The sequence below is a fragment of the Isoptericola sp. NPDC019571 genome (genome assembly GCF_044389385.1).
Classification (GTDB): domain Bacteria; phylum Actinomycetota; class Actinomycetes; order Actinomycetales; family Cellulomonadaceae; genus Isoptericola; species Isoptericola nanjingensis.
In genome coordinates, this window is record NZ_JBIRXZ010000001.1 from 434,571 (window position 1) to 492,241 (window position 57,671).

At 72.2% G+C, this 57,671-nt stretch carries 42 protein-coding genes and 1 pseudogene (1 of these 43 only partly in view); 30 read left to right on the forward strand and 13 right to left on the reverse strand.

The window, feature by feature from the left end; genetic code table 11:
* Positions 1-87 precede the first annotated feature (87 nt).
* Positions 88-1,137: a LacI family DNA-binding transcriptional regulator gene (locus ACH443_RS02025; protein ID WP_430589326.1), complete on the reverse strand. Its 1,050-nt coding sequence runs from the start codon at positions 1,135-1,137 to the stop codon at positions 88-90.
* 259 nt (positions 1,138-1,396) lie between these two features.
* Between ACH443_RS02025 and ACH443_RS02030 the strand changes: the two genes are divergently transcribed.
* The 9 genes and pseudogenes from ACH443_RS02030 to gap all read left to right on the forward strand — a co-directional run bounded on the left by ACH443_RS02030 (position 1,397) and on the right by gap (position 11,901).
* Entirely contained in the window at positions 1,397-2,392 is a 996-nt protein-coding gene (locus tag ACH443_RS02030; RefSeq protein ID WP_429765806.1) for an ABC transporter permease, read from the forward strand.
* Positions 2,393-2,397: 5 nt separating this feature from the next.
* Positions 2,398-3,306: a carbohydrate ABC transporter permease gene (locus tag ACH443_RS02035; protein WP_429765805.1), complete on the forward strand. Its 909-nt coding sequence runs from the start codon at positions 2,398-2,400 to the stop codon at positions 3,304-3,306.
* 76 nt (positions 3,307-3,382) lie between these two features.
* Entirely contained in the window at positions 3,383-5,053 is a 1,671-nt protein-coding gene (locus ACH443_RS02040) for an extracellular solute-binding protein (RefSeq protein ID WP_430589327.1), read from the forward strand.
* Between the two features lie 3 nt (positions 5,054-5,056).
* Positions 5,057-6,607 carry a xylan 1,4-beta-xylosidase gene (locus tag ACH443_RS02045; RefSeq protein ID WP_430589451.1) on the forward strand — a complete coding sequence of 517 codons (1,551 nt, stop codon included), beginning with the start codon at positions 5,057-5,059 and terminating at the stop codon, positions 6,605-6,607.
* Entirely contained in the window at positions 6,607-7,293 is a 687-nt protein-coding gene (locus ACH443_RS02050) for a glycosyltransferase (protein ID WP_430589328.1), read from the forward strand. Before ACH443_RS02045 ends, ACH443_RS02050 begins: the two co-directional genes overlap by 1 nt.
* Positions 7,294-7,326: 33 nt before the next feature.
* A complete protein-coding gene (locus ACH443_RS02055; protein ID WP_430589329.1) occupies positions 7,327-9,405 on the forward strand; it encodes a beta-galactosidase in 2,079 nt (692 codons plus the stop codon).
* A gap of 247 nt (positions 9,406-9,652) precedes the next feature.
* Positions 9,653-9,796 (forward strand): annotated as a pseudogene (locus ACH443_RS02060) (response regulator transcription factor); the annotation flags it as partial.
* 29 nt (positions 9,797-9,825) lie between these two features.
* Complete coding sequence (locus tag ACH443_RS02065) at positions 9,826-10,797, forward strand: GlxA family transcriptional regulator (RefSeq protein ID WP_429765798.1); 972 nt, start codon at positions 9,826-9,828, stop codon at positions 10,795-10,797.
* Between the two features lie 105 nt (positions 10,798-10,902).
* Positions 10,903-11,901 carry a type I glyceraldehyde-3-phosphate dehydrogenase gene (gene gap / locus ACH443_RS02070; protein WP_430589330.1) on the forward strand — a complete coding sequence of 333 codons (999 nt, stop codon included), beginning with the start codon at positions 10,903-10,905 and terminating at the stop codon, positions 11,899-11,901.
* A 23-nt stretch (positions 11,902-11,924) separates the two neighbouring features.
* Here gap and ACH443_RS02075 read toward each other — a convergent pair whose 3' ends face one another.
* The 3 genes from ACH443_RS02075 to uxaC all read right to left on the reverse strand — a co-directional run bounded on the left by ACH443_RS02075 (position 11,925) and on the right by uxaC (position 16,812).
* Positions 11,925-14,069, reverse strand: coding sequence for an alpha-glucuronidase (locus tag ACH443_RS02075; RefSeq protein ID WP_430589331.1), 2,145 nt, complete (start codon positions 14,067-14,069; stop codon positions 11,925-11,927).
* Positions 14,070-14,149: 80 nt separating this feature from the next.
* Positions 14,150-15,283, reverse strand: a complete 1,134-nt coding sequence (locus tag ACH443_RS02080) for a mannonate dehydratase (protein WP_430589452.1) — start codon at positions 15,281-15,283, stop codon at positions 14,150-14,152.
* A gap of 110 nt (positions 15,284-15,393) precedes the next feature.
* The gene (gene uxaC, locus ACH443_RS02085) at positions 15,394-16,812 is read right to left on the reverse strand and encodes a glucuronate isomerase (RefSeq protein WP_430589332.1); all 1,419 of its coding nucleotides are present in this window, start codon (positions 16,810-16,812) and stop codon (positions 15,394-15,396) included.
* Between the two features lie 180 nt (positions 16,813-16,992).
* On the opposite strand from uxaC, the gene ACH443_RS02090 reads away from it, so the two are divergent.
* The 12 genes from ACH443_RS02090 to ACH443_RS02145 all read left to right on the forward strand — a co-directional run bounded on the left by ACH443_RS02090 (position 16,993) and on the right by ACH443_RS02145 (position 33,797).
* A complete protein-coding gene (locus ACH443_RS02090; RefSeq protein ID WP_429765791.1) occupies positions 16,993-18,006 on the forward strand; it encodes a LacI family DNA-binding transcriptional regulator in 1,014 nt (337 codons plus the stop codon).
* 58 nt (positions 18,007-18,064) lie between these two features.
* On the forward strand, positions 18,065-19,546 hold the full coding sequence (locus ACH443_RS02095; protein ID WP_430589333.1) for a mannitol dehydrogenase family protein: 1,482 nt from the start codon (positions 18,065-18,067) through the stop codon (positions 19,544-19,546).
* Positions 19,547-19,870: 324 nt separating this feature from the next.
* Positions 19,871-21,187, forward strand: a complete 1,317-nt coding sequence (locus ACH443_RS02100; protein WP_430557996.1) for an ABC transporter substrate-binding protein — start codon at positions 19,871-19,873, stop codon at positions 21,185-21,187.
* A gap of 5 nt (positions 21,188-21,192) precedes the next feature.
* On the forward strand, positions 21,193-22,146 hold the full coding sequence (locus tag ACH443_RS02105; RefSeq protein ID WP_430589453.1) for a carbohydrate ABC transporter permease: 954 nt from the start codon (positions 21,193-21,195) through the stop codon (positions 22,144-22,146).
* Positions 22,143-23,102 carry a carbohydrate ABC transporter permease gene (locus ACH443_RS02110; protein ID WP_430589334.1) on the forward strand — a complete coding sequence of 320 codons (960 nt, stop codon included), beginning with the start codon at positions 22,143-22,145 and terminating at the stop codon, positions 23,100-23,102. Before ACH443_RS02105 ends, ACH443_RS02110 begins: the two co-directional genes overlap by 4 nt.
* Positions 23,103-23,137: 35 nt before the next feature.
* The gene (locus ACH443_RS02115) at positions 23,138-23,797 is read left to right on the forward strand and encodes a hypothetical protein (RefSeq protein ID WP_430589335.1); all 660 of its coding nucleotides are present in this window, start codon (positions 23,138-23,140) and stop codon (positions 23,795-23,797) included.
* Positions 23,798-23,888: 91 nt separating this feature from the next.
* Positions 23,889-26,210: a rhamnogalacturonan lyase gene (locus tag ACH443_RS02120; protein ID WP_430589336.1), complete on the forward strand. Its 2,322-nt coding sequence runs from the start codon at positions 23,889-23,891 to the stop codon at positions 26,208-26,210.
* 118 nt (positions 26,211-26,328) lie between these two features.
* Positions 26,329-27,477, forward strand: a complete 1,149-nt coding sequence (locus ACH443_RS02125; RefSeq protein ID WP_430589337.1) for a Gfo/Idh/MocA family protein — start codon at positions 26,329-26,331, stop codon at positions 27,475-27,477.
* A gap of 111 nt (positions 27,478-27,588) precedes the next feature.
* Complete coding sequence (locus tag ACH443_RS02130; protein WP_430589338.1) at positions 27,589-28,923, forward strand: extracellular solute-binding protein; 1,335 nt, start codon at positions 27,589-27,591, stop codon at positions 28,921-28,923.
* Positions 28,920-29,822: a carbohydrate ABC transporter permease gene (locus ACH443_RS02135; protein ID WP_429765179.1), complete on the forward strand. Its 903-nt coding sequence runs from the start codon at positions 28,920-28,922 to the stop codon at positions 29,820-29,822. The genes ACH443_RS02130 and ACH443_RS02135 overlap by 4 nt, the downstream gene beginning before the upstream one ends.
* Positions 29,819-30,736, forward strand: a complete 918-nt coding sequence (locus tag ACH443_RS02140; RefSeq protein ID WP_430589339.1) for a carbohydrate ABC transporter permease — start codon at positions 29,819-29,821, stop codon at positions 30,734-30,736. Before ACH443_RS02135 ends, ACH443_RS02140 begins: the two co-directional genes overlap by 4 nt.
* Positions 30,737-30,743: 7 nt before the next feature.
* Positions 30,744-33,797, forward strand: coding sequence for a glycoside hydrolase family 2 TIM barrel-domain containing protein (locus tag ACH443_RS02145; RefSeq protein ID WP_430589340.1), 3,054 nt, complete (start codon positions 30,744-30,746; stop codon positions 33,795-33,797).
* A 176-nt stretch (positions 33,798-33,973) separates the two neighbouring features.
* On the opposite strand, the gene abc-f is transcribed toward ACH443_RS02145, so the two are convergent.
* From abc-f to ACH443_RS02160, 3 genes are all read right to left on the reverse strand, one after another.
* Positions 33,974-35,629 carry a ribosomal protection-like ABC-F family protein gene (abc-f, locus tag ACH443_RS02150; protein ID WP_430589341.1) on the reverse strand — a complete coding sequence of 552 codons (1,656 nt, stop codon included), beginning with the start codon at positions 35,627-35,629 and terminating at the stop codon, positions 33,974-33,976.
* Between the two features lie 186 nt (positions 35,630-35,815).
* A complete protein-coding gene (locus ACH443_RS02155) occupies positions 35,816-38,209 on the reverse strand; it encodes a hypothetical protein (protein ID WP_430589342.1) in 2,394 nt (797 codons plus the stop codon).
* Positions 38,206-40,290 carry a beta-galactosidase gene (locus ACH443_RS02160; protein ID WP_430589343.1) on the reverse strand — a complete coding sequence of 695 codons (2,085 nt, stop codon included), beginning with the start codon at positions 40,288-40,290 and terminating at the stop codon, positions 38,206-38,208. The genes ACH443_RS02155 and ACH443_RS02160 overlap by 4 nt, the downstream gene beginning before the upstream one ends.
* 379 nt (positions 40,291-40,669) lie before the next feature.
* On the opposite strand from ACH443_RS02160, the gene ACH443_RS02165 reads away from it, so the two are divergent.
* Together ACH443_RS02165 and ACH443_RS02170 are read left to right on the forward strand one after the other, a co-directional pair.
* On the forward strand, positions 40,670-40,954 hold the full coding sequence (locus tag ACH443_RS02165; protein WP_430589344.1) for a glutaredoxin family protein: 285 nt from the start codon (positions 40,670-40,672) through the stop codon (positions 40,952-40,954).
* Entirely contained in the window at positions 40,951-41,967 is a 1,017-nt protein-coding gene (locus ACH443_RS02170) for a toprim domain-containing protein (protein ID WP_430589345.1), read from the forward strand. The genes ACH443_RS02165 and ACH443_RS02170 overlap by 4 nt, the downstream gene beginning before the upstream one ends.
* A gap of 70 nt (positions 41,968-42,037) precedes the next feature.
* Here ACH443_RS02170 and ACH443_RS02175 read toward each other — a convergent pair whose 3' ends face one another.
* Positions 42,038-43,270, reverse strand: coding sequence for an ATP-binding protein (locus tag ACH443_RS02175; protein ID WP_429765163.1), 1,233 nt, complete (start codon positions 43,268-43,270; stop codon positions 42,038-42,040).
* A 250-nt stretch (positions 43,271-43,520) separates the two neighbouring features.
* Here ACH443_RS02175 and ACH443_RS02180 point away from each other — a divergent pair, with 250 nt between their 5' ends.
* Positions 43,521-44,051: a hypothetical protein gene (locus tag ACH443_RS02180; RefSeq protein WP_429765161.1), complete on the forward strand. Its 531-nt coding sequence runs from the start codon at positions 43,521-43,523 to the stop codon at positions 44,049-44,051.
* A gap of 38 nt (positions 44,052-44,089) precedes the next feature.
* Here ACH443_RS02180 and ACH443_RS02185 read toward each other — a convergent pair whose 3' ends face one another.
* Complete coding sequence (locus ACH443_RS02185; RefSeq protein WP_430589346.1) at positions 44,090-44,674, reverse strand: recombinase family protein; 585 nt, start codon at positions 44,672-44,674, stop codon at positions 44,090-44,092.
* Positions 44,675-44,928: 254 nt separating this feature from the next.
* Between ACH443_RS02185 and ACH443_RS02190 the strand changes: the two genes are divergently transcribed.
* A complete protein-coding gene (locus ACH443_RS02190) occupies positions 44,929-45,414 on the forward strand; it encodes an NUDIX domain-containing protein (protein WP_429765144.1) in 486 nt (161 codons plus the stop codon).
* 874 nt (positions 45,415-46,288) lie between these two features.
* On the opposite strand, the gene ACH443_RS02195 is transcribed toward ACH443_RS02190, so the two are convergent.
* Positions 46,289-47,431 (reverse strand): hypothetical protein, encoded by a 1,143-nt coding sequence (locus ACH443_RS02195; RefSeq protein ID WP_430589347.1) that lies wholly within the window; start codon positions 47,429-47,431, stop codon positions 46,289-46,291.
* 537 nt (positions 47,432-47,968) lie between these two features.
* A complete protein-coding gene (locus ACH443_RS02200; protein ID WP_429765139.1) occupies positions 47,969-48,988 on the reverse strand; it encodes a LacI family DNA-binding transcriptional regulator in 1,020 nt (339 codons plus the stop codon).
* A gap of 112 nt (positions 48,989-49,100) precedes the next feature.
* Between ACH443_RS02200 and ACH443_RS02205 the strand changes: the two genes are divergently transcribed.
* The 5 genes from ACH443_RS02205 to ACH443_RS02225 all read left to right on the forward strand — a co-directional run bounded on the left by ACH443_RS02205 (position 49,101) and on the right by ACH443_RS02225 (position 55,452).
* The gene (locus ACH443_RS02205) at positions 49,101-49,475 is read left to right on the forward strand and encodes an L-rhamnose mutarotase (RefSeq protein WP_430589348.1); all 375 of its coding nucleotides are present in this window, start codon (positions 49,101-49,103) and stop codon (positions 49,473-49,475) included.
* Between the two features lie 254 nt (positions 49,476-49,729).
* Complete coding sequence (gene rhaI, locus ACH443_RS02210; protein ID WP_430589349.1) at positions 49,730-50,911, forward strand: L-rhamnose isomerase; 1,182 nt, start codon at positions 49,730-49,732, stop codon at positions 50,909-50,911.
* Positions 50,912-50,913: 2 nt separating this feature from the next.
* Positions 50,914-51,879, forward strand: coding sequence for an alpha/beta hydrolase (locus tag ACH443_RS02215; RefSeq protein ID WP_430589350.1), 966 nt, complete (start codon positions 50,914-50,916; stop codon positions 51,877-51,879).
* Between the two features lie 64 nt (positions 51,880-51,943).
* Entirely contained in the window at positions 51,944-54,010 is a 2,067-nt protein-coding gene (locus ACH443_RS02220; RefSeq protein WP_430589351.1) for a bifunctional aldolase/short-chain dehydrogenase, read from the forward strand.
* Positions 54,007-55,452, forward strand: coding sequence for a rhamnulokinase family protein (locus ACH443_RS02225; protein WP_430589352.1), 1,446 nt, complete (start codon positions 54,007-54,009; stop codon positions 55,450-55,452). The genes ACH443_RS02220 and ACH443_RS02225 overlap by 4 nt, the downstream gene beginning before the upstream one ends.
* On the opposite strand, the gene ACH443_RS02230 is transcribed toward ACH443_RS02225, so the two are convergent.
* Together ACH443_RS02230 and ACH443_RS02235 are read right to left on the reverse strand one after the other, a co-directional pair.
* Positions 55,437-55,985 (reverse strand): ATP-binding protein, encoded by a 549-nt coding sequence (locus tag ACH443_RS02230; protein ID WP_430589353.1) that lies wholly within the window; start codon positions 55,983-55,985, stop codon positions 55,437-55,439. The two genes, ACH443_RS02225 and ACH443_RS02230, sit on opposite strands and share 16 nt — an antisense overlap.
* 185 nt (positions 55,986-56,170) lie before the next feature.
* A protein-coding gene (locus tag ACH443_RS02235) for a pectinesterase family protein (RefSeq protein ID WP_430589354.1) crosses the window boundary here: on the reverse strand, positions 56,171-57,671 show its 3' portion. It continues 542 nt past the right edge of the window; the window shows 1,501 of its 2,043 coding nt (coding positions 543-2,043); the start codon falls outside the window, past its right edge; its stop codon occupies positions 56,171-56,173.

The window sequence follows — 57,671 nt, forward strand, 5'->3', positions numbered from 1 at the left end:
CTTATACCTCCTCAGCCCCCGCCCCGGGGGGGGCCCCCCCCGCCCCCCCCCCCCCCCCCCCCTCTCTATCTCGTGGAATTCGCTTCTCTATCTCGGCGACCGGGGTTCTCTATCTCGCGGGGGAGCGGTGGACTCCCGGACGACGAGGCCGGTGGCGAGGTTGACCCGCCGGGCCATCGGCGTCTCGCCGCGGGCGAGGTCGAGCAGCAGCCGGGTGGCCGTGGTCGCCATCTCGACCAGCGGCTGGCGCACGGTGGTGAGCGCGGGCGTGGTCCAGTTCGCGAGGGGCAGGTCGTCGTACCCGACGACGGACAGGTCGCGCGGCACGGAGATGCCGCGCTCCTGCGCCGCCCGGAGCAGCCCGATCCCCTGCATGTCGGACCCGGCGAAGACGGCGGTCGGGCGCTCGGGCAGGTCGAGCAGCTCGCTGCCGGAGCGGTAGCCGGACTCCACCTCGAAGTTCCCCGACCGCACCAGCGCGGGGTCGAAGCCGATCCCGGACTCCTCGAGCGCCGTGCGGTAGCCGTCGAGGCGTGCGCGGGCGCACAGCATGGTGCCCGGGCCGGAGATCGCGGCGATGCGCCGGTGCCCCAGCTCGAGCAGGTGCCGCGTCGCCGCGAGCCCCCCGCTCCAGTTGTCCGACCCCACCGTGGGCACGTCGGGCGGGGGCTCGCCGTCGGTGTCGATGACGACGTAGGGGATGCCGCGCGTGGTGAGGCGCGGCCGCTGCGAGGAGCTGAGGCTGGCCGCGACGAGCAGCACGCCCAGCGGCGGGCGCGAGAGCGTCGTCTCGAGCCAGGTGGACGGCGGGCGGTGCTTCCCGCCCAGCTCGGACAGGATGACGCTCACCCCGGCGGCCGCGGCGGCGTCCTCCACGCCGCGGATGATCTCCGTGGACCACGCCGAGCCCACCCGGTGGAAGACGAGGTCCACGAGCCCCGCGCCGACCGGTGGGGTCGCCGCCCGGCGACGCCGGTAGCGGTGGCGCTCCAGCGCGGCCTCCACGCGGTCGCGGGTGGCCGGCGCGACGTCGGTCCTGCCGTTCAGCACCTTGGACACCGTGGGCGCGGACACGCCGAGCTCCCGGGCGATCTCGGCGATCGTCGGCGTCGTGCCCTGCGGTGTGGGGGTGCTCATCGTCCGTCCTGTCATGGCGCGGCGTCGCGCTCGATCGATCGACCGCAAGTTTCGGCTCGACCGTACACGACGTCGGGCGTGCTCTCGACGTTTCCAGGCGCCGTGATCAGACCGTGATCGGCCGGGCGCTTGACCATCACCGAAGGCTCCCCCTACTCTCGGCGGCAGTTGGAGAACGTTTTCAATGACGAAACTTTCGGATCGTCGGCGCGAGGTTGCGACCGGCGGACCGCACGACGACGTGACGGCTGGGGGACTCATGGCGCAGGCCGCAGGGATGGTGACGACCGTCCCACCGATCGACGACGCACCGTTGTCACCACCACCGCGGGACGAACCGCGGCGGCGGACGCGCACCACGTGGCGCCAGGCGCTGCGCAAGGACTGGCGGCTGTACTCGTTCGTCGTCCTGCCGGTGCTGTTCTTCCTGATCTTCAAGTACGTGCCGATGATCGGGAACGTCATCGCGTTCCGCCGGTTCCGCCCGGGCGGCAGCCCGCTGGGCGACGAGTGGGTCGGCTTCTACTACTTCGACATGTTCATCCACAACCAGCAGTTCTGGCAGGTGTTCGGGAACACCGTGATCCTGGGCCTGCTGACGCTGGTGATCTGCTTCCCGCTGCCGATCGTCCTCGCGCTCATGCTCAACGAGCTGCGCTCGCGGCGCTTCAAGAAGATCGTGCAGACGATCTCGTACCTGCCGCACTTCATGTCGATCGTCATCGTCGCGGGCCTCGTGCTGCAGCTCACCGCCGTGAGCGGCACGGTGAACCAGGTCGTGGAGGCGTTCGGCGGCGACGCGATCGCGTTCATGCAGCAGCCCGACTGGTTCCGCTCCATCTACGTGAGCTCGGAGGTCTGGCAGACCGTCGGATGGGGCACGATCCTCTACCTCGCCGCGCTGACGACGGTGGACGACCAGCTCTACGAGGCGGCCCGGATCGACGGCGCCAACCGCTGGCAGCAGACCTGGCACATCACGCTGCCGGGCATCCGCCCCACGATGATGGTGCTGCTCATCCTCAACATCGGCTCCTTCATGGCGGTCGGGTTCGAGAAGGTCCTGCTGCTGCAGAACCCGCTGATCTACTCCACGGCGGACGTCATCTCGACGTACCTGTACCGCGTGGGCATCCAGTCGGCCCAGTTCTCCTACGGCACGGCGATCGGCCTCTTCGAGGCGCTCATCGGTCTGGTCCTCGTCCTCACCGCGAACTTCGTCTCGCGCCGCACGGTAGGAGCCTCGCTGTGGTGACCGGCATGCCCACCCCCGACCTCGCCGCCGTCCGGACCGAGGCCACGACCGTCAAGGACACGGCCGGGTACCGCACCTTCAAGGTGGTCAACGTCGTCGTGCTGCTCCTGGTGTGCGCCGTGACGCTGTACCCGTTCGTGAACCTCGTGGCGAAGGCGTTCTCCTCGGAGGGCTTCATCGCCGCCGGCGAGGTCAACCTCCTGCCGCGGGGCTTCAACGTCGAGACGTTCCAGTACGTCATGGGCGACGCGATGTTCTGGACCAACTACAAGAACACGGTCGTCTACACGGTGGTCGGCACGTTCGTGTCGATGGCGCTCACCACCCCGTACGCCTACGCCCTGAGCCGCCGCCACCTCAAGGGCCGCACGTTCTTCATCGGCATCGCGGTCTTCACGATGTTCTTCAGCGGCGGCCTGATCCCGAACTACATCCTCGTCGCCGACGTGTTGGGGATGCGGAACACCCTCTGGGCGATCGTGCTGCCCGGCGCCATCTCGGTGTTCAACCTCCTGGTCATGAAGTCGTTCTTCGAGAACTTCCCGAGCGACCTCGAGGAGGCGGCCGCGATCGACGGCCTCACGACGTACGGGATCTTCTTCCGGATCGTGCTGCCGCTGTCCAAGGCGGTGCTGGCCACGATGACCCTGTTCTACGCCGTCGGCCTGTGGAACTCGTGGTTCAACGCCTTCCTCTACCTGGACCAGAAGGAGCTTTTCCCGGTCACCGTCTACCTGCGGAACATGATCGCCGCGGCGTCGCCGGCGGCCGACCCGACGCAGGACGCCGTGCAGATCGGCGCGAACATCCAGTCCGTGACGATGCTGCTCACCGTGCTGCCGATCATCTGCTTCTACCCCTTCATCCAGAGGTACTTCGTCTCCGGCGTGATGCTCGGCTCCGTCAAGGGCTGACGGGCCGGCCATCACCCGCACCGCACGCACCACATCCCGCTCGAGAGCGACGACGCTCGTCACACGAGGAGAAGACATGAGGAACACCCGGATGCGGGCGGCCGTCGCGGCCGTGTCGCTGACCACCCTGGCCCTGGGCCTCTCTGCCTGCGGCAGCGGGGGAGACGACGACGGCGGCGACGGCGCGAGCCCGGACGCGGCCGCCACCATCGACGCGGAGCACTCCGTCGGCGCGATGGAGGACTTCGCGGCGGGCACGTCGTTCAAGGCCACCGAGCCGGTGGAGCTCTCGCTGATGTACCGCGACCACCCGGACTACGAGGTGCAGGACGACTGGTCGGTCTTCCAGCACCTCGAGGACGACCGCAACGTGACGTTCTCCCGCACCGACGTCCCCCTGGCGGACTGGGACCAGAAGAAGGCGCTGCTCATCGGGTCGGGCGAGGCGTCGGACCTCATGCCCGTGACGTACCCGGGCCAGGAGACGCAGTTCGTCTCGGGCGGCGCGATCCTCCCGGTGTCCGACTACCTCGAGTACATGCCGAACTTCGCGCAGAAGGTGGAGGACTGGGGCCTGCAGGACGAGATCGACAACCTGCGCCAGGACGACGGCAAGTACTACATCCTGCCGGGCCTGCGGGAGATCCCCGACGTCCAGTACACGGTGATGATCAACGACGACATGTGGAAGAAGGCGGGGATCACCGAGGACCCTGCCACGTGGGACGAGTTCACCGAGGACCTGGCGAAGGTCAAGGAGGCGAACCCCGGCCTCGACTACGCCTACTCCGACCGCTGGACCGACACCACCACGCTCGGCGCGCTGCTCAACGTCATGGGCCCGAACTTCGGCGCCGCCGGCGGCTGGGGCTACAACAACACCTGGTTCGACCAGGACTCCGGCGAGTACGTCTTCAACGGCACGAGCGACGAGTACAAGCAGCTCCTCGAGACGGTGCACGGCTGGGTCGAGGCGGGCGTCATGGACCCGGAGATCACGCAGTCCGACGACCAGGCCCGGCAGAAGTTCGTGTCCGGCAAGTCCGCCGCCGTCACGAGCAACACGCAGGAGATCACGGCGTACCGCACGGCGATCAAGGACGGCGGGAAGGACATCACCACCCGGCTGCTCACCATCCCGGGCGGCCCGGCGGGCAGCAACCTCGCCGCGAGCCAGCTCTCCAGCGGCCTGATGATCTCCAGCAACGCGGCGGAGCAGCCGTACTTCAAGGCCCTGCTCCAGTACGTCGACTGGCAGTACTACTCGGACGAGGGCATCGAGTTCGCCCAGTGGGGCGTGGACGGCGAGACGTACTCGAAGGACTCGGACGGCACCCGCACGCTGAACGACGACATCAGCTGGAACGCGATCAACGCCGGCGCGCCGAAGAAGCTCAACACCGACTTCGGCTACAGCAACGGCGTGTTCCTGCTGGCGAACGGGTCCACGCAGGACCTGCTCGAGTCCGTGATGTCGGACGAGGTCAAGGAGTGGACCCGGTCCGTGCTCGACGCCAAGGAGGTGCTGCCGGTGGCCCCGGCGCCGCGCCTCAACGAGATGGAGCTCGAGCAGAACTCGCTGCTCGACACGCAGCTCAAGGACGCCGTCCAGTCCGCGACGGCCGCCTTCATCACCGGCCAGCGCTCGCTCGACGACTGGGACGCGTACGTCGCCGAGATCGAGGGCCTCGGCGCCACGCAGCTGGTCGAGACCGTCAACACCGCCCTGGCGCGCCAGGAGGGCTGAGCCCTGACCACCGTCGTCCCCGACGCGCCCGCCGCCACGCTCTCCGACGCGTGGCGGCGGTGCGTCGGCACCGGCCGCCTCAACCTCGCGCTGCGTCAGGACTACCAGGACTCGCTCGCCGTGGTGCAGCGGGAGATCGGGTTCCGCCACGTGCGGGGCCACGGCCTGCTGTCCGACGACGTCGGGATCCACCGTCCCTACGACGCGGCGGGCCACCGCGGCACGCGGTACGCGTTCACCTACGCCGACCAGGTCCTCGACGCGTGGCTCGCGCAGGGCATCCGGCCGTTCCTCGAGCTCGGGTTCATGCCGTCGGCGCTCGCGTCGGGGGAGCAGACCGTGTTCTGGTGGAAGGGCAACGTCACGCCGCCGCGCGACCACCGCGAGTGGGCGGCGCTCGTCCAGGCGGTGCTGCGGCACGCGATCGACCGCTACGGCCTCGAGGAGGTGCGGCGGTGGCCGGTCGAGGTGTGGAACGAGCCGAACCTCGTGCAGTTCTGGGAGGGCGCGTCGCAGGAGGCGTACCTCCGGCTCTACGAGGTCACCGCGGCCGCGGTGAAGGAGGTCGACGCCGACCTGCAGGTGGGCGGGCCGGCGATCTCCCCCGGCGCGGACGATTGGTGGGCACCGTTCGCGGAGTTCGTCGAGCGCCGGGACGTCCCGGTGGACTTCGTGTCCTTCCACGCCTACACGAGCGGGCCCGCGCAGCACGTGCCGTTCGGCACCTACCAGACGCTGCGGCATCCCCGGAACCTGCTGGACCAGTTCGCCGCCCCGGCGAAGCTGCTGGCGGGCACCCGCCTGGAGGGGCTGCCCGCCCACGTCACCGAGTTCAGCACCAGCTACCGCCCGGACAACCCCGTGCACGACACGGCCTACCAGGCGGCGTCGCTGGCGCCCGTGCTCTCCGAGGGCGGCGACCTCGTCGACTCCTTCTCCTACTGGACGTTCTGCGACGTCTTCGAGGAGGAGAACGTGCCGACGTCGGTCTTCCACGGCGGCTTCGGGATGCTGGGGCACCGGCAGCTGCGCAAGCCGGTGTTCCACCTCTACGCCTTCATGGCGCGGATGGGCGGGGACGTGCTGCACCGGGGCCTGGACCACCTGGTGACGCGCGACGGCGGCGGCCGGGTGACGGTGCTGGCCTGGCAGCCCGTGGGCGGCACCGACGACGCCCCGGAGGCGGACCGGCACGAGCTGCGGCTGAGCGTCCCGGTCGGCGGCGCCGCGACGCGCCGGGCGTCGGTGCACCGCTCGCGCGTGAACGACGACGAGGGCAACGCGTTCAGCGCGTGGCGCCACCTGGGCCGTCCGGCGTCGCCGACCGCGCGGCAGCTCGACCTGCTGCACGAGGCGTCCGTGCCGGGGCGCTCGCACACCTCGCTCGAGGTGTCGGGCGGCCGGGTCGACCTGGCGCTCACGCTCGCCCGGCACGAGGTGACGCTGGTGGAGATCGACCCGGTGCACGACGAGACGCCGTCCTGGCTCGACGACGCACGGATCCTCGGTCGAGAGCACAGCCGAGAGCAGGACCGCGCCGGGGAGGTGCCCTGATGGCGGCGGCGGCCGGGACGCCCCGTGAGTTCGGGGACGGCGTCCTGGGCCGGATCACGGCTCGCGTCTACTGGTACGCCGTCGTGGGGGCGCTCGTCGCCCTGGGCTGCGTGCCCACGCTGGTGCTGCTCGCGCTCCTGGACCGGTCCACCGGCAACGCGCTGCTGGTGCCGCTGTGCCTGGTGCCGGCGGCCCCGTTCCTGGCCGCGGGGCTCTTCGCCCTGCACGCGCGGGCGGGTGCCGACGAGCCCGTGCCGGGCCGCACGTTCGTGCGCGGACTGCGGCTGGGCTGGCTCGACGCGCTGCGGCTGTGGGTGCCGGTGACGGCGGTGCTCGGCGTCGTCCTCACGTCGGTGCTGCACCGCGAGGCCGCCGGCATCTCCGCGGCCTACGCCGTCGTGCTCGGCCTGGTCGGGCTCGGCGTGCTGCTCTGGGCGGTGCAGGCGCTGGTGCTCGCGTCCCTGTTCTCCTTCCGGGCCCGCGACGTGGCCCGGCTGTCCGCCTACTACCTGGGCCGGCGGCCGCTCGTCGCCGTCGGCCTGCTCGCGCTCGTCGTCGTGGCGGGCGGCGTGGTGTGGGTGGCGGGCGAGCTGGTGCTCGCCGTCGTCGCCGCCGCGTGGCTCGCCTTCCTGCTGCGCGTCGCGCAGCCCGTGCTCGACGACGTCCGCGCACGCTTCGTCGCCTGACCCCCATCACCGACCTCCGGAGGAAACGTCGTCATGTCCGCCCACCTGCCCGCCGGACGCAAGATCCGCTACGGCGGCGACTACAACCCCGAGCAGTGGCCGCGGGAGGTGTGGGAGGCCGACCACGCCGCGTTCGACCTGGCGTCGATCGACACGGTGACGCTCAACGTCTTCTCCTGGGCGACGCTGCAGCCCGACGAGGACGCGTACGACTTCGCGCTGCTCGACGCGATCGTCGAGCGCGCCGTGGCCGCGGGCCGCGACGTCGTGCTCGCGACGTCGACCGGGGCGCTGCCGCCGTGGCTCGCCCACCGCCACCCCGAGGTGGAGCGCACCGACTTCCAGGGCCGGCGGCACGTGTACGGGCAGCGGCACAACGCGTGCCCCAGCTCGCCGGTGTACCGGCGGCTGTCGGCAGAGCTCGCGGGGCGCCTCGCCGAGCGCTACGCGGGCACGCCCGGGCTGGTCGCGTGGCACGTGGGCAACGAGTACGGCGGGTTCGACGGCGGCTGCTGGTGCGACCTGTGCGCCGCGGGCTTCCGTGAGTGGCTGCGCGCGCGGTACGGCACGCTGGAGCGCCTGAACGACGCCTGGAACGCGGCGTTCTGGTCGCACACGTTCAGCGACTGGGAGCAGGTCGTGCCCCCGAACATGCTCAGCGAGCACTGGCGCGGGCCGGACCACACGGCCTTCCAGGGCATCACGCTCGACTACCGGCGGTTCATGTCCGACGCGATGCTGGCGAACTATCGCGACGAGAAGGCGCGCATCCGCGAGCACGACGCGACCACGCCCGTCACGACCAACTTCATGGGCATGTTCCGGCCGATCGACTACCACCGCTGGGCCGAGGACCTCGACTTCGCGTCGTGGGACAACTACCCGCCCGGCCAGCGGGAGCACGCCCGCATGGCCCTGGCCCACGACGTCATGCGCGGGCTCAAGGACGGCGCGCCGTTCTGGGTCATGGAGCAGACGCCGACCATGACCGCCTCCCGCGACGTCAACCCGGTGAAACGACCCGGCGTGCTGCGGCTGTGGTCGTGGCAGGCGGTGGCGCACGGCGCGGACGCCGTCCTGTACTTCCAGATGCGGCAGTCGAAGGGGGCGTGCGAGAAGTACCACGGCGCCGTCCTCGACCACGCCGGCCGCACGGACACCCGCGCGTTCCGGGAGGTCGCGGCCCTCGGCGCCGAGCTCGACGCGCTGGGCGACGCCGTCCTCGGGGCGCGCACCCCGGCCCGCGTGGCGCTGCTCTTCGACTGGGACTCGTGGTGGGCCGCGGAGATGACGGACGGCTTCAACCGGCACGCGCGCTACGTCGACACGGTGCTCGCCTACTACCGCGCGCTGTGGCAGGCGGGGGCGCAGGTGGACGTCGTGCCGGTCACCGCGGACCTGGCCCGCTACGACGTCGTGCTCGCGCCCATGCTGCACGTGCTCAAGGGCGACGTCGCCGAACGGCTGGAGGGCGTGGTCGCGCGCGGCGGCTCGGTGCTCGCGTCGTACTGGTCCGGCCGTGCGGACGAGGACGCGAACGCGTTCCTCATGGACGCCCCCGGCCCGCTCGGTCGGCCGTTCGGCGTGCGCGTCGAGGAGACGGACTCCGCCGAGCCGGGCGTCACCAACCCCGTCACCCTCAAGGACGGCACGGGCGACGACGTCGTCTCCGACGCCGCGCTCGTCTTCGAGGTGCTCGTGCCGCAGGGCGCGGAGGTGGTCGGCACGTACGGCTCGGAGTTCTATGCGGGCACGCCCGCGGTCACGCGCCACCGCCCCGGAGGCCCGGACGACGGGGAGGACGGCGGCGAGGCCTGGTACGTCGCGACGGCTCTCGACGACGCCGGCACGGGCTGGGTGGTGCGCCGCGTCCTCGCCCGGCACGGCCTCGTCGGGCCCTATGCCGACGCCGAGGACGTCGAGCTGGCGGTCCGCGAGGGCGCCGACGGCGCGCGGACGGCGTTCGTGCTGAACCACGCCGGCGTCGCCGTCGACGTCGCCGCCCATGCCTCGGGCACGGACCTGCTCACCGGTCGCCGGATCGAGGCGGGGGAGCCCCTTCACCTGGAGCCGACCGACGTCGTCGTCCTCCGCGAGGACCCGCCGAGATAGAGAAGCCGGACCCGCGAGGTAGAGAAGGGACGGACCGAAGCCGCTTTCGGTCCGTCCCTTCTCTATCTCGCGGGTCCGGCTTCTCTATCTCGGCGTGCCGGTGACGGTGTCGCCGCTCGAGGCCGTGCGCGCCGCCGTGCGCGCCGCCGTGCGCGGGGACGCGCTGCTGTCGCCGGCCATCACGCGCCGGCTGATCAGCGAGTTCGTGGCCCGCCCCCCGGACGCGATCGCCCCCGACGGCCTCGACCTGGTGCTCAGCCCGCTCACCGCGAAGACGCACGTCAGCCGGGCCATGACCAAGCTCGGCGCCCGCGACCGCGCCCAGCTCGTCGTGTTCGCGTACGAGTCGGGGATCGTCTCCCCGCGCTCGCGTCCCGCCGGCCGCGCGTGACCGCGCCCGCGCTGCCTACGCTGCGTCCTGTGCCGGAACCGACCGACCCGCCGGAACGCCGCCGCCGCGTCGCCGTCCTCGTGCTGGAGGGCGCCAAGCCCCTCGACGTCGGCATCCCCGCGCAGGTCTTCACGACGCGCCCGAGCATGCCCTACGAGGTGCGGGCCTGCGCCGCGGCTCCCGGGCTCGTCGCCGGCGGGGACGGGCTCTCCTACCACCTGGACCACGGCCTCGAGGCGCTGGCCTGGGCCGACGTCGTGTTCCTCCCCGGGTACCGGCACCCGGACCGCGACGACCCGCCGCCCGCCGTCGTCGACGCGCTCCTGGCCGCGCACGACCGCGGCGCGCGACTGGCCGCCATCTCGACCGGCGCGTTCGCGCTCGCGGCCACCGGCCTGCTCGACGGACGACGCGCCACGACGCACTGGCACTACACGCGAGCGCTGGCGGCCAAGCACCCGGGCGTGCGGGTGGACGAGAACGTGCTGTTCGTCGACGAGGGCAGCGTGCTCACGTCGGCGGGCGCCGCGTCGGGCATCGACCTGTGCCTGCACGTGCTGCGCGGCGACCTGGGGGTGGCGGCGTCGAACCACGCGGCCCGCCGCCTCGTCGCGGCGCCGTACCGCAGCGGCGGCCAGGCGCAGTACGTGCCGCGGAGCGTGCCCGAGCCGCTCGGCGAGCGGTTCGCCGCCACCCGCGAGTGGGTGCTGCACCACCTGACCGAGGACCTCACCCTCGAGGACCTGGCCCGGCACGCGGCCGTCTCGCCGCGCACCTTCTCGCGCCGGTTCGCCGACGACACCGGATACACGCCGATGGCCTGGGTGCTGCGGGTGCGCGTGGACGTGGCACGGGAGCTGCTGGAGCGCTCGGAGCGCAGCGTCGAGCAGGTCGCCGCCGACGTCGGGCTGGGGACGGGCGCGAACCTGCGCGCGCACTTCCGGCGCATCCTCGGCACGACGCCCAGCGAGTACCGGCGCACGTTCGCCCGCGGGGAGTGAGGCCCTCCCCGGGCGTGGCGAGATCCTTGCGGACCGTGGCGCGCGCGCCGGTGTTCTGCCCGTGCGACGGCGGCGAGCCTGGTGGCGACACGGAAGGAGGGTCACATGACCCGCATCGCCATCAACGGGTTCGGCCGCATCGGGCGCAACGTGGTCCGCGCGCTGCTCGAGCGCGGCAGCGACCTGGAGATCGTCGCCGTCAACGATCTCACCGAGCCCGCCGCGCTCGCCCGGCTGCTCGCCTTCGACAGCACCGCCGGGCGCCTGGGCCGCCCGGTCACCGCCGAGGACGACGCGATCGTCGTCGACGGTCACCGCGTCGCCGTGCTGGGGGAGCGCGAGCCCGGCACCCTGCCGTGGCGCGAGCTCGGCGTCGACGTCGTGCTCGAGTCCACCGGCCGCTTCACCTCCGCCGCCGCGGCACGCGCCCACCTCGACGCCGGGGCGCGCAAGGTGCTCGTGAGCGCGCCGTCCGCCGGCGCGGACGTCACGCTCGCCCCCGGCGTCAACACGGGCACCTACGACCCGGCCGCGCACACGATCGTCTCCAACGCGTCGTGCACCACCAACGCGCTCGCGCCGCTCGCGTCCGTGCTCGACGACCTCGCCGGCATCGAGCACGGGTTCATGACCACCGTGCACGCCTACACCCAGGAGCAGAACCTCCAGGACGCCCCGCACCGCGACCCCCGCCGCGCCCGCGCCGCCGCCGTGAACATCGTGCCCACCACGACCGGCGCCGCGAAGGCGATCGGGCTGGTGCTGCCGCGCCTCGACGGGAAGCTCTCGGGCGACTCGATCCGGGTACCCGTGCCGGTGGGCTCGATCGTCGAGCTGAACGCCGCCGTCGCGCGCGACGTGACGCGCGAGGACGTGCTCGCCGCCTACCGGGACGCCGCACGGGGACCGCTGGCCGGGGTGCTCGAGTACTCCGAGGACCCCCTGGTGTCGTCGGACGTCACGGGCAACCCGGCGTCGTCGATCTTCGACTCCCTGCTGACGCGCGTCGACGGCCGGCACGTGAAGGTCGTGGCCTGGTACGACAACGAGTGGGGCTTCTCCCACCGGGTGGTCGACACCCTGGAGCTGCTCGCCGCGGGCTGACCCGGGCACGTCGGCCGCTCGGCTCAGAAGATCGTGCGGCCGTGGGCGTCGGGGATCCCGGACTTCCGGAAGAAGTACGTGTTCAGCTGGTCGCGCCACTCGACGGCCGACCGCAGCTGCTCGGCGAGGCGCTCGCGGACGCGGGCGTCGACGTCGGCCGGGAGCGCGCCGGGGACGAGGTCGGCCAGCGACTCCCACGCCGCGACGGCCTCGCGCACCCGCTCGACGCCCGCGAAGTGCGTGTCGTAGACGTGCTGGACCACGGTGACGCCGGAGCGCAGCACGTGCGTGTACGGCACGTGGTGGAAGAACAGCAGCAGCTCGTCGGGGCAGGTCGCGAGGTCCTCGTAGACGTCACGCCAGGGCTCCGGGTACTGGCCCGTGAACCCGGTGCCGGTGGCCCGGGTGCGGTCCACGCCGATGCCGTCGCGGTCGGCGAAGTGGTAGGTGCCCCACGGCGTGTACTCGTAGCCGTCCACGTCCGGGCCGTAGTGGTGGCCGGGGCGCACCATGAACCCGACGCCCAGCGGCGCGGTGTACGACTCGTAGGTGCGCCACGAGCCGTCGAGCACCGCGTGCAGCGCCTCGCGGACCCGCGGCTCGAGGCCGCCGTCCGGGCCGGCGAAGGTCAGCCCGACCCACTCGTCGAGGATGGCCGCGGGGTCGAGCGTCGGGTCCCACGCCAGCCGCCCGAAGGCGTACAGGTTCGCCTGCGCCAGCGGGTGGCCGGTCCAGAACCGGTCGTCGCCCACGTTCGAGACGGCGGCGATCCCGCCGCCCCCGGCGTCCGCGACGGCGGCCGGCGCGGACGGGCCGCGCCCGGCGACGACGTCGCGCACCGCGGCACCGTCCTCGCCGGCTCCCCAGGGCCGGAAGCCGAGATTCTCGCTCCACCAGGGGGCGAGGTAGCACGCGTGCCGCTGCTGGCCCGTGTACTCCTGCGTCACCTGCAGCTCGAGGGCCAGCCGGGTGGCGGGCATCCCCGCGAGGACCGGCGAGACCGCCTCGCGCGTCTGGAAGTCGATCGGGCCGTGCTTGACCTGCACCACCACGTTGTCCGCGAACCGGCCGTCCAGCGGCGCGAAGTGGTCGTACGCGGCGCGGGCGCGGTCGGTGGTGCGGTCGCGCCAGTCCTGCGTGTGGTCGTAGACGAACGCCCGCCAGTGCACGACGCCGTCGTGCGGCGCGACCGCCTCGGCCAGCAGGTTGGCGCCGTCGGCGTGGTCGCGCCCGTACGCGAACGGGCCCGGCTGGCCCTCGGAGTCGGCCTTGACGACGAACCCGCCGAAGTCCGGGATCGTCGCCCAGACGCGGTCGGCGGCGGCGCGCCACCAGGCACGCACGTCGTCGTCGAGCGGGTCGGACGTCGGCAGCCCGCCGAGCGTCATCGGCGCGGCGAAGCTCACCGCGAGGTGCGTGCGCACGCCGTAGGGCCGCATCGCGGCGGCGATGCGCGCGACCTCCGGCAGGTCGTCGGTGAGCAGGCGTGCCTCGCGCGCGTGCACGTTGACGTTGTTGATGCAGACCCGGTCGACGCCCGTCGCGGCGAGCAGGCGCGCGTAGGTCGTGACGCGGGACAGGTCGTCGCGGACCCGGCCGTCGGCGTAGAAGATCGACCCGCCCGAGTACCCGCGCTCGACCTGCCCCATCACCGGGTGCACGTCCATGTTGTCCCAGTGGTCCAGCACGCGCAGCGCGAACGCGGGGGCGTGCCGCTCGTCGACGTCGGGCCCCGTGAACGCCGTCTCGCCGTGCCGCACCACGTGGAACCAGCCGTGCAGCAGCGCCGTCGGCGTCTCGGCCGTGACGGTGACTCGGCCGCCGTCCCGCACGATCCGGAACCCGTCGCCGCCCGAAGTGTCAGGGCCGCGCGCAGGAAGACGTGCACCTGGCCCTGACACCTCGTGGACCAGGGCGAGGAGGAGGTCGGGGGAGCCGTCGGGGTCGACGACGGCGCCGCCGTGCGCCGCGGTCGCGCGCTCGAGCTCCGCGCGCAGCGTGGCCACGACCTGGGGGGAGCTGTCAGAACCAGGCGGTGCCACACCGCGCCGTGGCTCTGCCGGCTCGGGCGTGGCGACCGCCACGCGGCGGCGGCCGGCGGCGGCCAGCGCGCCGTCGGGCAGCCAGGCGGGGTGCGGTGCGGGATCGACAACGATTTCGGAAGTCACCGGCGGGTCCTCGGGTCGGTGGTGGGAGGTGGAGAGGGGCCGCGGGCCCGGGACGTCGGCGTCCCGGCCCGCGGCGGTGCTCAGCGGTCGGTGGGGGCGGCGTAGCGGAACGCGTCCCACGCGCCGAGCAGATACTGGATGCCCAGCGCGCGGTCGTACAGGCCGTAGCCGGGGCGGGGCTTGTTCGTGGTGTTCTCGTCCCAGAGGTGGCGGCCGTGGTCGGGGCGGACGTAGCCGGTGTACCCGGCCTCGGCGTACGCCTTCATGATCCCGGTCGTGTCGACGTCGCCCTCGCACGCCCGGTGCCCCACCTCCGTGAAGTCGCCGTTCGGGAAGTGCTTGATGTTCCGCACGTGGGTGAAGTGGATGCGGTCCATGAACCGGCGCACGGTGTCCGCGGCGAGCGGCGCCTGCGCCGGGTTCGCCGAGAAGCTGCCGAGGCACAGCGTGAGGCCGTGGTTCGGGCTCGGGTGCAGGTCCAGCACGCGCTGCAGGTCGTCCGGCGTCGACACGACGCGCGGCCAGCCGAAGACGTCGAACGGCGGGTCGTCCGGGTGCACGCCCAGCTTGATCCCGGCCTCCTCCGCCGCCGGGACCACCGCGTCGAGGAAGTACCGGTAGTTCGCGTACATGTCCTCGTGCGTGACGCCCTCGTACGCGGCGTTGAGCTCGGTGAAGCCCGCGAGCCGCTCGGGCTCCCAGCCGGGCAGCGTGAGGCCGTGCGACCCGGCCTCCATGTCGGCGATGAGGCCCTCGGGCGTCATCCGGTCCACGACCGCCTTCTCGAAGAACAGCGCGGTCGAGCCGTCGGGCAGCGGGTGCCACAGGTCGGTGCGCAGCCAGTCGAAGACGGGCATGAAGTTGTAGCAGACCACCTTCACGCCGGCCCGGCCCAGCCGCCGGAGCGTCGTCACGTAGTTCTCGATCGCCTCGTCACGGCTCAGCCCGAGGACGGTGCGTCCCAGCTTGATCGACTCGTGCACGTTGACGGACTCGACCACCTCGGCGTCGAGCGTGCGGGTCACGCCGCGGGCCCGGGCCTCGTCGGAGAGCCCGGAGATGCGCGCCACCTCGGCGTCGATCTCCTCCTGCTCCCACACCTCGCCGGCCTGCTTGTGATGCAGGCTCCACACGATCGTCTCGACACCGGGGATCTGCCGGACGTGGTCCAGCGTGACCGTGTCGTTGCCCTCGCCGTACCAGCGGAAACCCATCTTCACTGCGTGACTCCTCGTGCTCGTCGTCCTGCCCCTCCACCTGCTGTGAGCGGGCGTTCGGCCCCGTTCTCGACGTCCGTCCGGGCCAAACGCCCGCTCACAGCGGTTCAGGGGCGGGAGTAGGCCGCCTGGGGCAGGCGGTAGGTCAGATCGGTGGCCACGTCGACCGCCTCGTCCAGGTCGAGGCGGTGCTCGGCCACCAGGCGGGCCAGGTAGCCGGCGTCGACGCGCCGGGCCAGGTCGTGCCGGGCGGGGATGGAGCAGAACGCGCGGGTGTCGTCCACGAAGCCGCTCATGTTGCTGAACCCGGCCGTCTCGGTCGCCGCCTCGCGGAACCGCCGCATCGCGTCGGGGGCGTCGAGGAACCACCACGGCGCGCCGAGCCGCAGCGACGGGTAGACGCCGGCCAGCGGCGCGAGCTCGCGCGAGTACACGTCCTCGTCCACCGTGAACGCGATCATCCGGAAGCCCGGGTGGTGGCCGAAGGCGTCCAGCACGGGGCGCAGCGAGTGCGTGAACTCGGTGACCACCGGGATGTCGTAGCCCTTGTCCGGGCCGAACGCGGCGAACGGGGCGCTCGCGTGGTCGCGCAGCACGCCGGGGTGCAGCTGCATCACGAGGCCGTCCTCCGCCGACATCGCGGCCATCTGGAACAGCATGTGCCCGCTGAACGCCTGCGCCTCGGCGGCCGTGACCGTGCCCGCGAGGGCCTTGTCGAGGATGCGCGCGGCCTCGGCGTCGTCCAGCGGCGTCGTGTCGGCGTACAGGTGGCCGTGGTCGGTGGCCCGCGCGCCCGCGGCGACGAAGCGCTCGCGCTGCGCGCGCAGGGCCTCGAGGTAGCGGTCGTACGACGTGACGTCGACGCCGGCCGCCTCGCCGAGCCGCTCGACGTCGTCGCGCCAGGTCGCGCGGTCGACGTGCAGCAGGGGGTCGGGCCGGAAGGTGGGCAGCACGCGGTCGCCGTAGCCGTCGGCGGCGAGCTTCGCGTGCGCGTCGAGGGTCGCCCAGGCGGGGTCGGTCGTGGCGATGACCTCGATGTTGAAGGCGTCGAGGAGTGCGCGGGGGCGGAACTCCTGCTCGGCGAGGCGCGCGGCCACCTGGTCGTACAGGGCGTCGGCGGTCTCGGCCGACGGGCGCTGCGTGACGCCGAGGATCTCGACGAGCACGTGCTCCAGCCAGTAGCGGGTGGGCGTGCCGCGGAAGTGCTTCCACCCGGCGCAGAACCGGCGCCAGATCTCGCGCGGGTCGGTCTCGACGGCCTCGTCGTCCGTGGATCCGACGCCGAGGCGGGGCAGGGTCTCGCCCTGGGAGACCAGCATCCGCGTGAGGTAGTGGTCGGGCACGACGACGAGCTGGGCCGGGTCGCCGAAGGGCGCGTCGTCGGCGAACCACTCGACCGGCACGTGGCCGTGCATCGAGACGATCGGCAGGTCCCGCACCGCGGCGTAGATCTCGCGGGCCAGTACCCGGGATCCGGGGTCGGCGGGCAGCGCCCGGTCGGGGTGCAGGGTCCAGCGCTCGCTCACAGGAGCTCCTCAACGTCGAGATGGGATGCGAACGTTTGCATCGTAGCCTGCCGACTGCCGAGCACGGAATCCCCAAGGCATCCGTGGCCGGGGGCAGACACGACGAGCCGAGATGTGCGACGATCTGGCAAACGTTCGCATCGTCCGGGTGCGAGCGGCGGGCTCGAGGAGACGGTGGTCGTGGTCACGGTGCACGACGTCGCGCGGGCGGCCGGCGTGTCGATCTCGACGGTCTCGCGCGCCCTGACCGACCCGCAGCGGGTCGCCGTGGCGACGCGCGACCGGGTGACGTCCGCGGCGCGCGAGCTCGGCTACCGACCCAACCGGGCGGCCAGCGTGCTCCGCGCGGGACGGTCCGGAGCGCTCGGGCTCGTGGTGCCCGACCTCGCCAACCCCTACTTCGCGGCGATCGCCAAGGGCGCCCAGGCCCAGGCGCGCGAACGCGGCGTCGGGCTCTTCGTCGTCGACTCCGACGAGGATCCCGAGCTCGAGACCGAGGCCGTCTCGGGCCTGGCTCCGCAGACCGACGGCATCATCCTGTGCTCGCCGCGCGCGGTGGAGCGCACCGTCGAGGCGCTCGAGGGCCGACCGGTGGTGCTGGTCAACCACCATGTCGACGGGCTGCCGTCGGTCGTCGCCGACCACGAGGCGGGCATGCTGCGCACCCTCGAGCACCTGCGGGCGCTGGGCCACGCGAAGGTCGCCTACGTGGGCGGGCCCGCCCGCTCGTGGTCGGACAGCCGCCGCCGCGCCGGCCTGCGTGCGGCCGCCGCGCGGCTGGGTGACGTCGAGCTCGTGGAGCTCGGGCCGCACCGGCCGCAGGTCGCGGGCGGGCACGCGGCGGCGGACCTCGTCGTCGCCACCCGCGCGACGGCGGTCGTGACCTTCAACGACCTCGTGGCCGCCGGTCTGGTCGAGCGCCTGCGGGTGCGCGGCCTCGACGTGCCCGGCGACCTGTCCGTGGTCGGCTGCGACGACGCGTACGTCGCGGAGCTCCTGGCCCCGCCCCTCACCACCCTGCGGACCGACCTCCGCGACTCCGGCCGCGTGGCCGTCGACCGCCTGGTCCTGCGCCCGGGCAAGGACGACGGCGCCCTGCAGGGCGACGTGACGCTCCCCGTCGAGCTCGTCGTCCGCGGATCGACCGCACCCCCGCGCGCCGCGGCGCCGCGGCCCGCCCCCGACGCCCCCTGACCACCTCGACCGACACGGACGCACCACCCCGGCGACGCCGCCGGACGACGGAGGAACCATGACCGACCGCCTGCACCGCTCCCACCTGCCCGCCCGTCTCGAGGCGCCGGTGACCCCCGACCAGGTGGGCATCGTGCACCTGGGGATCGGAGCGTTCCACCGGGCGCACCAGGCGGTGTTCACGGAGCTGGCCGCCCGCGCCACGGGGGACCGCCGCTGGGGCATCCTCGGCGTCACGCAGCGGTCGGCCTCCGTGCGCGACCAGCTCCGGCCGCAGGGCGGCGCCTACTCGGTGCTCACCGCGGGCACGCACGAGACCCGGCTGGACCTGGTCGGGGCGGTGCTCGACGTCGCCTGGCCGGCGGAGGAGACCGCGCGGGTGCTGGAGACGATCGCGGCGCCCACGACCCACGTCGTGACGCTGACCGTCACCGAGAAGGGGTACGCCCGCGGCGCGGACGGCGGGCTCGACGTCGAGCGGGTGCGCCCGGACCTGGACGCCCTCGCCGCCGGCGACGCCGCCGTCCCGGGCGCGACGGCGGTCGGGCTGCTCGTGCGCGGGCTCGCGGCCCGGTGGCGTGCTGCGGAGGCAGCGGGGGAGCGGCGCCCGATCACCGTGCTGACCTGCGACAACATGGTCGACAACGGGCACGTCCTGGGGCGGCTCGTGGGCGAGGCGGTGGACGCGGCGCTCCCGGGGGAGCAGGGCGACGGGCTGCGGTCGTGGCTGGCGACCGACGTCGCGTTCCCGTGCTCGATGGTGGACCGGATCGTGCCCGCGACGACGCCCGCGCAGCGGGACGCGGTGGAGCGCGAGCTCGGCGCCCGCGACGAGGGCCTCGTCGTCGGGGAGCCGTTCCGCCAGTGGGTGATCGAGGACCGGTTCGCCGGCCCGCGCCCCGCCTGGGAGGAGGCGGGCGCGACGTTCACCGACGACGTCGCACCCTGGGAGCAGGCCAAGCTGCGCCTGCTCAACGGCACGCACTCGCTGCTCGCGTACGCGGGTCGGCTGGCGGGACACGCGACGCTCGCGGAGGCGGTGACCGACCCCGTGCTGCACGAGCGCGCCCGCGCCTTCATGCTCGACGACGCGCTGCCGACGCTCACCCCGCCCGACGGCGCCGACCTGCGCGCGTACGCGGAGTCGCTGCTGGAGCGGTTCGCCAACCCGGCCACGGGCCACACCACGGTCCAGGTGTCGATGGACGGCACCCAGAAGATCCCGTTCCGCTGGGGCGGCATCGTCGCGGACCGGCTCGCGGCGGGCGCGGTCCCGGCCGGCGCGGCGTTCGCGCTCGCGGCGTGGAGCGAGGTGGTGCGCCGGGAGGCGGCCGCCGGCCGGCTCGTCGACGACCCGCGGGCGCAGGAGCTCGCCGACGTCGTGGCCGGGGCCGGGGACGGTGATCCGGCGGCCGCGGCCCCGGCCGACGTCGCGCGGGCGCTGCTGGCGCTGCCGGGCCTGCTGCCGGAGGGCGTCGGCACGGACGCCGGGCTCGTGGACGCCGTGCTGGCCCAGGTGCCGGAGCTCGCGGAGGTCTGAGCCCGAGGAAACGTGGGCGTGCGGGGCGGCGGCCCCTCTCTCCTGCGGGTTCGTCGGACGGCGCCGCCGCCACGTAGGCTGCCGGCCGGATGTGAGCGATCACACGTGTGCGGGTCGCCGGGGCCCTCGCCGGGCCGCGACGGGTCGTCGCCGCGGGAACACGTCAGGGCTCGTTGCGAGATCGTGATGTGACTCGGAGCACCCCGGGGCTGGACAACGCTTACCGAATCCTGTTTTATCGATTCAGTCGGCAGCCGTACGAGGGGTCAACGGGGCGTCCTCGTCGCCGACGATCGTGGACGATCGACGAGCGAGGAGGCTCACATGAGGATCACGCGGAAGGCCGCCGGCGCGGCCGCGGCGGCGGTCGCCGTCGCCCTCACCCTGACCGCCTGCGGGGGCGGCGCCGACCCTGCGGAGCCGGGCTCCGCGGAGAAGGTGAGCACCGACGAGGACATCACCATCTCGCTCGCCTGGTGGGGCGAGCCCGCCCGTGCCGAGATGTACGAGAAGGCGGTGGACCTCTTCGAGGAGAAGCACCCCAACATCACGGTGCAGACCCAGTTCCAGGACTGGGACGGCTACTGGACCGCGCGCGCCACCGAGGCCGCGGGCGGCGCCCTGCCGGACGTCATCCAGATGGACCTGTCCTACCTGCGCCAGTACGGCGCCACGGGGCAGCTCCTGGACCTGGGCGGCCAGGTGGGCGTCAACCTGAACACCGACGGCGTGGAGGACTCGCTCCTCACCTCCGGGCAGATCGACGGCGCGCAGTACGGCGTCCCGACGAGCACCAACACGCTCGCCACGTTCTACAACGCCGACCTGCTCAAGAAGGTGGGCGTCGAGCCGCTCGCCGAGGGGTACACCTGGGACGACTACAGCAAGTGGATCGAGAAGGTCACCGAGGCGGGCGCCGGCGAGGACCCGGCCCTGTACGGCGGCGGCGACTTCACCGCGACGTTCTGGTTCTTCCTGCAGTGGCTCATCCAGCAGGGCGTCGAGCCGTTCAGCGAGGACGGCAAGCTCAACTTCGACGAGGCGCAGATGACCGAGTGGCTGAACCTGGGCCAGGGGCTGCGCGACTCCGAGGCGATCTACCCGATCAAGAAGAACAAGCAGCTGGAGCCGCTCGGCGGGTTCCACGTCAACGAGGTCGCGTCCGAGTCGACGTGGGACAACTTCCTGGCGGGCTACGTGGCCGAGTCCGGCGAGGACATCCAGATGCTGCCGATCCCGTCCGGCGAGAACGGCCCGTCGCAGTTCTGGAAGCCGTCGATGCTGCTCTCCGCGTCCGCGCAGACCCAGCAGCCGGAGGCGTCCGCGGCGCTCATCGACTTCCTCATCAACGAGCCCGAGGTCGGCAAGATCTTCGGCACCTCGAAGGGCGTGCCCGCCGTCCAGGCGCAGATCGACGCGATGGACGTCGAGCCCGGCTCGGTGGACGAGCAGGTCGTGAAGTACGAGGAGCAGGTGGCGGACGTCGTCACCGAGCCCGCCCCGGTCCCGGTCGAGGGCTTCGGCGAGATCGAGGCGGAGTTCAAGCGCCTCGGTGAGGAGCTCGGGTACGGCAACATCACCGTCGACGAGTTCGTCACCCAGTGGTTCTCCTTCGCCGACAGCGCGGTGAAGCAGTCGTGACTGCGGTGACTTCGGGCACCACGCTCGACACCGCTCGGGGGACGCAGAACGCGTCCCCCGAGCGGGGGCGCGCCAAGCGCCGCCGTGAGGCGGGTGCGGGGTTCGCGTTCTTGTCGCCGTGGTTGGTGGGTTTCGTGGTGTTGACGGCGTTCCCGATGGTGGCGTCGTTGTATCTGGCGTTCACGGACTATGACTTGTTCCGGCCGCCGTCGTGGGTCGGGATCGACAACTTCGTGAAGTTGTTCGAGGACCCGCGTTTTTGGACGTCGGCGAAGGTGACGGCGATCTATGTGCTGGTCGGCACGCCGATCAAGCTCGCGGCGGCGTTGTTGGTCGCGATGGTGCTGAACATGAAGCACCGGGGGCAGGGCGCGTACCGGTCGATCTTCTACGCCCCGAGCCTGATCGGTGCTTCGGTGTCGATCGCGATCGTGTGGAAGGCGATGTTCATCGATGACGGCATCGTGGACCGGATCCAGCAGCTGTTCGGGCTGCCGGCCGGGGGCTGGGTGGGTGACCCGTCCAAGACGATGCCGATGTTCGTGCTGCTCGCGGTGTGGACGTTCGGCGCCCCGATGGTCATCTTCCTCGCGGGCCTCAAGCAGATCCCGGCCGAGCTGTACGAGGCGGCCGCGGTGGACGGCGCGGGCCCGATCCGCAAGTTCTGGCGGATCACGATCCCGATGCTGTCCCCGGTGCTGTTCTTCAACCTGCTGCTGGAGACGATCGGCGCGTTCCAGGTGTTCGGGTCCGCGTTCATCATCTCCGGCGGCACCGGCGGCCCGGCGGACTCCACCCTGTTCTACACGCTGTACCTGTACATCAAGGGCTTCGCCCAGTTCGACATGGGGTACGCCTCGGCCATGGCCTGGGTCCTGGTCGTCGTGGTCGGCATCATCACCGCGATCCTGTTCAAGACCTCAGGCGCCTGGGTCCACTACTCCGGAGACAACCGATGAGCGCGCACATCACGACACCGCCGCTGTCGAACCAGGCAGCCGCCACAGGAATCCCCACCGACTCGGGCTCGTCCCGCCCGCCCGGCCAGGTCGACACGTCACTGCGCAAGGCGGCCAAGCGGCGCAAGGGGGTCCGGTCGGTCGGGTTCCACGCCTTCATGGTCATCTGCACGATCGTGGTGCTCTACCCCGCGGCGTGGATGCTCATGTCCTCGTTCAAGCCGTCGAACGAGATCATCGGGAACATCAGCCTGTGGTCGGACAACCTGTCCCTGTCGAACTTCGCCACCGCGTTGTCCGGGATCGGCGGGGTCGGGTTCTGGACCTTCTTCGGCAACTCGATGATCCTGGCCGTCGCCTCGGTGGTCGGGGTGATCCTGTCCTCGACCGTCGCGGCCTACGCGTTCGCGCGGATCGACTTCCCCGGCCGGGGCATCTTCTTCGCGATCATGATCGGCACCCTGCTGCTGCCGTTCCACGTCGTGATCATCCCGCAATACATCATGTTCAACGAGCTCGGCATGGTGAACACCTTCATCCCCCTGCTCGCACCGAAGTTCCTCGCCGGGGAAGCGTTCTTCGTGTTCCTCATGGTCCAGTTCATGCGCAACCTGCCCCGCGAGCTCGACGAGGCCGCCCGCATCGACGGCGCCGGCCACGGCCGCATCTTCGGCTCCATCATGCTGCCCCTGATGCGCCCCGCGATCATCACCAGCTCGATCTTCGCGTTCATCTGGTCCTGGAACGACTTCCTCGGCCCCCTGCTCTACCTCAAGAAGCCCGACCTCTACCCCCTGCCCATCGCGCTCCGGTTGTACGTCGACCAGACCAGCGTGTCCGACTACGGCGCCCAGATGGCCATGGCCGTCCTCGCCCTGCTGCCCGTGATGATCTTCTTCATCCTCTTCCAGCGCTACATCGTCGACGGCGTCGCCACCCAAGGCCTCAAGGGCTGAGGATGGTGCGCGGCACGACGACGGAAGGGGTGGCCATGGCGGCACGGGGCGGACGAGAGCGCGGTCGCGACCGGCGGCGGAAGGCCGCCACCGGGGGCGAGACCAAGACGGGCGCCGCGCTGGCGCTGTTCGCCGAGGTGGTGCTGGCCGGTGTGCTCGTCGCGGTGGGCAGCCTGCTGCTGGTCACCGCCGTACCCTCCCTGGCGGCGGGCGTGGCGCACGTCCGCCGCCAGGTGACCGGCCACGACGTCGGCGTGAGCCGGTTCGTCCGCGACTGGTGGGCCGCCGTCCGGGCGCTGTGGCCACTCGGCCTCGCCGCCGTCGGCGTCGCGCTGCTGCTGGCCCTCGACTGGCAGCTCGCGCGGGCGGACGTGCTGCCCGGCGCGAGCGTCGTCGCGGTGGTGGTCGCCGTCGCCGCGGCCGCCGTCGTCGCGGTGCTGGCCCGAGCGGCCGGCGCCTGGGCCGAGTCCACCGACGGGCAGGACGCCGGGGCCCGCACCGCGCGGCAGGCGCTGGCCGTGGGCGTGCAGCGCACGCAGGACGACCTGACCGGCTCGGTGCTGGTCGCCGTCGCGGCCGCCTTGTGCGTCGTCTTCGTGTGGATGCTGCCGCCGCTCGTGCTGGTGGTGGGGGGCCTGCTGGCCCTGGCCGTGGTGGGCGTGGAGGCCCGCCGCGGCGGCCGCGCCGACGTCTGACCCGCCCGCGCCCGCCGACACCGGGGTGTGTCGCGTGCGCCCGACGGACCGTGTCCGATCCGAGTTGCAACGATGCAGAGAGGAACGTGCCATGCGAACGACCAGAACCACCGTGGGTGCCGTCGCCGCGCTGACGGCGGGCGTGCTCGCCGTCAGCAGCGTGCCGGCCACCGCCCAGCCCGCCCCGTCAGGGGGCGCCGGGGGGACCGGGGGCGTGCAGCTGGAGCACCTCGACCGAGGGCTGGTCGCGGCCTCGACGAGCGAGGGCGTCTTCCTGTCCTGGCGGCTGCTGGGCGACGAGGTCACCGGCCACACCGGCACCGGGATGGCCGGGCCGGGCTTCGCCGTCTTCCGCGACGGGAAGCGGGTCGCCACGGTCACGGACTCCACGAACTACGTCGACGCCGAGGGCACCGCGGCCTCGCGCTACGCCGTCGCGCCGGTGACGCAGGACAAGCACGGCAGGGACCGGGTCGGCACGCGCAGCGCCGCCGTCACCGCCTGGGCCGACGACCACCTCGACGTCCCGCTGAACAAGCCCGCCGACGACGTCACGCCGCTGGGCGAGCCGATCACGTACTCGGCCAACGACGCGTCCGTGGCCGACCTGGACGGCGACGGCGCGCTGGAGATCGTCGTCAAGTGGTATCCGTCGCGCGCCAAGGACGTGTCGCAGAAGGGGTACACGGGCAACACCTACTTCGACGCGTACGAGCTGGACGGCACGCAGCTGTGGCGCATCGACATGGGCGTGAACGTCCGCTCGGGCGCGCACTACACGCAGTTCCCGGTGTACGACTTCGACGGCGACGGGACCGCCGAGGTCATGATGAAGACCGCGCCCGGCACCAAGGTCACGACCTATCGCCACGGGAAGCCGGCGAACGAGCGCTACGTGCCGATCGCGAAGGCGGACCGCAAGGCCGGCGTCACGGACGCCTCCGACTTCCGCTGGAGCGCCGCGGACTACGCCGACCACCTCGTGGAGCTGTTCCAGGGCTGGACGGACGAGCCCGAGGTCGCGAGCGGCCAGTGGCCGGCGACGATCGAGGCGGCGCTCGGCATCGAGCCGCGCTACGACTACCCGCTGTCCGAGGCGGACGCGCGCGAGCTGGTCGACTACTACGTCGACGAGTGGGCGCCCGCCCGCTCCGACCGCAACGACCTGCGCACGTTCGACGGCTTCGTCCTCACGGGACCCGAGTACCTCACCGTCTTCGACGGCCGCTCCGGCAAGCCCCTGGACACCGTGGACTACGAGCCCGGACGCACCGACGACGGGCTGCGCTGGGGCGACTACGAGTGGACCCGGATCGAGCCGGGCAACCGCGTCGACCGGTTCCTGTCCGGGGTCGCGTACCTCGACGGCGAGCACCCGTCGGCGATCTTCGCCCGCGGGTACTACACGCGCGCCGCGATCGTGGCCTACGACTGGGACGGCCGGAAGATCAGCACCCGTTGGACCGCCGACTCCGGCTTCAAGCCGATGAACAACCCGTTCCTGGACAGCGAGAACAAGGGCGTCCAGCCCGACCCGGACAGGCCGCTCACCCGGCTGTGGGGGCAGGGGTTCCACTCCCTGTCCGCGGCGGACGTCGACGGCGACGGGAAGCAGGAGATCGTCTACGGGTCGGCGACGCTCGACGACGACGGCACGCTGCTGTACTCGTCGTCCGACACGCTCCCGGAGGGGTCGTCGAACCCGGGCGCGACGGCGAACCTCGGCCACGGCGACGCGATGCACGTCACCGACATCGACCCGGCCCGCCCGGGCCTGGAGATCTGGACCTGCCACGAGGGCGGGGCGGGGGTGCCCTACGGCTCGGTGCTGCGCGACGCCGCGACCGGCGAGGCGATCTTCGGCGCGTTCTCCGGCAAGGACACGGGGCGCTGCCTGACCGGTGACGTCGACCCCACCCCCGGCATCGAGGTCTGGGCGTCCATGCCGGACGGCACCGACGCGTCCGGGCTGCTCAGCGCCACGGGCGAGCAGCTGCGCGCCACCACGCCGGGCACCAACCAGACCGTGCGCTGGGCCGCCGACGGCACCACGCAGGTCGTCACGGGCTCGCGCGAGCAGACCCCGCAGATCGTGGACGGCGACGGCACCGTGCGCCGCACCCTGGACGGCACGCTGACGAACAACGACACCAAGGGCAACCCGTCGCTCGTCGCCGACGTGCTGGGCGACTGGCGCGAGGAGGTGCTGGTGCGCACCGCGGACTCGTCCGCGCTGCGGGTCTACACCTCCACCGAGGTGAGCACCACGAAGATGTACACCCTGCTGCACGACCCGCAGTACCGGGCCGAGGTGGCCCGGCAGCAGACCACCTACAACCAGCCGTCGTACCCCGGGTTCTACCTGGCCTCCGACACCGACTGGTCGCAGGTGCCCGTCCCGGCGCTGAGGTAGTCCCGCTCCTGCCGAGGTAGTTCCCTTCTCGCCGAGGTAGTGGACCAGTCCACTACCTCGGCGAGAAGGGAACTACCTCGGCAGGAGCGGGACTACCCCGGCAGAGAGAGAAGCACTCATGAAGGTCACGATCCTGGGCGCGGGGGCGATCGCCGGCGCGCACGTCGAGGCGGTCCGCGCGCTCGCCGCGCACGGCGGACCCGGCGGCGTGGAGGTCACGCACGTCGTCGACGTCGACGCGGACCGCGCCGCCGCGTTCGCGGCGGCGCACGGCGTGCCGCACCACTCCACGGACCTGCAGGCCCTGCTCGACGCCGGCGAGGTCGACGTCGTGCACATCTGCACGCCGCCGTCGGTGCACCTGCAGGCCGCGGTGGCGGCGCTGCGGGCGGGCGCGCACGTCGTGGTGGAGAAGCCGGCGGTCCTGTCGCTTGCGGAGGCCGACGCCCTGGCGGCGGCGGAGCGGCAGGCGATCGACGCCGGCCTGCCGGGCCGCTTCACCCAGATCGTGCAGCACCGGTTCGGCGCGGGGATCCAGCGGCTGCGCCGGCTGCTCGACGACGGGACGCTCGGCGCCGCGTACGTCGCGCAGTGCGACACCCTCTGGTTCCGCACGCCGGACTACTTCGCCGTTCCCTGGCGGGGCCGCTTCGACACCGAGGGCGGCGGCACCACCATGGGCCACGGCATCCACCAGTTCGACCTGCTGCTGGCCGTGCTCGGCCCGTGGACCGAGGTGCGGGCGATGGCCGGCCGGCTCGCCCGCCACACCGACACCGAGGACGTCTCCACGGCGCTGGTGCGGTTCGCGAGCGGCACGATGGCGACGATCACGAACTCCGCGATCTCCCCGCGCCAGACGTCGCGCCTGCGCTTCGACACCGAGGCCGCGACCGTCGAGCTGGAGCACCTGTACGGCTACGACGACACGAGCTGGACCGTGACGCCCGTGGCCGGGCGCGAGGACGTCGCCGAGGCGTGGGCGGCCGGCGTCGCGGCGTCGGCAACCTCCGTCGACGGCGGCGCGAGCGGCCACCTGGCGCAGCTCGTGCCCACCTACCGGGCGTTCACGGCGGGCGACGTCCTGCCGGTCACCGTCGCGGACACCCGCGCGACCCTCGAGCTGGCCGCGGCGATCTACAAGTCCGCGTTCACGGACGCCACCGTCCGCGCCGGAGAGATCGTCGACGGGGACCCTTTCCACGCCTCCATGGCCGGCACCGGCACCCCCTGGCCGCCGGTCAAGGACGTCCCCGCCGCCGTCTGACACGCCCTGAGACGGGTTTGACCCCGGCGTCCGCCCCGCTGTTAGCGTGACCACGCTCACACGAGCCCGGGGCACCCGCCCCGGCCCGACGTCACGACGAAGTGGGGACGGATGCGACAGGTCACGAGACGGGAGCTCCTCGGCTGGGGGCTCGCCGGGGGAGCGTCGGCGCTGCTCGCCGGGTGCGCGACGCCCGGCACGACGTCGGTCAACGCCCAGCCGGTGGTGCCGGCGGCGGCGGGGGAGAAGGTCACGCTCACGTACTGGGCGTGGCTCAAGGACCTGCAGAAGGTCGCCGACATCTGGAACGCGAAGAACCCGGACGTGCAGGTGCAGGTCTCCTGGATCCCCGGCGGCAACGACGGCGGCTACCAGAAGATGTACTCCGCCCTCGCGGCCGGCGGAGGGCCCGACCTGGCGCAGGTGGAGATGCGCACCGTGCCGGAGTTCATGCTCGTCAACGGGCTCGTCGACCTGGAGCGGTACGGCGTCTCCGAGCACGCGGACAAGTTCGACGAGACGCTGTGGAGCCAGGTGAGCTTCGCCGGCGGCGTCTACGGCATCCCGCAGGACTCCGGCCCGGTGGGCATGTACTACCGGCCCGACCTGTACGAGCAGGTGGGCGCCGACGTCCCCACCACGTGGACCGAGTGGGCGGAGGTGGCCCCCGCGTTCCGCGAGATCGACGTGTACATCGACTCCTTCCCGCTCGACGACACGTCCGTGTTCACCGCGCACGCCATGCAGGCCGGGGCCACGTGGCTGCGCAGCGCCGAGGACGGCTGGGTCATCGACATGGCCGGGGAGGCCACGCTCGACGTCGCGCGCTTCTTCGACCAGGTCATCGACGACGGCCTCGTGACCACGGCCGCCAACCCCTACACGCCCGGCTGGTACGCGGCCGCGGCGCACGACCAGATCGCGTCGCTCGTGAGCGCGAGCTGGGGCGACGCGCTGCTGCAGAGCGTGAGCGGCGCGGAGGGCAAGTGGCGCGTGGCGCCCGCCCCGCGCTGGGACCACGGCTTCGGGTCCTCGTTCATCGGCGGCTCGACGTCCGCCGTGCTGGCGAACAGCCGGCACCCGAAGGAGGCCATGGAGTTCGCCGTCTGGATGAACACCGACCCGGAGGGCATCGACGCGATGATCAAGTACTCCGGCATCGGGTGGTCGCCGGCCCGCGACTACATCGGCGCGGCGCGCGAGGAGCCGAGCGAGTTCTTCGGCGGCCAGCGCTACAACACCGAGGTCTTCCAGCCGGCCACGCAGGACCAGAACCCCGACTGGCAGTGGTGGCCCATCACGCAGCAGACGTTCAACATCCTGGGCGACGGGTTCCGGCGCAAGGCCACGGGCGGCACGCTCGTGGACGCCGTCGTCGCCGCCGAGGACCGGACCATCGAGGTGTTCCGACAGAAGGGCCTGACGATCCGGAGGGCAGAGCGATGACCGCGAAGAAGGCGAGCACCGCCGTCGGGCGCGCGCCCTGGATCCTGGTGGGTCCGTTCCTGCTGCTGTTCCTGCTGACGTTCGTGCTCCCGATCATCGTGGCGATCGGGCAGAGCTTCACCACCGTCACCCGCGCCGGTCTGTTCGGCGAGCAGGGCGTCACCACCGGGTTCGCCTGGTTCGAGAACTACCGGATCGCGCTGGAGGACGGGAACTTCGTCGCGTCGATCTGGCGGATGCTGCTGTTCGGCGTCGTGCAGGTGCCGGTGATGATCGTCGCCGCGACGGTGCTGGCCCTGCTGCTCGAGTCGGCCTCGGCGCGCTGGCCCGGCTTCTTCCGCGCCACGTACTTCCTGCCGTACGGCATCCCGGGCGTCATCGCGACGATCCTCTGGTCGTTCCTCTACGTGCCCGGCCTGAGCCCGATCATCGACCTCACCGAGACGCTGTTCGGGTTCACGCCCGACTTCCTCGGCGCCGGGACGGTGCTGTGGTCGATCGCGAACATCGTCACCTGGACGTACGCGGGCTACAACATGCTCATCATCGTGGCCCAGCTCAAGGCCATCCCGCCGGAGATGTACGAGGCGGCGCGGGTGGACGGCGCCGGCCCGTGGCGCACGGCGTGGAGCATCCAGCTGCCGCTGATCCGCCCCGCCCTGGTGCTCACCACCGTGTTCTCGATCATCGGCACGCTGCAGCTCTTCGCCGAGCCGCAGCTCCTCATGAGCGTCTCGCCGGCGATCGACTCGCAGTACACGCCCAACCTGTCGGCGTACACGACCGCCTTCGCCTACAACGACTACAACGTCGCCGCCGCTCAGTCCGTGCTCATCGCGCTCGTGGCGTTCGCGCTGTCCTTCCTCTTCCTGAGGCTGACGAACAGGAGCTCGCGATGACCGCCGCCGTCTCCACCGCGCTGCAGCGCACCGACCCGACGGACGTCCCGGCCGCGACCCCCGGCGGTCGTCGTCGGCGCCCCGCGACGACGATCCTCGTCACCGGGATCCTCGCCGTCGTCGCGATCTACTTCCTCGTGCCCGTCTACTGGGTGGTCGTCGCCGCCTCGAAGACGACGGACGACCTCTTCGGCACCAACGGCTTCTGGTTCGGCAACTCCTTCGCGCTGTTCGACAACCTCGCCGCCGTGCTCACCTACGGGAACGGCGTCTTCATCCGCTGGTTCGCCAACTCGGTGCTGTACGCCGGGGTGGGCGGCCTGATCGCCACGTACCTGGCGGCGGCCGGCGGGTACGCCCTGGCCAAGTACCAGTTCCGGGGCCGCAACCTCATCTTCGGTCTCGTGCTCGGCGGGGTGCTCGTGCCCGGCACGGCCACCGCCCTGCCGCTGTTCCTGCTGTTCAGCCAGCTCGGGCTCGCCAACACGTACTGGAGCGTGCTGATCCCGTCGCTGGTGTCGCCGTTCGGGTTCTTCCTGTGCCGCATCTACGCGGACGCCACCGTGGACACCTCGCTCGTCGAGGCCGCCCGGATCGACGGCGCCGGGGAGCTGCGCATCTTCCACACCCTGGGGCTGCGGATCATGACGCCGGCGCTCGTGACGGTGTTCCTCTTCCAGATCGTCGGCATCTGGAACAACTACTTCCTGCCGCTCGTGATGCTGAGCGACCAGGACCTGTACCCGATCACCCTCGGGCTCAACAACTGGAACAGCCAGACCGACCGGCTGCCCGAGTTCTACGAGCTCACCACCGGGGGCGTGCTGCTCTCGGTCATCCCGCTCGCCGTCGCCATGATCGTGCTGCAACGGTTCTGGCGCGGCGGCCTGACGGAAGGCGCCGTGAAGGCATGATCGCCGCATGACCCCGCTCTCCCCGCTCCCGCACGAGTCCACCGCGCCCTGGTCCGGGCGCGTCGAGCCGCCGCGGTCCGCGCCCGCCGGGGACGCACCTCGCCTCTCCCTCGACGGCACGTGGGACTTCCGCCTCCTGGCGGGCGTGCCCGGCGCGCCGGGCGCCCACGGCGTCCTGCCGGACGGCGAAGGGACCGCGGACTTCGCGCGGCCCGGCTACGCGACGTCCGCGGACGCCGGGTGGGGCGAGCTCCCCGTGCCCGCGCACTGGGTCCTCGAGGGCGACGGCGCGCACGGCCTCCCGATCTACACCAACGTGCAGTTCCCGTTCCCCGTGGACCCGCCGCACGTGCCGGACGAGAACCCGACCGGCGACTACCGCCGCGAGGTCGACGTGCCGACGTCGTGGACAGAGGACGGCCGCGTGCTGCTGCGGTTCGACGGCGTGGAGTCGTTCTTCACGGTGTGGGTGAACGGCGAGGAGGTGGGCTCGGCGTCCGGCAGCCGGCTCGCGCACGAGTACGACGTCACCGACGCGGTGCGCCCGGGCACGAACACCGTCGCCGTGCGCGTGGTGCAGTGGTCGGCCGCGAGCTACCTCGAGGACCAGGACCAGTGGTGGCTGCCCGGCATCTTCCGCGACGTCACGCTGCTGCACCGGCCCGCCGGGGCGCTGGACGACGTGTGGCTGGACGCGGACTACGACCCGGCCACCGGGGAGGGCGCCCTCGTCCCCGAGGTGCGGGCGGACGCCGCCGCGTTCCCCGTGCGGCTGCGGGTGCCCGAGCTCGGGGTCGACGTCGCGTGGGCGGCGCCCGATGACGTCGCGCCCGTCGCCGTGGGCGCCGTCGAGCCGTGGTCGGCGGAGGAGCCGAACCTGTACGACGTCACGGTGGCGTCGGCGGGCGAGACGGTGTCGCTGCGCGTCGGGTTCCGGCGGGTGGAGATCGTGGGCGACCTGCTGCTCGTCAACGGTCGCCGGGTCGTGTTCTCCGGGATGAACCGGCACGAGACGCACCCCGACCGCGGGCGCGTCTTCGACGAGGAGCACGCCCGCGCCGACCTCGCGCGGATGAAGCAGCACAACGTCAACGCCATCCGCACCAGCCACTACCCGCCGCACCCGCGCGTCCTGGACCTGGCCGACGAGCTGGGCCTGTGGGTGATCCTCGAGACCGACCTGGAGACGCACGGCTTCGAGGCCGGCGGCTGGGTGGGCAACCCCAGCGACGACCCGCGCTGGCGCGAGGCGTACCTCGACCGCGTGCGGCGCACCGTGGAGCGCGACAAGAACCACGCGAGCATCGTGCTGTGGTCGCTCGGCAACGAGTCGGGCACCGGGAGCAACCTCGCGGCGATGGCGGAGTGGGTGCACCACCGCGACCCGTCGCGGCCCGTGCACTACGAGGGCGACTACGCCGGCGAGTACACCGACGTCTACTCGCGGATGTACTCGACGGTGCCGGAGACGGCGTCGATCGGGAGCGACGACCTGTCGCCCGTGCTCGGCTGCAGCATCGCCGACTCCGCCCGGCAGCGGTCCAAGCCGTTCCTGCTGTGCGAGTACGCGCACGCCATGGGCAACGGCCCGGGCGCGCTCGACCAGTACCGCGCGCTCGTCGACACCCACCCGCGGCTGCACGGCGGGTTCGTGTGGGAGTGGCGCGACCACGGCCTGCGCACCACCACCCCCGACGGCGTCGAGTACTTCGCGTACGGCGGCGACTTCGGCGAGGTGGTGCACGACGGCAACTTCGTCATGGACGGCATGGTGCTGTCCGACGACACCCCCAGCCCCGGGCTGGTCGAGTTCTGGCACGTCGAGCGGCCGGTCGTCGTGCGGCCGTCCGGCGGTCCGGCGTCGGGAGCCGTCGAGGTCTGGAACCGCCGCCACACCGCGGACACCTCCGACCTGGTGCTCCGCTGGCGGGTCGAGAACGACGGCGAGGTCGTCGCCTCGGGCGAGGACCGCACGTCGGTGGAGGCGGGGGAGCGGGTCGACGTCGCGCTGCTCGACCCGGCGTCGCTGCCCGAGGCGGGCCCGGGCGTGGAGGCGTTCCTCACCGTCGAGCTCGTGCTGCGTGAGGCGGCGTCGTGGGCCGACGCCGGGCACGTCGTGGCGCGCGACCAGTGGGCGCTGCCCACCCGGGCGGTCGCCCGCACGCGTCGTCCGGCCGTGGCGCTCGCGGACGCGCCCGTCGCGTTCCGCGGCCCGGAGCTGGTCGCGCTCGCCGGCGCGGACGTGTCCGCGCCGCGCGTCGAGCTGTGGCGCGCGCCCACGGACAACGACCGCGGCGCCGCGATGGGCAGCTACGACGTCGACGACCCGACGACCCTGCCGTGGCGCGGCACCCCCGCGCCGCCGGTCGCCGACCGCTGGCGCCGCCAGGGCCTGGACCGGCTCACGCACCGCACCGTCGCCGTCGACGAGTCGGCCGACCGGCTGCGGGTGCTGCGGCGGGTGTCCGCGGCGCAGAGCCGCAGGACGATCGACGTCGAGGAGACGTGGACCGCGGAGCGGGCCGCAGACGGCGTCGTCGAGGCGGTGCTGCGCGTCGTCCTCACCCCCGACGACCACTGGGACGACGTGTGGCCGCGGGTCGGTGTGCACCTCGCGCTGCCGACCGACGTCGACGGCGCCGGGTGGTTCGGGCTGGGCCCGCACGACTCGTACCCGGACGTCCGCTCCTCGGTCGTGGTGGGCCGCCACCGCGCAGGGATCGACGACCTGTCGGTGCAGTACGCCCGGCCGCAGGAGTCGGGCCACCGGTCCGAGGTGCGAGAGCTCGTGCTGGAGCGCGGCGGCAGGCCCTGGGCGGGCCTGACGCTCGGCCGCGACGCGCGCGGCCGCCTGCCCGGTTTCACGCTCGCCCGGCACTCGGCCCACGAGCTCTCCGCAGCGGCGCACCCGCACGAGCTGCCCGTGCCTGAGCGGCACCACCTGTACGTGGACGCCGCCCAGCACGGCCTGGGCTCGCGCGCGTGCGGCCCCGACGTCTGGCCCACGGCGATGCTCCGCCCGCAGGCCCGCACCCTCGAGCTGCGCTGGCGAGCCCTGTGACGGTCGTGCCGAGATAGAGAACCCGACTCGCCCGCGATAGAAAGGGGGGGGGGGCGGGGGCGCCGGGGGGGGCCCCCCCCCCCCCCCCCCCCCCCCCCCCGCCGCGGGGGGGGGGGGGGGCCCCCCCCCCGCGCCCCCCCCCCCCCCGCCCTCTCTATCTCGGCGAGTCGGGTTCTCTATCTCGGCAACGGAGCGTCCGCGACGACGCGGCCGTCGTCGAGCACCAGGCGGCGGCCGCGGAAGCGCTCGCGCATCAGGCGGTCGTGGGAGACGAGGACGAGGGTGCCGTCGAACTCCGCGAACGCCCTCTCCAGCTCCTCGACGAGCGCCGGGGAGAGGTGGTTGGTCGGCTCGTCCACGAGCAGCACGTCCGTCGTGGTGGTGACGACCCGCGCCAGCTCGAGGCGGGACCGTTGCCCCTGGGACAGCTCGCGCACCGGCCGGGGCAGGTCGTCGGGGCGGAACAGGCCTGTGGCGAGCAGCGCCTCCGCGTGCTCCTCCAGGTCGCCGGGACGCCCGGCGGCGAAGGCGTGCAGCACGGTGCGGCCGTCCGAGGCGGACGCGCCCGTCTGCCGCAGGTGCCCGACGGCGCCCTCGGCCCGGGCCGTCCCGGCGTCCGGCCCGACCTCGCCCGCGATCACCCCGAGCAGCGTGCTCTTGCCCGCACCGTTCGGCCCGGTCACCAGCACGTGCTCGCCGGCGGCCACCGTGAGGCGGGGGACCGAGAGCCGGCCGCGCACCTCGACCCCGTCGAGCTCGACGGTCCCTTCGCCCCCGCCGTCGCCGACGGGCGCGGCGGTGGCGACGTCCGTCCGGAACACGGCGCGGTCGGCGGGCCGCGCGGCCGGGGCGTCGGTGAGGCGCCGCACCCGCTCCTTGGCGTTGCGGATGCGCCCGGTGGCGCCGTGCGCCCGCGACCGCAGGCGGAACGCCCCCGACCCGAACGACGCGATGGGGACCTTGCGCGGGATCTGCTCCATCGCCTCGACGTTGGTGGCCGCGATCCGCCGCTGCCGGTCGAGGTCCGCGCGCCACCGCTCGTACGCCAGCCGCAGCTGCTCGCGCTCGGCCTCCTTCGCCGCGAGGTACCCCGACCACCCGGTGCCGTAGCGCCGCGCGCGACCGCCGTCGACCTCGACGAGCGTCGTCGTGAGGTCCGCGAGGAACGCGCGGTCGTGGGTGACGGCGACGACGGTGCCGTCGTGCGCCCGCAGCCGCTCGGTGAGCCAGTCGAGGGCGTCGTCGTCGAGGTCGTTGGTGGGTTCGTCGAGCAGCAGCAGCTCGGGGTCGGCGGCGAGCGTCGCCGCCAGCGCGAGGCGCGAGCGCTCGCCGCCCGACAGGGTGCCGAGCGCCCGGCCGCGGTCCAGGCCGGGCAGCCCGAGGCGGTGGAGCGCGACGTCGACGCGGCGGTCGGCGCCGCGGCCGTCGCGGGCGTCGAAGCGCGCGGTGAGTTCCGCGTACCGCCGCAGCGCGTCGTCCAGGGCGGCACCGCCGAGCGTCCCGAGCCGGTCCTCGAGCGCGGCGACCTCCGCCGCCAGCGCGCGCACGTCCGCCAGCACGACGTCGATCGCCTGCGCGACGGTGCTGCTGGGCGGGAGGTCGAGCGTCTGCGGCAGGTGTCCGAGCCCGCCCGGGGCACGCACGACGCGCGTGCCGTTCTGCGGCTCCAGAAGGCCGGCGACGACGGCCAGCAGGGTGGACTTGCCGGAGCCGTTGTCGCCGACGACGCCGACGCGCTCGCCCGGCGAGACGGTCAGGGACAGGCGGTCGAGCACCACGCGGTCGGCGTAGCGCAGGGTGATGTCGGTGAGGGTGAGCTGTGACGGGTCCACGGGCGGGACTCCTTCCGTCGCCGGCGTCGGCGGTCGTGGAGGACGGCGGGCGTGCGAACGCCGACGCGGAGCAGTGTCGTCCGACCTGCTCGACGCGTCGGCGTCGGTGTGCTCACAGAGTTCCCATCGCGCTGCACCCTACGCACCACCGCCCCGCGCCGCCAGAGAATTGTGGCGAGCGGGGGATCACCAGGTCAGCGCGACCGGTCCCACGAGACCCGACGGGCGCCGGTCGCCCTCGTAGTAGTTCGCGGCGCTGTTGCTCACCAGCACGTCGAGGGTGCGGGTGCCCGGGGCGAGCATGCCGAGGTCCACGACGTACGGTGCGGACGGCGCGTGCCCGACGACGACGCCGTCCACGCTGACCGTCGCGGCCTCGCCCACGACGCCGAGCTCCAGTCGTGCGGCGCCCGCGCCGTCCGGCACGTCCACCTCGGCCGAGTAGCGCACGGACCCGGAGAGCCGGCGCAGGCCGGGAACCCGGGTCCAGTCGCCGAGCCCCACGTGCGCGGGCACGACGGCGGGCGGGTCGTCCGCGAACGCGTCCGGGTCGCCGAGCACGCGCTCGACCGTGCCGCGCCAGCCGGTGACCTCGAGGCGGTGCCCCGCCGCCGGGCCGACCGGGGCGACGGGGTGCCCGACGGCCGGGACCAGAGCCAGGGTGCGGCGACGCTCCAGCTCCAGGAGCACGCGGCCGTGGTCGTCGCGCTCGACGGCGTGCCGGGTGTCGGTGAAAGGGTCCCACCAGCACGCGTCGTCGGGGACGGACGGCAGCCGCAGCCAGGTGCGGATCGGCGCCTCTCCCTCGTGGAAGGCGACGTACCCCGCTCCGTCGGAGAGCACCACGGCCCGCAGGTCGGGCGCGGCGGGCTCGGCGTCCACCACCGGGGCGCCCGCCGCGCGCAGCCGCTCCTTCAGCCTGACGACGTCGAGCGCGGCGGCGTCGGGTACGTCGTCCGGGTCGAGCAGGACGACGTACCCCGCGGCCGCGCGCTCGTCGTCGCGGTCCACGTACCCGAAGTCGACCTGCGCCTCCAGCAACGCACGCACCACCGGGCCCGACGGCGCGGCGTCGGGGCGGCTCAGCAGGCCGACCGGCCAGACCGGGGGCGCGCCGTCGAGCAGCTGCGCCACCCGCCGCACGTACCCGACCAGCGGCGGCAGGTGCGGCCACCAGGAGTTCCACCGGCCCAGGTCGGGCTCGCTCTCGAACGCCCGCCCGCCGCGCACGGAGGAGAAGAACGCGTGCAGCACGGGCGTCGTCACCCCGCGCGACAGGTACCAGTCCAGCAGCCAGCGCGCCTCGTCGAGGCTGAGACGCCAGCCGTACGCACCGAGCACCTCGGTCACCGCCGGCACCCCACCGCGGGCCCTGGCGGCGCTCGCCGCGACCTTCGGCGCCGTGCTCTCGGGGCCGTCGATGCCGCTGGTCGCGGCATCGTCGCCGGGCAGCACCCAGCGCCACACCGTGTCCTGCCCGGGCCAGTGCAGCCGCGCGGCGGTGGCCAGGTCGTCCGGCTCGGCCGGGTGCCCGGTCAGCGCGAGGCCGTGCGCGGCGCACCACGCGGCCTGCGCGTCGTAGTACACGCGGTGCAGCCGCGCCCGGACGGCGTCGTCCCAGTCACGCACGAACCCCGTGGCGTCGGGGTCCGTGCCGCCTGGGCGCGTGCCCTCGCCGTCCCACAGCTCCGGCAGCCGGTGCAGCACGTCGGCGACGTCGATCTCCAGGGCGGCGGCGACCTCCGCCTCCAGCCCCGGCGTGTACGGGCGGGCGAGCGGCCGGTGCCCGCGGCCCAGCAGGAACGGCTCGTCGGTGAACATCGCGACCACCGTCGTGCCCAGGTGCTCCCCGAGCGCGGCGGCGTAGGCGTCGTGCGTCAGCTCCAGGAACGCCGCGACGGCGTCCGGGTTCAGCAGGTCCGCCGCGGGCGGCGCGAGCGCCGACCCGTCGTCCTGCTCCGCGTGCGCCCCGCGGATCGTGCCCCCGCTGGCCGCGTCGAACACCGCCGTGACGCGCCACGCGCCGGGCGGCAGGTCCAGCCGCACCAACCCCGGCATGCGCACCGGCAGCAGCACGGCGTCGTCGTCGCCGACGACGCCGCCCGCGCCGTCCGACCGTCGTCCGACGACGGCGAGCAGCCGCGCGTCGAGGTCGCGGCCCAGCGCGGGGCGCCAGTACCCGGCGTCCGCGGGATCGTCGCTCGGCGCGCCGGCCGGCACCTCGACGTCGTGCGTCACCGGCACCAGGCACCGGGCGGCGGACGCCGGGTCACGCGCCACGACGGCGCCGTTGGCGGAGCCGGACGGGTACGACGCCTCGTCGTAGAGCATCACCGCCAGCCCCAGCCGGGCGCACTCGTCGACCGCAACGCGCACGAGCCGCAGGAACTCGTCCGTCAGGTAACCCACCCGCCGGCTCAGCCCGACGCGCGCGCTCAGGGTCACGCCGACGAACCCCGCCTCCGAGATCTCCTGGAGCTGCGCGACCACGCCGGCGTCGTCCAGGTCGTCGTTCCAGAACACGAACGCGTACGGCCCCACCGGCCCGACGCCGGGCAGGCGCGGGTGCGGGTCCGTCATCCGTCGACCCGCACCACGCGCACGGCGCCGGCGGGCACGGTGAGGCTGCCCTCGACGGTGTCGCCGCTCAGCAGCTCCGTGCCGGCCACCGGGGCGTCCGCCGTGCCGAGCGTCGCGTCGGCGTCCGTGTGGTTGATGGCGAAGAGCCACGATGTCGCGGCACCGGTCGCGCTTTCGTCGGCCCACCGCCGCACGACCTCCACGCCCGCCGGCGCGACGACGTCCGGCCCCACGCCGGCCTCGGCCACCAGCCGCTCGGCGAGCGCGCCCAGGCCTGCGTCGTCGAGCCTCGTCGCGACGTACCACGCCCGACCCGCCCCGACCTCGCGCCGGGTGACCGCCGGGCGCCCGGCGAGAGCGCCGTCGTCGTACGACGCGACCACCTCGGTGCCGTCGGCGACGTGCGTCTTCTCGGTCCACAGGTCCGCCGTGGCCTCGCCCCCGACGGCCTTGCCGACCACGCGGACCGACTCGGGCTGCTGCAGCGGGTGGAACTCCTCGGTGCGCACGCCGAGCAGGTCGCGGAACGCGCCCGGGTAGCCGCCGAGGCGCACGTGGTCGTGCTCGTCGACGATGCCGGAGAAGTAGGTGACGACGACGGTCGCCCCGCGCTCGGCGGCGGCGGCCACGTTCGCGGCGTCGTCGTCCGTGACGACGTACGTCGTGGGCAGCACGACCAGGTCGTAGCCGTCGAGGTCGGCGCCCGGCGGCACGAGGTCGGTCGTGACGCCGAGCCGCCAGAGCGCCCGGTACCAGGCCTGGACCTGGTCCATGTAGCGCAGGTCCTGCGTGGGGTGCGAGTCGAGCTCCGACCCCCACCACGACGGGTAGTCGACGACGACGGCCGCGCGCGACCGCACCCGCGAGCCGCGCACCTCGCCCAGCGCCCGCAGCGCGCGGCCGAGCGTCACGACGTCGCGCCAGACGTCGGAGTCCCGGCCGGCGTGGGGCACCATCGCCGAGTGGTACTTCTCGGCGCCGGCCCTCGATTGGCGCCACTGGAAGAACATCACCGCGTCCGCGCCGCGGGCCACGTGCTGCAGCGAGTTGCGCAGCATCTCGCCCGGGGCCTTGGGCGTGTTGCGCGGCTGCCAGTTCACGGCCGACGTCGAGTGCTCCATGAGGATCCACGGCGCGCCGCCCGCGACGCCCCGCGTGAGGTCGGCGGAGAACGCGAGGTCCACATGCCGCTCGGGGTCCGCGGGGTACGTGTAGTGGTCGTTCGCGACGACGTCGAGCTCTGGCGCCCACGAGAAATAGTCCATGCCACGGCAGTGCGCCGTCGCCATGAGGTTGGTCGTGACGGGCACGTCGGGCGTGATCTCCCGCAGCGTGTCGCGCAGGTCGAGGTAGTAGTCGAGCAGCGCGTCGGAGGAGAAGCGGTGGAAGTCGAGCTGCTGCGTCGGGTTGGCGAACGTCGGCGCGACCAGCGGCGGCAGCACGTCGTCGAACGACCCGTAGCGCTGCGACCAGAAGGCCGTGCCCCACGCCTCGTTGAGGGCGTCGACCGTGCCGTAGCGCGCGCGGAGCCAGTCGCGGAACGCCGCCGCGGCGGAGTCCGAGTAGTCGCGCGACACGTGGCAGCCGATCTCGTTGTCCACGTGCCAGACGGCGAGCGCCGGGTGGTCGTGGTAGCGCTCGGCGATGCGGGTGGTCATGCGCAGCGCGTAGTCGCGGTGCACGGGGTGGGTGACGGCGTAGGCCTGGCGGCCGCCCTGCTGCAGCACGGTGCCGTCGGCCAGCCGGGGGAGGATCTCGGGGTGCTGGCGGGTGAGCCACGGCGGCGGCGACGCGGTGGCGGTGGCGAGCGCGACCTGGATGCCGGCGGAGTGCAGCCGGTCCATCGTCTCGTCGAGCCAGCCCCAGTCGAGCTCACCCTCGCGCGGCTCGATCGTGGCCCAGGAGAAGATCGCCACGCTGAGGATCGTGACGCCCGCCTCGCGCATGAGCTCGAGGTCCTCGAGGCGCACGTCCTGCGGCCACTGCTCAGGGTTGTAGTCGCCGCCGAAGCCGAGGCCGTCGAGGCCGGCGTTCCAGGGGCGGGGGGTCGGGGTGGACTCCGGTGTCGTGCGTCGTCGCATGACCCGAGTCTGTCATGTATCGATTCAACGGGGAAGCGCTTGCCGACCGTGTCGCCTGCGCCACCGCGGCCGCGCTGCGCACGGCCGGGCACGACGTCGAGGTGACGCCTGCGGGGCGGCGAGGTATGCGCGGGCTGCGCCCGACCATGGGGCTCGTTCCTGCCGCTTCATCATGGCCGCCGCGCCCGGCGTGCAAGTGGGCCACCAATACCGCGTGGCCCACCGGCTCCGCCAGAAGTTTCGCGGCCGCGTCGCTGCGCTCCTTATCTCGACCGAGAACTTCTTCCCCCGCCGCCCTGCGGGTTGACACGCCGGCCGCTCACGGCGGCCCTGGCTCCGCTATCAGGAACGATCCCACCGAGTGAGCGAGGAGGGCGTCATGCTCAGCGTGACCGTCTACAGCACCGGGCCGGCGTGCATGCGCTGCAAGATGACCAAGGACAAGCTCGAGGCCAAGGGCGTGCACGTCGACGTCGTCGAGCTGGCCGAGAACCCCGCCGCGCGCGAGTACGTCACCGAGGAGCTCGGGTACTCCGAGGCACCCGTGGTCGTCGTCGACGGACGGCACCGGGCAGGATCACTGGTGCGGCTTTCGACCCGACCAGATCAACCGCGTCGCGGCCGCGGCCGCGTGACCGAGCAGCAGGGGAGGAGGAGACCATGACCACCACCGCGGAGCGCATCGTCGCCGTGAACGCCGCCGCCTGGGACTACTGGCGCTGGCACGCCACCCAGTCGGGGGAGTGGGTTACCGGATACCTCGCCTCCCGCGGCCTGCGCGGCACCGTGGCCGGCCAGGCGCCCGCCGGCTGGGCGCGACTCGTGCCCACGCTGCGCCGGCGCGGGTTCACCGACACCGAGCTCCTGGACGCCGGCCTCGCCCTCGAGGCCAAGAACGGCGGAGTGGGCGACGCCTTCCGCGACCGACTGGTCCTGCCCCTCCGTGACACGAGCGACCGCATCATCGGGTTCACCGCGCGGAGGAACCCCGCCACCGACGACGACCCCGACGCGCCGCCGAAGTACCTCAACACCACCAGCACCCCGGCTTACGACAAGTCCCGCGCCCTGTACGGGCTCGACGCCGACGCCGCGGCCCGGATCGCCCGGGGTGGCATCCCCGTGCTCGTCGAGGGCGCCCTCGATGCCGAAGCCGTCCGCCGCGCCGGCAACGACCTGGTGCCCCTCGGCCTGTGCGGAACTGCGGTCACCGCCGGCCACCTGCAGCAGCTGCGCGACATCGACCCCGCCGCCGTGGGCCGGCTCATCAACGCCACTGACGCCGACACCGCCGGACAGGGCGCCATCTGCCGCCTCTGGAACCTCCTGACCCCCGACGAGGCCGCGACCGTGCGTGCGGCCGTCCTCGAGCCCGGGACCGACCCCGCAGACCTCGTGCGGGCCGGCCAGCGCCCCCAGCTCCGCGGAGTCCTAGTCGACGACGCCCGCCCGATCATCCAAGCCGCGATTGATGTCACCCTGACCGGGTACGACCTCGAGCACGTCGAAGGCGCCCTAGCGGGCCTGCGGCATATCGCCGCGGCGATCCGAGGTGCTTCTCCCGCGGTTCTTGCGCAGGCGACAGGACACCTCACCAAGCGCCTCGCCGACACCACCGACTACGACGTCGTGGTCGCGGAGATCGTCGACGCTGCGGCCGTTCGCGGGCCGGCCTGAGGGGCTCAACCGGCCGTCACAGCCCTGGCGACCGCGCCACACCACTATCTGGGACTCAACTCCGGCTCCGCTACTGCTTGCTACCGGTGGACCGAGCCCGTCGCTGGCGGCGAGGCGGGATCACAAGGTCAGGCAGGACGCGCAGCATGAACTTGTCGAAGTGTGGAACCGTGAACGCGGCGTAGCCGTGCTGCGGCGTGTAGAGCAGGCCCATGTCGATGAGCTCGGCACGGGTAGGGCCGAGTTGAGTGGACTCGCGTCCCAAGACGGCGGCGACGTCGGCGGCCTTCTGAGGCTCGGGGCCGAGCTCGGCCATCGCCCGAAGGTAGGCAGTCTGCAGCTCAGTGGCGCGGTCGAGCCGTACCCGGAAGAACGAGGAATCGAGCTTCGCTTGATACAGGTCGACGGCGTCCTCGACGTCCGTGCGGGTGATCGGGCTAGTCGGCGCTACACCCCAGATGGCGTACCCGAGTTCCTGCAGGAAGTACGGGTAGCCGCCGGTCACTTCCACTGCCAGGTCGAGGGCATCTGCGTCGAACGCTGCGCCCTCTGCATCGGCGGGCTCGGCCAGGGCGCGTCGAGCGTCTTCGGCGGAAAGGTCGCCGATCTGTGGGAACTTGAAGAGTCGCTCGGCGTACGACTTGGCGTCCCCCGCCAGCTCTGCGATCTGCGGCAGGCCGGCCCCGACGAGGGTGATCGGCAGCCGTCGCTGAACGGTCTTGTGCAGGGCAATGATCAGTGCCTCGAGTTGGGCCCGGCTGAGGAACTGGACCTCGTCAAGCAGCAGGACGACGCCACTTCCCTTGTCCTTTGCCGCTTCGCCGAGCTCGACCAAGACGTCAGTCAGGTCCATCGACAGGTCACCGTGATCGCCGAGACCTTCGATGGCGTCGACATTAAGGCCTGCTTGGAACTGGCCTGTCGCATCGACACTGACCGTGAACGACGACAGCGCGGCGGCTGCCCGTCGGAACCGGTCCGTCCACCGGACTCGAGGCGCGAGTTCGAGGAGTGCGGTGCGCAGCCTGAGCGCGACGTCCATCCGGAAAGCTTGGTCGTCGTGCTTCACGACCTCGTAGTCGAGCACGCTCCAGTCCTGCGCCTGGGCCTTCTCGCGGAACTTCCCGAGTAGGACCGTCTTTCCAACGCCTCGAAGGCCCGTGATGATCATCGACTGCTCAGACCGCCCGCGGGCGATGCGGCGCAGCAGGACGTCGAACGTCTCAAGCTGGTCGTCGCGTCCGACGAGCGCATCAGGGCGCGCGCCCGCGTTCGGCGTGTAGGGGTTTGCCACCGGGTCCATCGCACCAAATTAGCATCCTTACCACGCTTTATTGGAATCAGATAAAGTCGAGTAAGGATGCTAAGACGTGGCAGTCCTGAGTGTGGACGCGGCGACCCATCGCCGCGCGACGCGCTCGCCTGGCCTCACGTCTGTGCAGCAGGCTGGCGGTGGTAGACGGAGCCACGCTTGACGCCACGGCCGGCGACAGTGCACGGCTGTCAGTCGCTCGTCCTACCGTCAGGGTGAAACTCTCATGCAGGAGGCTGCGGTGGACTTGTTCAAGATCCAGCACGAACTCATCGCTGACCGCACGGCTGACGCCTGGTACAGGATCAGGATCGCCGGACCGTCGTTCCACTACCGGTGGGACTTCGGTAGCGGCCCCAGCGGCGCGTTCAGCAACATCAGCGATGAGCACCACAGCCACGCGGTCTGCCGCGAGGAGCCCAACCTCACCATGTCGTGGGGCATGAACGTCTACAGCCGAGAGGAGCGCAACGAGCTCCATTTCGACTGGGCCGAAGGCTTTGTCAACCCCAGCGTCCGGCCGTTCTGGGTGGACTTCTTCTGGAACAACGCACTGATCGACCGGGTAGAGCTCTGCCGGATCGACGGAGGGCATGGAACGATTCCGATCCCCGCCGGGCGCGAGGTCACCGACTTCGAGACCTCCGTGGCATACCTCGTCCACGACCTTGAAGAAGGCCCCGACCACGACCACCCCGGTCGCTACCTCGAAACACTAAACATCAAGCGGATCCGCGACTCCGACCGGTGGGGGGCCGGCTCGCAGCAGTAGGACAGACAGCGCCTCGTCGCAACGCGCTGCAACTCGTGCTAACCAGTCTCGCCGCCCGCTCCGATGCTGACGACAGCATGCCGTCGCACGGTTGAAGTCGACACCCCCAGCACCGCTGCGACCGCGACTACTGACTTCCCTCCCGCCAGCAGCTCTCGGGCCGAGGACGTGCGGTCGGGGCTCATGACCGACGGACGGCCGCCGATCCTGCCACGAGCACGCGCGGCAGCTAGTCCTTCATTGGTGCGTTCCCGGATGAGATCGGCCTCCATCTGCGCGAGCGCGGCAAGCATGTGGACCATGAACCGGCCCGCCGGGCTCGCGGTATCGATCTGCTCGGACAGGGACCGCAGACCGACGCCACGACGTTCGAGCTCGTCGACGAGACCGACCAGGTGCGGCATCGACCGCCCGAGGCGGTCCAGTTTCGCCACGACCAGGGTGTCCCCGTCCCCCAGCTCCGCCAACAGCCCAGCGAGCACCGGCCGGTCCTGGCGGCGGCCAGACGCCATCTCGACCCGTACATGCCGTCCGTCAACGCCGGCAACGCGCAGTGCGTCGAGCTGCGCGTCGAGGACCTGAGTCGCGGTCGAGACCCGCGCGTACCCGAACGTGATCGCCATGCCGGGCAAGTCCCAAACCGGTCGGTTCCCGGCTCGTCCTGTCGGGGCGCGCTACGCGACAAGATCGCCGAACCTCCCTGTCGCCCGGAAGCGTCTAGGTGACTCCAGGTGCGAGCTCTTGGGTCAGATGCAACTCGTACTCATTGACTGGTAGAGGCGCGTGCTCGTGTGGTGCGAGTTCCCCGGGCTAGGACCTCAGAGTCGGTCGGTTCTGACGCTTCGAGGCTGGGCGTTTAGAGCGCGGCGAACCCGGCATGATGGAGGCCATGTCGGTTGATCGCTCCTATATCCGGGTGAAGGCCATGCTCGTCGCGCCGAGTTTCGACGGCTCCCGCCACCTCGTCAGCTACAACGTTCCGACCAGCGAGAACCCCGCGGGCTACCACCGCCTGATCGGCGGCAGTGTCGAACTGGGGGAGACACATCGGGAAGCGATCATCCGTGAGGTGGACGAGGAGCTCGGAGCGCGCATCCTCGACCTCACCTACCTGGGCATGGTCGAGAACATCTTTCGGTACGACGGCGAGCTCGGCCATGAGGTCGTCGCTCTTTACTCCGGCCAGTTGGACCCACCGCCAGCCGCCGACGGCGGAACGCTCACCGAGTCGGACGGCTCGGTCGTTCCTGTCGTCTGGCGCCCGTTCGATGATGGCGAGCTGGCGGTGCCGCTCTACCCGGCAGGGGCGATCGACCAGATTCACGGCTCGCTGGCGCAGGTCGTCCCTCCCACGGGCAACTGACCACTTTCGAACTCGCACCAGTCAACTGGTAAAGGTGCGTGCTCGAGAGGCGCGAGTTCGGCGGGGGCCGGAGACGACGAGGGCGGCGGCAGGGAAGACCTCTACATGTCCAGCAGCACCACCAGGCACGAGGACATGCCCCACGACATAGGCGGCGAGCTGGGGTCTGCGTGAAGCGCATGGGACGATGTACGAGCGTGGTGGACGAGGCTCGGGGTTGGGGAGCGGTGCGCCACGACCCGGGTCGCGGACGTCTGGCACCACTATCCTTTACGCACGCAGGGAGCTGGACCTCACCGCCTCTCCTTGGCGGCAGATCTGGCCCCACCCGCCAGCATTGCGTGGCCTGGCTTACCCTCAAGCTAGATGAACTCCCGAAATATGTGAGAGGACAAGGATGCCCAATCAGAGAAATCGGCGCATCGTATTCCTGCTGCTGGTCGGAGGCCTAATCGCGACCTCGGTGACGTCGTGCTCTTTACCGGGATCGGGGCCCTGCACTCCTACTGATCCGAAATTGACTCCCAGCCGTGTCACGGCAGGTGACGAACTTGAGATCACGGTACCTGGACTCGTCGACGGTGACGGCTGTTCTCAGAACTTGCCTCAATCAGCAGAATACGAAGTTCAGTTGTGGCCATTCGACGGTGGAGGCCATCAGATTATCGGTTTGCTCGACCCTGACAATCTAGGGGCAGCGAGTGGAACGGTCCGTGTGCCCGTCGACTACCCGCCAGGCGACGCCATAATTCGGGTAGAGGTGAATGGGGTGAGCCTACGTTGCGAGCAGTCCGAGACCGATGAATGTGCGCGTTCAGAATCGAAGGTTTGTGTCAGCAGCATGGAGGGCTGACACGAACCTCCGATGCCGGGCCTAGTTGGCCGATCGCACCGCGCGGTCACCAGCCTGGTCCGCGATGGTCACCGTCGCAGGGAGTTTCGAGCCACCAGAAGCGAGCCGTCCAATTTCTCCGTCCATGCGCCAGGCTGCCTGACCTCCAACGATCATGTACTGATCGCTTGCGGCGCCCCCCGGTGCCGTCCACTCTCGAAGATAGGTGAGGTACGTCGCGTCCGACTTCAAGAGTTCGGCTGCATTGACTGCGTACTGGGAAATGTCTCCATCTTGACGAATTTCGATGATCTCTCCAGGCTCCACCTCGCCAACGATCGACTCTGTCACTCTGGCTTGAGTTACGGTAAATGACACGTTGCCGATGCGTTCGACGCGCGACGCACCCGTCGGCTTAACGACCACGGAGACCTTAGCTTCACTGCTCACCTCGTCGAGGGTGTCGAAGCTGTCGGTGTAGTCCAGCACAATTGGCCGCGAACCCGGCGCGGGTGCGGGGGTGGCGAGTTGGTTCCGCGTTTGAGCAGAGGGGATCACGTTGTTCGAGTACAACTGATTAATTGCCTCTCGTTCGGGCGTCTGCGGAGAGGTGCGGCTGCACTCTTGCCTCGGCTTCCAATAGTGATTCATAAGCATCACATTTTCGCAGCCTGATTCCCAGATATCCTCTGTCTGATCAGTCGGGTGCGCCAACCCGATTACATGGCCTAGTTCGTGGGCAGCAGTGCTCCGCTTCATCGTGAGTGATGCGGTCGAGAATTCAGAGGAGTTCATCTCGATGAACTGCATTCGGTCATGAAAGAAGGTGAGCATATCGCAATTCTGGAAATCTGGCGCCCGCCCGGACCGGTCGGTGTCGCCGTAGTCCATCACCTCGGCCACGATCATCGCAGGCCCGAAGTTGATGGCTTCTTCTAGGTCGATAGTCGTTGGCCCATCCCATGCACTGGCCGCATAGCGGAATATCTCGCTCCACTCATCATCCAGGGCTGCAGGGGTGTCGCCACCAACAGTCCAACTGGCCCAAGGGTGTTCGAACTCACACCCCGACCACCTTGCCGATGCGGTCGCCGTTTGTGCGGTGGCGAGTGAACTCCCTGCTGCCAAAGTTGCAACTAGTGCGGTGCTTACGAGGGCCGATCGTAGCGCGCGCCGAGATGTCATCTGCCGATCTCCTTTGAGCTGGCTGAATGCCCCCTGTGTGATGCAAGGTAGAGCGGTTGAGTGTCGGGGGCAACCGGTGCGGCGCCACGGGTTGGGGGCAGCCGATCCTGAGCGCCCTGCAGGCGGCGGGGCCTGCGGAGGCCGGAGCAAGACGGCAGGGTCACCCGGGCGCGGACGCCACAGGCCCGCGCTAGAGGTGCGTGCTCACGAGCACGGAACCGCCCTTTCGAGGAATCGTGCATCTGATGCACGAAACGTAGGGCGACCTGCGGCGAGGCGGCGCGAGTCGACGGCGTTAGCGCGCCCAAGGCGACGGACTGTGCTGCTGACCCGCAGCGACGCTGTCATCGCACCTAGGTGCGAGTTCTTGCATCAGATGCAACGCGCACTAGTCCATAACCGATAACCTGGATTATGACGATAAGCCTTTTTGGCCCGCTTTGAGGTGCTCTGAGCCCGGATGGCCGGCACCCACTGGTCTCGGTGGGCCGGCGCGCGCGGAGCGCGGGGTCGCGGTCGGCAGGCGGGCGCTGCGGCTCAGCCGACGCCGGTCGTGGACTCGCGGACGACGAGCTCGGGCTGGAACGTCACCTGCTCGACGACGTCGTCCGGGTCCAGCAGCAGGTCCGCCGCGCGGTGGCCGAGCTGGTGCGTCGGCTGGCGCACCGACGTCAGCGGCGTGGCCAGCTCGCCCGCGAAGGTGACGTCGTCGTACCCCACGACCGCCATGCCGGACGGCACGGGGACGTCGGCGGCGCGGAGCGTGCGCAGGGCGCCGAGGGCGGTGAGGTCGTTGACGCACATCGTGGCCGTCGGGCGCTCGGCGAGCGCGAGCACCTGCTCGGTGCCGGTCTGGCCGCCGTCGGCGTTGAGGGTGGAGATCGTGATCTCGACCAGCGCCTCGACGGGGTCGAGGCCGAGCTCCACGAGCGCGTCGTGCAGGCCGGCGCTGCGGTCGGCGCACTGGCGGATGGTGTGCGGGCCGTTGAGGAAGGCGATCCGCTCGTGCCCGAGGTCGACGAGGTGGCGTGCGGCGGCGGCGGCGCCCGCGCGGTCGTCGACGGCCACGGACGACAGCGTGTCGACCGGCGACGGGCGGTCGAGCAGCACCACCCGCAGCCCCCGGGCGCGGAGGGTCTCGAGGTGCTCGAGGTCCTGCGTGGCCGGCACGACCATGACGCCCTGCACGCCGTGCTCCTCGAAGAGGCGCAGGTAGCGGGCCTCGCGCTCCGGCTTCTCGTCGGAGCTGGCGAGCATGAGGGTGTAGTCCGCCTCCTCGAGGCGGTCCTCGATGCCGCGCGCCACGTCGGTGAAGAACGGGTTGGAGACGTCGAGCACGATGGCGCCCGCCGTGGTGATGGTGCCGGCGCGGAGCTGGCGCGCGGACCCGTTGGGCACGAACGCGAGGTCGTCGATGGCGGCGAGCACCCGCTCGCGCGTGGCCGGGGAGACGCGGTCCGGACGGTTGAGCACGTTCGAGACCGTGCCGACCGACACCTTGGCCTGGCGCGCGACGTCGCTGATCGACGCGCGGCGGCGGGGGGCGGTCGTCGTCATGGGCTGCTCCTCGGGTTCGGGCGCGTCGTCGCGCCTGGGCTCCAGCGTAGAGGTACCTGGGTGCCGGCCTGGTTGCTGCCCGGCGCCGTCGCGTGTTGCTAGGTTTCATGCTATGAACCGTTTCACCGACGACGGCGCAACGACGCACGTCTGTTTCGTGTCCCGCGTACGACGCGACCGCCTCGACGAGTACAAGGCAGCGCACGCCGCCGTCTGGCCCGAGATGCTCGAGGCGCTGGCAGAGACCGGCTGGCACGACTACCGCCTGTTCCTCGGCGCCGACGGCCTGCTCGTCGGCGTCCTGCGCACCGATGACTACGAGCGAGCCCAGCGCGACATGGCCGCCCGCGAGGTGAACGAGCGCTGGCAGGCCGCCATGAAGGACTTCTTCGAGCCCGCCGAGGGGCGCCCCGACGAGGGCTTCGTCCAGCTCGAGGAGGTCTTCCACCTGGAGTCCCAGCTCGACGCCGCGCGCCGCGTCGACTGACCGCCCGCGCCCTGTCAGGACCACGCGCGGGTACACGCGCTCTTGGCCCTGACAGCTCCCAGTGCTCGCGAGTTGTGAGGGCTATGTTCACGTAGACGTGCTCCTGGCCCTGACACGTCGGCGGGCGAGGGTTCGAACGTGCGCAGACAGTTGACGCCGCCTCGCACCCCACCTAGGGTATGAAACGATTCAAAGCGCGGTCGCCCCGCCGGCCGCACCAGCACCGCGCGAGGGAGCGCGGACGAGGAGGAGACATGACGGCGACGACGCCCGTGCTCGACGCACGGCTGCGCAAGGCCCTCGGCGAGCAGACCATCGAGCTGCCCTCGTGGGCGTTCGGCAACTCGGGTACCCGGTTCAAGGTCTTCGGCACGCCCGGGACCCCCCGCGACCCGTACGAGAAGATCGCGGACGCCGCCCAGGTGCACCGCTACACGGGCATCGCGCCGCGCGTGTCGCTGCACGTCCCGTGGGACCTGGTCGACGACTTCTCCGACCTGGCCCGGCACGCCAAGGAGCACGGCGTGACCATCGGGATGATCAACTCGAACCTGTTCCAGGACGACGACTACAAGCTCGGCTCCCTCACGCACTCCGACCCGGCCGTGCGCCGCAAGGCGATCGCCCACCACGTGCAGTGCATCGACGTCATGCGCGCCACGGGGTCGAAGGAGCTGAAGGTCTGGCTGCCGGACGGCACCAACTACCCGGGCCAGGACTCGATCCGCGCCCGCCAGGACCGGCTCGCCGAGTCGCTCGCGGAGATCTACGCCGCGCTCGACGACGACCACCGCATGGTGCTCGAGTACAAGTTCTTCGAGCCGGCGTTCTACCACACCGACGTGCCGGACTGGGGCACCTCCCTGCTGCACTGCCTCGCCCTCGGCGACAAGGCGAACGTCGTGCTCGACACGGGCCACCACGCGCCCGGCACCAACATCGAGTTCATCGTGGCCCAGCTGCTGCGCCAGGGCCGCCTCGGCGCCTTCGACTTCAACTCGCGCTTCTACGCGGACGACGACCTCATGGCCGGCGCCGCGGACCCGTTCCAGCTCTTCCGGATCATGCACGAGATCGTGCAGGCGGACGCGCTGCGCCCGGAGTCGGGGGTGAACTTCATGCTCGACCAGTGCCACAACATCGAGGAGAAGATCCCCGGCCAGATCCGCTCCGTGATGAACGTCCAGGAGGCCACGGCCAAGGCGCTGCTCGTCGACGCCGAGGCCCTCGACGCCGCGCAGCGCTCCGGCGACGTGCTCGGCGCCAACGGCGCGCTCATGGACGCCTACAACACGGACGTGCGCGGCCTCCTCGCCGACCTGCGCGCCGAGCAGGGCCTCGACCCCGAGCCCATGAAGGCGTTCGCGGCGTCCGGCTACCTGGCGCAGATCGCGGCCGAGCGTGTCGGCGGCCAGCAGGCCGGCTGGGGCGCCTGAGCATGACGACGACGGCGGGCACGACGGCGGACACCGCGCCGCCCGTCCCGGCGGACCCGGACGCCGCGGTCGCCGACCGCGTGCTCGCGGGGCCGCACGGCGACCTGCGGGTGCGGGTCTACCGGCCGGCGGGCACGCCCGTCGCGGGCCTGGTGTGGGCGCACGGCGGCGCGTTCGCGCACGGCGACCTCGACATGCCCGAGGCCGACGGCGTCGCGCGCGGCCTCGCCGCGGCGGGGGTCGCCGTCGTGAGCGTGGAGTACCGCCTGGTACCCGCGCTCGACTACCGCGCCGCGGGCGCGACGCCCGGGACGGACGGCGTCCGCTTCCCGGTGCCGTCCGAGGAGGTCGCCTTCGCCTTCGCGTGGGCCGCCGGGGGCGGCGCCGCCGACCTCGGCGTCCCCGCGGGACGGTGGTCTCTGGGCGGCGCGAGCGCCGGCGGCGACCTCGCCGCGGGGGCGTCGCTGCGGCTGCGGGACGGCGCGGCGCCGCTCGGCACCCTCAGCGGCGCCGTCGGGCCCGACGGCGTGACCCCGCGCAGCGTCGTGCTCGCCTACCCGGTGACGCACCAGGAGCTGCCCTCGCCCAGCGCCGAGCTGGCCGCCAAGATCGCGGGGCTGCCGCCGGAGAAGGACTTCCCGCCGGCCGCCGTGCGCGCGATGAACGGCAACTACCTGGGCCACGACGGCCCGGCGACGTCGCCCTACGCCTTCCCCGGCGGCCAGGACCTGCGCGGCCTGCCGCCCACGCTGATCGTCAACTCCGACCTCGACGCCCTGCGCTCGGGCGGCGAGGCCTACGCCGCGGAGCTCGCGGCCGCCGGGGTGGACGTCTTCGTGACCCGCGAGGACGGCACCACCCACGGACACCTCAACCGGCCCGCCGAGCCCGGCTTCGCGCGCAGCCTCGCGCGGATCGCCGCCTGGCTCACGACGGACGCCCTCGTCGGCACCGCGCACGAGCGCTGACCCCCGTACCCCTCACCGCACCCACCCCCGTCCGTCGGCCGACGGACCGACCACCGGAGCACCGATGACGAAGCAGACCGTCAACCCGACCGTGGAGGCCCTCGTCGCGCGGTCGAACCGCCTGGGCGCCGACCCGCGCAACACGAACTACGCCGGCGGCAACACGTCCGCCAAGGGGATCGAGAAGGACCCGGTCACCGGGCAGGACGTCGAGCTGCTGTGGGTCAAGGGCTCCGGCGGCGATCTCGGCACCCTCACCGCGAAGGGCCTCGCCGTCCTGCGGCTGGACCGCCTGCGCGCCCTCACCGAGGTGTACCCGGGCGTGGAGCGCGAGGACGAGATGGTCGCCGCGTTCGACTACTGCCTGCACGGCAAGGGCGGCGCCGCCCCCAGCATCGACACGGCCATGCACGGCCTGGTCGACGCCGCGCACGTGGACCACCTGCACCCGGACGCCGGCATCGCGATCGCGACCGCCGTCGACGGCCCGGAGCTGACGCAGAAGATCTTCGGCGGCAAGGTCGTGTGGGTGCCGTGGCGCCGCCCCGGCTTCCAGCTCGGCCTCGACATCGCGGAGATCAAGGCCGCCCACCCGGACGCGATCGGCACGGTGCTCGGCGGGCACGGCATCACGGCCTGGGGCGAGACGGCCGAGGAGTCCGAGGCGAACTCGCTGTGGATCATCGAGACCGCCGCCGCGTACATCGCCGAGCACGGTGCGCCGGAGCCCTTCGGCCCGGCCCTCGACGGCTACGGGGCGCTGCCCGACGCCGAGCGCCGCGCCAAGGCCGCCGCGCTCGCCCCGCACCTGCGCGCCGTCGCCTCCCTCGACAAGCCGCAGGTGGGCCACTACACGGACGCGGACGTCGTCCTCGACTTCCTGGCGAGCGCCGAGCACGCGCGCCTCGCGGAGCTCGGCACCAGCTGCCCCGACCACTTCCTGCGCACCAAGGTGAAGCCGCTGGTCGTCGACCTGCCGGCCACCGCGACCGTCGAGGAGATCGTGGAGCGCCTGCCCGAGCTGCACGAGGCGTACCGCGCCGACTACACCGCGTACTACGAGCGCGGCGCCGCCGAGGCCCGTGCCCGCGGCGAGGAGCCGCCCGCCATGCGCGGCGCGGACCCGGCGATCGTCCTCGTGCCCGGCGTGGGCATGTTCTCGTACGGCGCGGACAAGCAGACCGCGCGCGTGGCGGGGGAGTTCTACGTCAACGCCGTCAACGTGATGCGCGGCGCGGAGGCCCTGTCCACGTACGCCCCGATCGACGAGTCGGAGAAGTTCCGCATCGAGTACTGGGCCCTCGAGGAGGCGAAGCTCCAGCGCAAGCCGAAGCCGAAGCCGCTCGCGACCCGCATCGCGTTCGTGACCGGCGCGGCATCCGGCATCGGCAAGGCCATCGCGACCCGCCTCGCGGCGGAGGGTGCGTGCGTCGTCGTCGCCGACCTGGACCTCGCCAAGGCGCAGGCCGCCGCGGCCGAGCTGGGCTCGACGGACGTCGCCGTCGGGCTGGCGGCGAACGTCGCCGACGAGGCCGCCGTGCAGGCCGCGCTCGCCGAGGCCGTCCTCGCCTTCGGCGGCGTCGACATCGTCGTGAACAACGCCGGCCTGTCGCTGAGCAAGTCGCTGTTCGACACCACCGAGGCGGACTGGGACCTGCAGCACGACGTCATGGCCAAGGGCTCGTTCCTCGTGGCCAAGAACGCCGCGCGCATCCTCGTGGACCAGAAGCTCGGCGGCGACATCGTCTACATCTCGTCGAAGAACTCCGTGTTCGCGGGCCCGAACAACATCGCGTACTCGGCCACCAAGGCCGACCAGGCGCACCAGGTGCGCCTGCTGGCCGCCGAGCTCGGCGAGCACGGCATCAAGGTCAACGGCATCAACCCGGACGGCGTCGTGCGTGGCTCGGGCATCTTCGCCTCCGGGTGGGGCGCCAACCGCGCCAAGACGTACGGCATCGAGGAGCAGGACCTGGGCAGGTTCTACGCCCAGCGCACGCTGCTCAAGCGCGAGGTGCTGCCCGAGCACGTCGCCAACGCCGTCTACGCGCTGTGCACGTCCGACTTCTCGCACACCACCGGCCTGCACGTGCCCGTCGACGCCGGCGTGGCTCAGGCGTTCCTGCGGTGACGGGCACGACCCCCTCGACGGCGGCGGGCACCCTCGCCGCCGTCGACCTGGGCGCCACCAGCGGGCGCGTCATCCTGGGGCACCTGGGCGGGCGCGAAGGGCTGCGGCTGCAGCACGTCGCCAGGTTCCCCAACGACCCGGTCCGTACGCCCGACGGCCTGCACTGGAACCTGCTGGAGCTGTACCGCCAGGTGCTCGACGGCCTGGCCGTGGCCGAGCGCGAGGCGCCGGGGGAGATCCTCGGCGTCGGGATCGACTCGTGGGCCGTGGACTACGGCCTGCTGCGCGGCGGCCGGCTGCTCGGCATGCCGTACCACTACCGGGACGCGCGCACGGCGGACGGCGTGGAGCGCGTGCACGCACGCGTGGACGCCGCGGCGCTGTACGCGCGCAACGGGCTGCAGCACCTGCCGTTCAACACGGTGTTCCAGCTCGCCACGGAGGGGCCGCTGCTCGACCTCGCCGACCGGCTGCTGCTGGTGCCCGACCTGCTCGCCCACTGGCTCACCGGGGCCGAGGTCGCGGAGCGCACCAACGCCTCCACGACCGGTCTGCTCGACGCGCGCACGGGGGAGTGGGACACGGGTCTCGCCGACCTCGTCGGGATCCCGGCCGGGATCCTGCCGCCCCTCGTCGACCCGGGGGCGTCGCTGGGGGCCCTGCGCCCCGACGTCGCGCAGCTGGTCGGCCGGGCGCTCGAGGTCACGGCCGTCGGCTCGCACGACACGGCCTCCGCCGTCGTCGCCGTCCCCGCCACCGACCGGGACGTCGCCTACGTCTCGTGCGGCACCTGGGGGCTGGTCGGCCTCGAGCTCGACGCGCCGGTGCTCTCCGAGGACGCCCGCCTCGCCGGCTTCACCAACGAGGGCGGCGTCGACGGCCGCACGCGCTTCCTGCACAACGTCATGGGGCTGTGGCTGCTCAGCGAGTCGATCCGCACCTGGGAGCGCGAGTCCACCGCGGCCCAGCGCTCCAGCACGCTGCAGGAGCTGCTGGCCGAGGCGGCGCACGTCACCGCGCCGGTGGCGGTCTTCGACGTCGACGACCCGCGCTTCCTGCCGCCGGGCGACGTCCCCGGCCGCATCGCCGACTGGTGCCGCGAGCACGACCAACCGGTGCCCGCCACGCGCGGGGAGTACGTGCGCAGCATCGTCGAGAGCCTGGCGCAGGCGTTCGCGGACGCCGTCACGACGGCGGCGAGGCTCGCGGGGCGCACCGTGTCGACCATCCACGTGGTCGGTGGCGGCGCGCAGAACACGCTCCTGTGCCAGGCGACGGCGGACCGCTCGGGGCTGCCCGTGGTGGCCGGGCCCGTCGAGGCCACCGCCATCGGGAACCTGCTGGTGCAGGCCCGCGCCCGCGGTCTCGTGGACGGCGGCCTGGAGGACCTGCGCGCGCTCGTCGCCGCGGCGTTCACGCCCGAGCGCTACGCGCCGCGGTAGGCCCCGTCCGACGCCGCGCCCGCCGACGGGCCATGGCTCGCCAGGTGGTGCGGCGCCGGGCCCGCGGGCGCGGCGACGGGCGCCCGGTCCGAGGTCGTGAACCGGGCCCACACGTGCTTCTCGCCGCGGTCCGTGCAGTACCAGCCGACGCGGTCGGCGATCGTCTCGGCCAGGCGCAGGCCGTGGCCCCCCTCGCCCGGCTCGCGGTCGTGCGGGACGACGGGCGGCGCGTCGGGGCTGCGGTCGACGACGTCGACCACGGCGACGTGCCCGTCGCACAGGAGCCGGGCGACGACCGGCGGCCGCGCGTGCTCCAGGGCGTTCGCGACGAGCTCGCTCGCCACCAGCACCATGCGCTGGCGCCCGGAGAGCGCGCCGAGGTCGCCGGAGCTGGGTGCCATGGCCGCGGGGCAGTCGCAGGGCAGCCGGTCCTCGAACTCCGCGCGCACCTCGGCGAGGTCGTCGACGGAGCGCACGGTCCACGACCCGACCACGTCGAGCTGCCCGACGGGGACGGCCTCGACGGGCGTCACCGGCGCACGTCCGGAACCATGCAGCAGCCTCCTGTGGCCACGGGGGATGGGTGCCTTCCGAGGGCCGCTGGGGCGGCCTGAACCGTCGTCGACACTACTGCCCCGAGGCCGCCCCCGCGCGCGCTGTGACGAACGTCGTGGTGAGCGCGGCCCACGCCCGCTGACCGCGCTCACCACGCGTCAGGTCAGCGCCAGGGCGCCCAGCCGTCGTCGCCGGACAGGTACGCCTCGCGGGTGTGCGCGGCGGCCTCGTCGGCCGTGAGCTGCGGCCGTCCGTCGACGGCCCCGCCGGCGGGCGCGGCGCCCGGACCGGCGTTGCGGTACTCCCGCATGAAGTCGTCGCGCCACGACCAGCCGCTCATGTCCGACCAGGCGGGCGTGCCGACGTGCGCGCCCAGCCACGAGTCGCGGACGACGACCGACGGGTCGACGAGCGGGTTGCTGCTGGGGTGCCACGGGCGGCCGAGGAACACGGTGCCCGCCGCGGCGTCCGACGTGAACCGGGTGCCGGTGAACAGGAAGCCCCTGCCGCCCGGCACGGTCGCCGGTGCGGCCACGTACCCGTTGTTCGTCGCGGACCCGCGGTCGAGCGAGCGGATCTCCGAGTCCTCGACGACGAGGGTGCCGCCGCCGTAGACGAAGTCGACGTCGCCCTCGATGTACGAGCCGGTGACCCAGGTGCGCGCCGCCGTGGCGCCGGAGCCCGGGTCGGCCAGGTAGGTGTCCTGGTTGCCGAGCAGCCGCACGCCGTCGAGCACGGTGCGGTCGCCCGACGTCCGCAGCGCGAGCGCCTGGCTGCCGCCGTTCGCGGCCTCGTCGTAGGCGTTCTCGACGGTGAGGTCGCGCAGCGTGACGTCGTCGGCCAGCACGGACAGCACCGGCGAGCCGGTGTGCCCGAACGTGCCGCCGTAGAACTTGGCCTGGCCGGCGGCGAGGTCGTAGGTGAGCACCACGTCCTCCGGGTCGCCGGTGGCGCCGCGGATCGTGATCCCGTCGGCGCCGGGCCAGACCCGCACGACCTCGCGGTAGACGCCCGGCTCGACGACGACGTCCACCGGGTGCGGCGACCGCGACGCCGCGCCCACCGCGGCACCGATCGACGCATAGTCGCCGGTGCCGTCGAGCGCCACCGTGACCGTGCGGCGGACCTTCTCCGGCGCGCCGAGGGTGCCCGCGCCGTCCGTGACGATGCGCGTGACGTCGGCGACGGCGTCCGGCGTGTACGCGTACCGCGCGGCCGGGTCGAACGTCGGGCCGGTGTCGTCCTTGCGCCCACGGACGGTCGTGAACCGGTTGTCGCGCGAGTCGACCTTCGACGCCGGGTCCTTGGCGACGATCGCGTCCTCGCCGTTCGAGTACACGCTCGACTCGACGACGAGCTGCGACGCGCCGCGCGACATGGTGCCGTACTGCGCCTGCCCGTCGAACCAGTTGTTGTAGAGGTGGCCGGCGGCGACGTTGTCGATGCTCGCGTTGCGCTGGTAGGTGTTCGAGAACCGGTTGTGGTGCATCGTGATCTCGGTGACCACGTTGTCGGTCCAGCCCACGCCCACCGTCTTGTTGTGGTCGTGCAGGTAGTTCCACGACAGCGTGACCGCCGTGGAGTCCTTGCGGACGTCGATCAGCCCGTCGCCCAGGCGGGTCAGCTCGTTGTGGTCGATCCACACGTGGCTGGAGGTGTCGACG

Excerpts from the sequence above, each read along its gene's own strand:
- ACH443_RS02025 (WP_430589326.1), bottom strand. The coding sequence starts at position 1,137 with ATGAGCACCCCCACACCGCAGGGCACGACGCCGACGATCGCCGAGATC.
- ACH443_RS02030 (WP_429765806.1), top strand. The coding sequence starts at position 1,397 with ATGGCGCAGGCCGCAGGGATGGTGACGACCGTCCCACCGATCGACGAC.
- ACH443_RS02035 (WP_429765805.1), top strand. The coding sequence starts at position 2,398 with ATGCCCACCCCCGACCTCGCCGCCGTCCGGACCGAGGCCACGACCGTC.
- ACH443_RS02040 (WP_430589327.1), top strand. The coding sequence starts at position 3,383 with ATGAGGAACACCCGGATGCGGGCGGCCGTCGCGGCCGTGTCGCTGACC.
- ACH443_RS02050 (WP_430589328.1), top strand. The coding sequence starts at position 6,607 with ATGGCGGCGGCGGCCGGGACGCCCCGTGAGTTCGGGGACGGCGTCCTG.
- ACH443_RS02055 (WP_430589329.1), top strand. The coding sequence starts at position 7,327 with ATGTCCGCCCACCTGCCCGCCGGACGCAAGATCCGCTACGGCGGCGAC.
- gap (WP_430589330.1), top strand. The coding sequence starts at position 10,903 with ATGACCCGCATCGCCATCAACGGGTTCGGCCGCATCGGGCGCAACGTG.
- ACH443_RS02080 (WP_430589452.1), bottom strand. The coding sequence starts at position 15,283 with ATGGGTTTCCGCTGGTACGGCGAGGGCAACGACACGGTCACGCTGGAC.
- ACH443_RS02095 (WP_430589333.1), top strand. The coding sequence starts at position 18,065 with ATGACCGACCGCCTGCACCGCTCCCACCTGCCCGCCCGTCTCGAGGCG.
- ACH443_RS02100 (WP_430557996.1), top strand. The coding sequence starts at position 19,871 with ATGAGGATCACGCGGAAGGCCGCCGGCGCGGCCGCGGCGGCGGTCGCC.
- ACH443_RS02110 (WP_430589334.1), top strand. The coding sequence starts at position 22,143 with ATGAGCGCGCACATCACGACACCGCCGCTGTCGAACCAGGCAGCCGCC.
- ACH443_RS02115 (WP_430589335.1), top strand. The coding sequence starts at position 23,138 with ATGGCGGCACGGGGCGGACGAGAGCGCGGTCGCGACCGGCGGCGGAAG.
- ACH443_RS02120 (WP_430589336.1), top strand. The coding sequence starts at position 23,889 with ATGCGAACGACCAGAACCACCGTGGGTGCCGTCGCCGCGCTGACGGCG.
- ACH443_RS02125 (WP_430589337.1), top strand. The coding sequence starts at position 26,329 with ATGAAGGTCACGATCCTGGGCGCGGGGGCGATCGCCGGCGCGCACGTC.
- ACH443_RS02130 (WP_430589338.1), top strand. The coding sequence starts at position 27,589 with ATGCGACAGGTCACGAGACGGGAGCTCCTCGGCTGGGGGCTCGCCGGG.
- ACH443_RS02135 (WP_429765179.1), top strand. The coding sequence starts at position 28,920 with ATGACCGCGAAGAAGGCGAGCACCGCCGTCGGGCGCGCGCCCTGGATC.
- ACH443_RS02140 (WP_430589339.1), top strand. The coding sequence starts at position 29,819 with ATGACCGCCGCCGTCTCCACCGCGCTGCAGCGCACCGACCCGACGGAC.
- ACH443_RS02145 (WP_430589340.1), top strand. The coding sequence starts at position 30,744 with ATGACCCCGCTCTCCCCGCTCCCGCACGAGTCCACCGCGCCCTGGTCC.
- ACH443_RS02155 (WP_430589342.1), bottom strand. The coding sequence starts at position 38,209 with ATGACGGACCCGCACCCGCGCCTGCCCGGCGTCGGGCCGGTGGGGCCG.
- ACH443_RS02160 (WP_430589343.1), bottom strand. The coding sequence starts at position 40,290 with ATGCGACGACGCACGACACCGGAGTCCACCCCGACCCCCCGCCCCTGG.
- ACH443_RS02165 (WP_430589344.1), top strand. The coding sequence starts at position 40,670 with ATGCTCAGCGTGACCGTCTACAGCACCGGGCCGGCGTGCATGCGCTGC.
- ACH443_RS02170 (WP_430589345.1), top strand. The coding sequence starts at position 40,951 with ATGACCACCACCGCGGAGCGCATCGTCGCCGTGAACGCCGCCGCCTGG.
- ACH443_RS02175 (WP_429765163.1), bottom strand. The coding sequence starts at position 43,270 with ATGGACCCGGTGGCAAACCCCTACACGCCGAACGCGGGCGCGCGCCCT.
- ACH443_RS02185 (WP_430589346.1), bottom strand. The coding sequence starts at position 44,674 with ATGGCGATCACGTTCGGGTACGCGCGGGTCTCGACCGCGACTCAGGTC.
- ACH443_RS02190 (WP_429765144.1), top strand. The coding sequence starts at position 44,929 with ATGATGGAGGCCATGTCGGTTGATCGCTCCTATATCCGGGTGAAGGCC.
- ACH443_RS02195 (WP_430589347.1), bottom strand. The coding sequence starts at position 47,431 with ATGACATCTCGGCGCGCGCTACGATCGGCCCTCGTAAGCACCGCACTA.
- ACH443_RS02200 (WP_429765139.1), bottom strand. The coding sequence starts at position 48,988 with ATGACGACGACCGCCCCCCGCCGCCGCGCGTCGATCAGCGACGTCGCG.
- ACH443_RS02205 (WP_430589348.1), top strand. The coding sequence starts at position 49,101 with ATGAACCGTTTCACCGACGACGGCGCAACGACGCACGTCTGTTTCGTG.
- rhaI (WP_430589349.1), top strand. The coding sequence starts at position 49,730 with ATGACGGCGACGACGCCCGTGCTCGACGCACGGCTGCGCAAGGCCCTC.
- ACH443_RS02215 (WP_430589350.1), top strand. The coding sequence starts at position 50,914 with ATGACGACGACGGCGGGCACGACGGCGGACACCGCGCCGCCCGTCCCG.
- ACH443_RS02220 (WP_430589351.1), top strand. The coding sequence starts at position 51,944 with ATGACGAAGCAGACCGTCAACCCGACCGTGGAGGCCCTCGTCGCGCGG.